The following is a 57,671-nucleotide window of genomic DNA, read 5'->3' on the forward strand; positions in this document are numbered from 1 at the left end:
TGAAGACTCTAGATTTCACAGCCGAAACTGCTAATCAGTCATAGACAAAAAGAGTCAAATCACTAGCAAAAAAACTCAACTAGCAAAAAATGTGTCGGCAACCATTCAGACGGAAGAATGAACAATCACCGACGAAAAATACTCACACCACACACAAACCAACCAAACCCCAAGAGGCGGTTGATCATTCGCGGATGTGAAGTACCAAAAAATATTTGGCACTGACATTCATCGACACACTGTTGAGTTCTCAAAGAACACGCACACTCCATCGCTTCAAACTGGTTGAAAGCTCCGGGGCAAGGGTTACAATCTTAGCTTGTTCGCTCCCAGGAAGCAAGTTCCCGTTGAGCGTGAATGTCTCCGACTCCGTCCAACCGCGTGTCCCCGGCCTCTCGGTCGGGGTTGGTGTCCGTGTCGCTCTGACTTGGACAAAGTTACGCGAATGAAAACTGAGCGTCAAACGTGCAGGTCGCAGGTGTTCGCCAGGTTAAATCCGCTGGTAGCCCGCCCGCAGGCGGGCCACCAACGGCCACAGGAGCCCCGCGAGACAACTGTGACCCCACACACGTCAGTTCGAAAGTATTTTCACGCCGGCGAAATTGCGCTTTCCGCGCCGGACGACCAACCAGCTGCCGTGAAGCAGATCGGATGCGGCGGGCTCCCAGTCGTCGGCCGACACCTTCTGGTTGTTCACCGAAGCGCCGCCTTCCTTCACTGCGCGTCGAGCAGCTCCTTTGCTCTCACACAAACCGCTCGTCACAAGCAGATCGATGATCGTGCGCGGCTCCCCCGGCGCCAATTCGCTGACAGATGCTTCCTTCAGCGCCGCGGCGAGCGTCGACTCGTCGAGTTCCGCCAATTCCGCCTTGCCGAACAACGCCTGGCTGGCGAGCTCGACGGCGCGAGTGTTGTGTTCTCCGTGAACCAAGGTCGTCATCTCGGCGGCCAATCGCTTCTGCGCTTCGCGCGCATGCGGACGCTCCGCTGTTGCAGTCTCCAACTCCGCGAGTTCGTCTGCGGTCAGGAACGTGAACCAGCGCAGGTACTTGATCACGTCGGCGTCGCCGGTGTTCACGAAGTACTGGTACCACGCGTACGGGCTGGTCATCTCGGGGTCGAGCCACAAGCTTCCGCCACCGGTCGACTTTCCGAACTTCTTCCCATCAGCCGAGGTCACCAGCGGAACGGTCATTGCGTGAACACTCTCGCCGTCGACACGACGGTTGAGTTCGACGCCCGCGATGATGTTGCCCCACTGATCGGACCCACCGACCTGCAGAGTGCAGCCGAGATCGCGTCGCAAGTGCAGGTAGTCGTTGGCTTGGAGCAGCATGTAGCTGAACTCGGTGTACGACATCCCGTCCGACTCGAGACGACGCTTCACGGTGTCACGCGCAAGCATGACGTTCACGGAGAAGTGTTTGCCGACATCACGCAGGAAGTCGATGGCCGACATCTTGCCGGTCCAGTTCATGTTGTTCTCGATGACCGCACTCGTCGGTGAATCGTCGAAATCCACGAATCGTTCGAGCTGACCACGGATGCGACCTGCCCAGTCCGCAACGGTATCGGCGGAGTTCATCGTCCGTTCCCCGACGTCACGGGGATCACCGATCAGGCCTGTTGCGCCGCCGGCAAGGACGATCGGACGGTTACCGGCACGCTGAAACCGCTTGAGCGCGAGGAGAGGAACCAGGTGACCTGCGTGCAGGCTCGGTCCGGTCGGGTCGAAGCCCGCATACAACGTGACCGGTCCGGCCTCGAGATCTTTACGCAAAGCGTCGAGATCAGTTGATTGGGCGATCAGCCCACGCCAGGTCAGTTCGTCGAGAATATTCTCAGTCACGGACTCGATCATCCCATCTTCACGAAATGACCGGCGCTCGCGGGCTTCGGCGGTACGCGGACACCGCTCGCGAGTCCGGAATCCAGAGGCGCCACGGGACCTCGGCAGCAGTACTGACCCCCACCCGCGGTCCACTGACCCACTCCTTCGACTCCCCCAATTCGAGCCGAATCCGCGAAGCAGGGTTGAACACGTCTGTTCCGTTGTCCGCCAACGTGATTGCAACGGAAGCGCCGAGATTACCTGGCCCTCTGGCCCATTGGTGAGATGGTCGATCCGGCGATCTCCGAGCAGACACCACATCGTGACCGGCCTCGATTTCGGCCGCTCGGAGCAGAACACCACCTGCGACACCATCCGGGCCGTACGAGATGTTCATACAAAAGTGCATTCCGTAGCTGCGGTAGACGTAGAGACGGCCCGCCCGCCCGAACATCACGCTGTTCCGCGGCGTTTGCCCCCGATACGAATGTGCTGCCGGATCTGGCCAGGGCCCGTCCTTCTCCCCTCCGTACGCCTCGACCTCGACAATCCTCAGCGAGATGTCGTCGACGATCAGGGTCGAGCCGAGAATTGTCAGGCCCGCTTCCAACGGGTTCTTCACATTTTCCAAGGTCTCGATACTCACCCTTCGATTGTGCCCACGCCGTTGACTCATCGGTCGGCCGAGTCGCATAATTCAACAAGTGATGAATTATTGAAATGAGGCGAACCGTGACCACCACGCCGGCAATAGACATCCGCGGACTACGAGTCATTCGCGGCAAGCACGAAGTTCTTCACTCACTCGACCTGCAGGTTTCGGCAGGATCGATCACCGGACTGCTCGGCCCGTCCGGCTGCGGCAAGACAACCCTGATGCGCGCGATAGTCGGAACCCAGATCGTCGAAAGTGGTGAGGTCAGAGTCCTGGGCGACCTCGCGGGGTCCGTTGCCCTTCGCCGCCGGGTCGGATACGTCACCCAATCCCCCAGCGTGTACGGCGACCTGACGGTCACTCGAAACGTCCAGTACTTCGGCGCTCTGTACGGCAAGTCCGGCGCAGACGTCGCAGCAGCGGTCGACGCCGTCGGATTGAGCCGATACGCCGACCGGACCGCCGCCGATCTGTCCGGAGGTCAACGCGGTCGAGTCTCGCTGGCATGCGCGTTGGTGGCATCACCTGATGTGTTGATCCTCGACGAACCGACCGTTGGTCTCGATCCGGTGCTTCGTGTCGAATTGTGGGAACGATTTGCCGACCTTGCTCGCAGCGGAACCACCCTGTTGGTCTCCAGCCACGTCATGGATGAGGCCGACCACTGCGCTGAACTGATCCTGATGCGAGACGGGCATCTCCTCGCTCAACTCACACCCGATGAATTGCGCGCCAAAACCAGATGTGAACGCCTCGAGGACGCCTTCCTCGAGCTGATTCGGACTTCACCCGTCGGAGGCGAAATATCATGAGCATCAGGATCTTCGGTGCTACGACCGTACGCATTCTGCTTCAGCTCCGCCAGGACCGTCGCACGGTGGCCATGATCTTGTTGGTCCCGTCGTTGTTGATGATTTTGCTGTATTTCCTCTACCAAGACGTACCCACGCCGCCCGGCCAGGTTTCACTGTTCCAACGGGTGGCGATCACCATGCTGGGAATCTTGCCGTTTGTGGTCATGTTCCTGGTCACGTCCATCGCCATGCAGCGCGAACGCAGTTCAGGAACACTCGAACGCCTGCTCACCACACCGATGGGCAAACTCGATCTTCTGGCGGGATACGGCGCGGCATTTTCGCTCTCGGCCGCCGCTCAGGCGGCTCTCGCGTGCGCGGTTGCTTTCGGATTTCTCGGACTCACCATCGCCGGCAGTCTTGCCTGGGTCATCGTCATTGCAGTTCTCGGCGCAATACTCGGCGTTGCGCTCGGCCTGTTGGCCAGCGCATTCGCGAAGACCGAGTTCCAAGCGGTGCAGTTCATGCCGGTAGTTGTGGTCCCCCAACTGTTCCTCTGCGGACTCCTCGTGCCCCGCGACCAATTGCCGACCTGGCTCGAATGGATCAGCAACGTCCTCCCCTTGAGCTACGCCGTCGACGCACTTCAACAGGTATCGATGCATGCCGACGCGACGGGTCAGATGTGGCGTGATCTCGCCGTCATGGCGGGCTTCGCCGCCGCAGCACTCTCGCTGGCCGCGGCAACACTCGATCGCCGCACTCCATGACCGACAACGACACGGCGCCCGCACGTTCGGGGCGACGACCGGGCAAGTCGGAGACTCGCGCGCAGATCCTCGATTCGGCGCGACGGGCGTTCTCCCAGAACGGTTTTCGACGAACAACCGTTCGATCGATAGCTGCGGCCGCTGACGTCGATCCGGCCATGATTCATCATCATTTCGGAAGCAAGGAGCAGTTGTTCACCGCTGCGATCGCGCTACCGATCGATCCAGTCCAGGTATTGGGACCGGTTCACGCCTCTCCGACCGAAAATCTCGGCGAAAATCTACTCAGAGCAGTGATCGGGCTGTGGGAATCGGAACACCAGCCGGCGATTCTGGCGGCTTTTCGATCGGCGGTTTCCGGCGACGGATCGCAGCTGATCCAGAGCTTTCTGCTCGATGTCGTATTGCGCGACATCATTCCGCGGGTGGACACACCACCTGGTACCGGCTTGATCAGAGCGGAATTGGTGGCATCTCAGATGGCCGGCCTGCTGGTCACGCGATATGTGCTCGGACTCGAACCACTCGCATCATTGAGCGTTGACGCGTTGGTACCGCTGGTGGCTCCGAACCTCCAGCGGTACCTGACCGGTGAATTACCGATCTAGCCTTCAGCCCGCGCGAGCAACTTCTCGTGCTCGTCGTCCGCCACATCGCGTGCTTCGTCGATCAACAGAACGGGAATGCCGTTCTCGATCGGGTATGCACGCCGCAGGCGCGGGTTGTAGAGCAACTCGTCCCCGACCAGCAACAGCGGGCCTTTGTCCTGGGGGCAGGCCAAAATGCTGAGCAACGTCGAATCAATAGCCACGTGAGTCCTCTCGAACCGATCAAACAGAATGTCCTCAGGCTACCGTGCTCCGGTGCCCACCCTCGTCGGCATCAACTGCGCGGCAATTGCCTTAGTCAGCCGCTTGTACGACTGCGTCTCGGAATCGAGGAACCAGGTCCGTGGTCCTGGCGCCGGCAATCCGGCCGCAGCTAATGCAGTGGAACTCGGACGGTACGACGAACCCACCGGGATCTCGTCAACCACGTGCACGATATCCGGGCGCGCATCAAAAGCGATGCGCGAGAGAGCCTCCGCAAGCTCGGCGGAACGGAACTGCCGCCCCGGACGCCATGTCACGGCAGCGACCGCCAGCTGATGTGGCGCGTCACCGACGCCGTATGCGACGGCAAGATCCACCCGCGCCACACTCGACAACGCGTCGACGATCGGCTGGGTGAACACGGGACCGCGGAGCGTCGAAATGACCGTGTTCTTGTGATCGATCAGCCAGTAGTCGCCCTCGGCGTCCCGGCGGAAGAGATTCTCCGTGGGAATCCACGAATCACCCGCTTGGAAGAGTCCCCGCATGGCTCCGCCCGAGAGATCGGCAGTGAATCCCGCGCGCCCGAGTAGCAACCCGACTTCGTCTTCGGCGCACTCACGGACAAATCCGTTTCCATTTTCGAGGAGCCGACCACTCAGCGGGTCGTATGCCGCCAACCGCACCTGCGCGCTACCCGGCAACGGGCGGCCCTTGGAACCAACTTTGGAGCCCGCGACATTGGCAAGAATCACGTCACCTTCGGTCGACGCATAGAACTCGAGCACCTGCGCGGGGTCGAACGCCTCCGTGGTCCGCTTCCACAGCCCGTGGGGCATTCCCGAACCGATGAACAGTCGGACCGGATGGCTACCGTCGATGAGAAGAAGATCCTCGTCGAGGATCTCGCGCATCATCGACCACGTGTAACTCACGACGGTCACACCGTAGCGGTGGATTTCCTCGACGAATCGAGCCGGATTCAGTCCGCGTGAGAGCGCAATCCGTGAGCCACCGGCCATAGCGCCACCGATGGTCGCGAGCAGACTCGACGAATGATGGAGTGGTGCAAGGCAGTACACGGTGTCACCGCGATCGAGATCTGCCGCCGTGGCCGTTCCGAAGGCCGACAGTGCCCACCGGTAGTTGGTGATCTGCTTGGCTTCGAGCACACCGCCCGATTCCGCAAAGATGATGAATGCGAGTTCACGGGCGACGCCGGGATCCGGCCGGTACCAACCGGGCAGATTGACCTTCGTCGGATCGATTTGTTCGAGATCGATCACGTCGTGTGACGGATCCACCTCGAGTCCGCGGGCATCGCCGCCGCCGAGTACCAAGACCGGCCTACCGGTAACCACCGCAGCGTCGACGTTCTCCGGATCGGTGATGATCCGATCAACCGATCCCAGCTTGACCGCCGCCGAGATGTCGGACCCCGGCGGAAGCATGACGGCAACGGCACCAAGGCGCGACAGGGCCGCGATGGCCGCGAGCGCGCTGGGGCGGGTCTCCATCAGGACACCGACGTGCGCTGCCGGACGCACTCCCACGGAAATCAATCCACGCACGACATTGTCGATGCGGGCGTTGACCGCTTCGTAGGTGTGCACACGATTGTCGAAGAGGAAGCACTCGCCGTTCGGTGCTTTTCGACGCTGCTCCGCGAGCAATTGACTCAGCGAGATCTTGGTGTGCGGCTGAATTTGGTTGAGTCGCGCAAGACGTGGCAACGCGCGTGCCGCTTCACCGGACAATTCGAAAGTCCCGCGCAACGCACCGGCTGCAAGGTCACTGATTCCTTTGGTGACTCCTGCACCTACTTCAGCGACCGAGGCGACGGTGTGGATGATCCGATTGCTGATCGACACACCGGTCTGGTCTTCGAGGTCGGCGCCGTAGACCATGTTCGCGATACGGTCCGGGAGGGGTCCACCCGTCTCGGTCCACTGCACGAATTCACCGGTGGTCGGCCAGGTGTGATTGGCTGCGGTGGAACCGACAACCAATCCGAAATGACCTGCGCGCAAGGTAGATTCGTAGACCTTGGCCCGCGGCGCTGCCTGGCTGATCCCGCGAACCGCCTGAGGTTGACCGATGTCGTCGACCTCGCCGACGAATGCCAGGATGGGGCAGGTGATCTCGGCGAGCGAGACCAATTGATCCTTGATGACAAAACCACCGGTCATCATTCGGTTGTGCACGATGAACTGCTTGAGCAGTTCGGCAACCGCGGGCCCGGACCACGCGACCCAACCCTCGGTCGCGAGGAAGCGTCGCTGCTGCTCCCTCGGCAGCAAAGCCTCACGGTCGTGCAGTTGAAGCAGGAAGTCGACGCGCATCTTCAACGTCTTCACGGGATCGAGCAACTGGAACCCGGTGCGAGCCATCCACCCGGTGACCGCCAGGCGATTGAAGACGTGATCGGCGAGGAAATCCGCACCCTTGGTGGCCAATCCGGCCGGGATACCGAAGGGCAACGCGGCGAGTGTGTCGACCGGACTGCCGAAGGTGATGACGCTGGCGATGTTTCGACTACGCCGATACGCGGCAGCTTGATAGGCGAACATGCCGCCCTGCGAATAGCCGGAGATGTGAACATCTTTACCGGTGTGACGGTGGATGTGGTCGATGATGTCACTGAGAGCGATGATGTGATCGGCGAGATTGCGATCCCAACCGCCCTCTTCGGAGTCGGGCGAACCAAAATCGACTACCCAGGGGTCCAGGCCCATCTCGTGCAGAATTCCCACAGCACCCTGGTCGCGGGTCACGTCGTACACGTTCGCCGACATCATCATCGGCGGGATCAGCACGATCGGTGCACCGACGGTTTCCGGATCGCTGTCCGGGAAGTAGCGGCGAAGCCGGTACATCGCTGCGCGCTCGACGATCTCGAACGGCGACGTGGTCGCATCCGTTTCCAGCCCACCCAACCGGACGACCTCGAGGCCGTTTTGTGCTGTCGCAACCACCCGACGAATCGGGCCCAGCACAGACTTGGAATTCAATCCCACCATTTCACTCCCAAGTTACTCACCATGTGACGTCAGTCTCATTTTTCCCGCGCGCAACAAGCCTACTGACGACGAATACGCGTACGCGGTCAGGGAGCAAATTCTGCTCGAGGAAACACTCGTGACCGCAAGGTCAGAGGGTCCATTCCCGCAGCGACTGGGCCACTGCTCGGACTCCGTCCAACTGTTCTGCTACCCGCACCCCCGCGGTGCCGCCTCGCGCATTACGCGAAGCGATGGAACCCTCGACTGTCAGCACCTCACGAACAGCGGGTGTCAGCGCGCTGTCGACGCCGGCCAGTTCCTCGTCCGTGAGATCTTCGAGTCCGACGCCTCGCGCTTCGGCGACACGCACACACGCTCCAGCAGCCTCGTGTGCAACCCGGAACGGCACGCCCTGGCGCACCATCCACTCCGCGATGTCGGTGGCCAACGTGAACCCTGCCGGAGCAAGTTCCGCCATACGCGCGGTGTGGAACTCGAGAGTCTGCACCAGGCCGGTGATGGCCGGGAGCAACATCTCCAGCTGCGCAACCGAGTCGAAGACCGGTTCCTTGTCCTCTTGCAGATCGCGGTTGTACGCCAGCGGCTGAGCCTTGAGCGTCGCCAGCAGGCCGGTGAGGTTACCGATCAAACGACCAGACTTACCGCGCGTGAGTTCCGAGACATCCGGATTCTTCTTCTGCGGCATGATCGACGAACCTGTCGACCACGCGTCGGCAAGCGTGATGTAACCGAATTCCGGTGTGCTCCAGATGATGATCTCTTCCGCCATGCGTGAGAGATCGACACCGATCATCGCAAGCACGAACGCTGCCTCGGCCGCAAAATCACGCGAAGCGGTTGCGTCGATCGAGTTCTCGGCCGAGCTGTCGAACTTCAATTCCGCTGCAATGGCTTCGGGGTCGAGACCGAGCGAGGAACCGGCGAGTGCACCGGAACCGTACGGGGACACCGCAGCTCGTACGTCGAAGTCGCGAAGACGTTGCACGTCGCGCAACAGCGGATGCGCATGGGCGAGCAGGTGATGTGCCAACAAGACCGGTTGAGCAGCCTGCAGGTGCGTCTTGCCCGGCATCACGGCATCCGGGTGAGCCCCGGCCTGAGTCGCCAATGCGTCGACCACGTCGAGAACGCCGGTGGAGATGCGGCGAACCGCATCCCGAAGCCACATTCGGAACAGCGTGGCCACCTGGTCGTTTCGCGAACGACCAGCACGCAGGCGTCCGCCGACCTCAGGCCCGACACGCTCGATCAGACCGCGTTCGAGTGCGCCGTGTACGTCCTCGTCCGAATCACTCGGTCCGAAGGCGCCACTGTCAACATCTGCCGCCAGACGGTCGAGACCGTCGAGCATTGTCGCGAGGTCGGCCTCGCTGAGCAGGCCTGCCTTGTTCAGTACGCGAGCATGCGCCTGCGACGCCCGCACGTCGTACGGAGCGAGGACCCAGTCGAAGTGAGTCGACTTGCTCAGCGCCGCCATGGCAGCGGCCGGTCCGGACTCGAACCGTCCGCCCCACAGCGCGCCTTCGTTGGTGCCGTGTTTCTGAGCGTCTCCGTCACCGTGAGCCGTCATGGCTCAGAGTCCCAGATCGCGCTTCGCGGCGACCTTCGACGACAGACCGTGGATCTCGACGAAGCCCTTCGATGCGGACTGGTCGAAGCTGTCGCCCTCGTCGTACGTCGCGAGGTTGAAGTCGTAGAGCGACTCGGGGCTACGACGACCGTTGACGGTGATGGCTCCACCGTGCAGGAAGAGACGAATGTCGCCGGTGACGCGCTCCTGCGTCTTGTTGACGAACGTATCCAGTGCGTCCTTGAGGGGCGAGAACCAGAGGCCGTCGTAGACCAGCTCGGACCAACGCTGCTCCATCTGACGCTTGTAGCGACCGAGTTCGCGTTCGAGGGTGACGTGCTCGAGTTCCTGGTGCGCGGTGATGAGAACCATGGCTCCGGGAGCTTCGTAGATCTCACGGCTCTTGATGCCCACGAGACGGTCCTCGACGACGTCGAGGCGACCGACACCCTGAGCGCCTGCGCGCTTGTTCAGTTCCTGGATGGCTTCGAGAACCGACACGGGGCGGCCGTCGATGGCAACCGGGCGACCCTTGTCGAAGCTGATGATGAGCTCGTCGGGCGCGTTCCAGTTGACCGTCGGGTCCTGGGTGTAGTCGTAGACGTCCTTCGTCGGTGCGTTCCACAGATCCTCGAGGAAGCCGGTTTCGACGGCGCGGCCCCAGACGTTCTGGTCGATCGAGAACGGCGACTTCTTGGAGACGTTGATCGGGATGTTGTTCTCTTCGGCGAAGGCGATGGCCTTCTCGCGGGTCCAGGCGTAGTCGCGGACCGGTGCGATGACCTGAAGGTCGGGCGCGAGGGCGCCGAATCCGACCTCGAAGCGAACCTGGTCGTTGCCCTTACCGGTGCAACCGTGCGAGACGATGGTGCCGCCGTGCGAGCGTGCAGCTTCCACGATGTGCTTGACGATCAGCGGACGGCTGATGGCCGAGACCAGCGGGTAGCGGTCCATGTAGAGGGCGTTGGCCGCAATGGTCGGCAGGCAGTACTCGTCCGCGAACTCGTCGCGGGCGTCGACGACAACGGATTCGACTGCGCCGCAGTCGATCGCGCGCTGACGCACGACCTCCATGTCCTCGCCACCCTGCCCCAGATCGATGGCGACGGCGACAACTTCAGCGCCGGTCTCCTTACCGATCCAACTGATGGCAACAGAAGTGTCCAGCCCGCCCGAGTAGGCGAGTACGACGCGATCGGCCATGGTTTTTGTGCTCCTTCGGTTGAAAATCTCTATCAAAGAATAAGGGGTCAGGCGAGCGATTCGATCATGGCCGCGAGTTCCGCTCCGGAAAGCGGTTCTCGGGCCACCACGAAGATGGTGTCATCTCCGGCGATCGTTCCCACGATGTCGGGCATCGAGGACCGATCCAGTGCGCTCGCGAGGTAGTGCGCGGCTCCCGGCGGTGTCCGGAGAACCGCCATGTTGCCGCTGAAATCGGTGGAGACCAACAGCTCACCCAACAGCCGTGAGAGGCGGTCGGTACCGCCGGACACACCGCGTACCGGGTTCCCGTCCTCCGGCACCACGTAAACACCGGCGCCGCCGTCGGCGGCACGCAGTTTCACCGCTCCCAGCTCTTCGAGGTCACGCGAGAGGGTGGCCTGCGTCGCTTCGATGCCCTCGGCACCGAGCAACGCCGCCAATTCCGTCTGACTTCGGACGGGGTGCGCCGCCAGCAGCGCGATGATGCGCGACTGGCGACCGGCCCGAGTGGGAGCGACGCTCACGCCTGGTCCAGTTGGGTTCGCTGTTCCAGCAGCCACACGAGCAACGCCTTCTGGGCGTGCAGACGGTTCTCCGCCTCGTCCCAGACGACACTCTGAGGTCCGTCGAGAACCTCGTCGGTGACCTCTTCGCCGCGATGGGCCGGCAGGCAGTGCAGGACGACAGCCTTCGGATCTGCTTTGGCGAGGAGTTCCTTGTTGATCTGGAACGGACGGAAAGGTCCGACCCGATCGAGCCCGTCGTTCTCCTGACCCATCGAGGTCCAGGTATCGGTGACCAACGCGTCGGCACCGACGACGCCGGCCTGCGGGTCCTGCGTCAGCGTAATGGTCGCGCCGGTTTCCGCGGCGCGTGTGCGCGCTGCTGCTACTACCCAGTCCGCCGGTTCGAAGCCCGCGGGACTTGCGATGGTGACGTCGATGCCTGCGGTGACTCCGCCGAGCATCAGCGAGTGAGCCATGTTGTTGGCGCCGTCGCCCAGGTAGGTCAGCTTCAGTCCCTTGAGCTCACCCTTCTGCTCGATCAGCGTTTGCAGATCGGCCAGAACCTGACAGGGATGAAATTCGTCGGACAACGCATTGACGATGGGAATCGTTGCACCCGTTGCCATTTGCTCCAAGCGCTTCTGGCCGAACGTGCGCCACACGACGGCGTCGACATAGCGGGAGAGTACGCGTCCGGTGTCCGCCAACGTCTCTTCACGACCGAGTTGGGTACTACGCCCGTCGACGACGACGGCGTGGCCGCCCATCTGCGCGATGCCCATCTCGAACGAGAAACGTGTACGCGTCGAGTTCTTCTCGAAGATGACGCCGACTCCGCGAGGACCCTCGAGTGGACGCCGAGCGAACGGGTCCTTCTTGAGAATCGCAGCGAGTTCCAGAACTTCGGCCTGCTGCGCCGGAGTCAGATCGTCGTCCCTGAGAAAGTGTTTCACCACGGTAGTCACTTCTCCCCCGGCTGGTCAGCCGATAGTGCACTGTCGAAGATGGCAGGTAGTGCTGCCACGAAGGTTTCGGCCTGCTCATCCGTGAGGATGAGCGGCGGCGCCAACCGGATCACTCCGGGTTGCGCTGCATTCACAAGGTACCCGGCTTCGCGCGCGGCATTCTCCACCGCCGGCGCGACGTCCTCGGTCAGCACGACACCCAGCAACAGTCCTGATCCCCGTACGTAGTCGACCAACGGATGGCCCAGATCTTCGATGCCCGCCGAGATCGATTTGCCCAAGCTGTCGGCGCGTGAGATCAGGTCTTCCGCTGCAATGGTTTTCAGCACGGCAAGCGCCGCCGCAGCGCACACCGGATTGCCACCGAACGTCGTACCGTGCTTGCCCGGTCCGAACAACTCTGCCGTTGCTCCGGTCGCGATGCAGGCGCCGATCGGCATTCCGCCGCCGAGTCCCTTCGCAAGAGTGATGACGTCCGGCACGATGCCGACTGCCTGATGTGCGTAGAACCAGCCGGTCCGGCCGATGCCGGTCTGAACTTCGTCGAGTACGAGCAGCGCCCCGCGTTCGGCGGTGATCCGCCGAGCCTCGACGAGGTATCCCTCGGGTGGCACCACGACGCCGCCCTCACCCATGATCGGTTCGAGGAACACAGCAGCGGTGTCGGAATCGACTGCCCGCTCCAGTGCCTCGACATCGCCGTACGGCACGAACTCGACACCGGCGGGCATCGGTTCGAACGGCGCCCGCTTGGCCGGCTGACCCGTCAGAGCGAGTGCCCCCATCGTGCGACCGTGGAAAGAGCCCTCGGCCGCGATGATCTTCTTCCGGCCAGTGGCGCGAGCGAGCTTGAAGGCAGCCTCGTTCGCCTCGGTACCGGAGTTGCAGAAGAACGCGCGCCCGGTGACGTTGCCGAGATGAGCGAGCAACTGCTCCGCCAACTCGACGACCGGCTCGCTGGCGTACAGGTTGGAAACATGGCCGAGTGTCGACAACTGAGTAGTGACGGCTTCGACGACGGCCGGATGTCCGTGTCCGAGGATGTTGACGGCGATTCCGGCAAGGAAGTCGACGTACTGCTTGCCGTCGGCGTCGGTGAGTACGGCGCCGTCACCGCGGACGAGAGCAACCCGGGGTACGCCGTAATTGTTCATCAGCGAAGCGGACCACCGCTGCTGCAGATCGATCGTGCTCATGAAGTAGCTCCCTGCTGGGGACCGGCGACCGAGGAGCCGGGCACGACCATCGTGCCGATTCCTTCACCGGTGAAAAGTTCGAGTAGGACTGAATGTTCGAGCCGGCCGTCGATCACGTGCGCCGACGGCACACCTCCGCGCACCGCGCGAAGGCAGGCCTCCATCTTTGGCACCATGCCGGCATCGAGTCTCGGCAACAACTGGGCCAGGGCGTCGGTGTCGATTTCGGTGGCCAGCGAGGATCGGTCCGGCCAATCGGTGTACAGGCCTTCGACGTCGGTGAGGACAACGAGCTTCTCGGCACCGATCGCCTCGGCCAGTGCGGCAGCGGCGGTATCGGCGTTGATGTTGTGGACGACGCCGTCGGCGTCGGGCGCGATGGTCGAGACCACCGGAATGCGTCCTGCCGCAATGAGATCGAGTACCGCGTCTGGGTTCACGGTGGTGACGTCTCCGACCAGGCCGATGTCGGTCTGCTCCCCCTCGACCGCAACAGTGCGTCGAGTAGCGGTGAACAGGTGCGCATCTTCACCGGAGATACCGACCGCGTACGGACCGTGCGCGTTGATCAGGCCGACGAGTTCACGGCCCACCTGACCGAAGAGCACCATCCGGACGACGTCCATCACCTCGGGCGTCGTGACCCGGAAACCACCGCGGAACTCACCCTTCATGCCAAGGCGTGCCAGCATCGCGTTGATCTGCGGGCCGCCGCCGTGCACGACGACGGGGTGGATGCCGACAGTCCGCAGGAACGCCATGTCCGCGGCGAAGGCGGTCTTGAGTGTCTCGTCGATCATGGCGTTTCCGCCGTACTTGACCACGACCACCTTGTCTCGGAATCGCTGCAGCCACGGCAGCGCGTCGGCGAGGACATGCGCCTTCTGATGCTCGCTGATCACGGGATACGTCTCGGTCATGACGAGTACGCCGAGTTCTCTTCGACGTACGCGTGCGAGAGGTCCGTGGTGCGAATGCTCACGGACTCGTTGCCGATTCCCAGGTCGATGTCGAGTTCGATGTCGATCCCGCTCAGGTCCACCTCACGCGCTCCCGGAGCGCCGACGCCGTCGATGCAGACGGGACTCCCGTTGAAGGACACACTGATTCGATCGGGATCGAGCTCGATGGGAGCGATACCCACTGCTGCGAGGACGCGGCCCCAGTTCGGATCGGATCCGAACAGTGCCGTCTTGACCAGGCTGTCGCGGGCGATGGTGCGGGCGCCGATCAACGCATCGGACTCGGACGCTGCGCCGCGAACCGTCACCTTGACCCGCTTGGTGACGCCCTCGGCGTCTGCCATCAACTGATCCGCGAGATCGTCGCACACTGCGAAGACCGCGGCGTTGAGTTCGTCCTGGGTCGGTGTGACACCGCTGGCGCCGGAGGCCAACAGGAGCACCGTGTCGTTGGTGGACGTGGCGCCGTCGACGTCGAGGCGATCGAAGCTCAGGTGGGTGGCGGCGCGCAGAGCGGAATCGAGCTGCTCGGCCGTTGCGACAGCATCGGTCGTGACGACGCACAGCATCGTCGCCAGTGCGGGCGCGAGCATGCCTGCACCCTTGGCCATTCCGCCGACGTTCCACTTGTTCGCGTGGTGCAGCGACGCCTGCTTCGGCACGGTATCGGTGGTCATGATCGCGTACGCCGCGTCGGTACCGCCGGAGATTCCGCCGGCGAGTTCGTGCACTACCTCGGTGACACCGGGGATCAGCTTGTCCATGGGCAAGCGGTCACCGATCAGGCCGGTCGAACAGACGGCGACCTCGATCGCGCCCGTCTCGGTTCCCCAGTTGCTCAGTGCCGAGGCAACTTCCTCGGCAGTCTTGTGCGCATCCTGGAATCCGCCTGCGCCGGTACACGCGTTTGCGCCGCCCGAGTTGAGCACGACCGCGCGCAGCTTGCCCGTCGTCAAGACCTGCTGAGACCACAGCACCGGAGCAGCCTTGACCTTGTTCAGGGTGAAGACGCCGGCAGCGGCCAGATCGGGTCCCTCGTTGAGCACCAATGCGAGGTCCGACTTGCCACTCTTCTTGATACCGGCAGCAATTCCGGCACCGCGGAATCCGGCAGGTGCGGTAACGCCCTGTGTGCGGAGCAGACGTCCCCCGGCGACGTGAACCACGTCTGCAACTGTCGCGTCAGGCTCGGTTGCGTTGTCGATCTGCTGCGGATTGTCGGTGCTCACGGAGCTACTCCCACGGTAGAGAGACCTGCGGTCTCGGGTAGGCCAAGGGCGAGATTCATCGATTGCACCGCGCCACCGGCGGTGCCCTTGGTGAGATTGTCGATTGCCGAGATGACAACGAGCTGACCGGCGTCGGCGTCAACGGTGACCCCGATCTGCACGGCATTGGATCCGATCACGGCACCGGTCTGCGGAAAGACTCCGGCAGGCAGCACGTGGATGAACGGCTCGTCGTTGTATGCCTTTTCGTAGATTTCGCGCGCTTGCTCTTCGGTGGCCGTGGTGGCTGCCGTGCAGGTCGCGAGGATGCCGCGCGGCATGGGCGCGAGGACTGGAATGAAAGAAACACTGATGTCCTTGCCGCCTGCGGCCGAAAGATTCTGAATGATCTCAGGGGTGTGGCGATGGACACCTCCGACACCGTATGCGCGGACGGAGCCCATGACCTCGGAACCCAGCAGATCGGCCTTCGGCGCCCGGCCGGCGCCCGAAGTGCCACTGACCGCAACCACGTTCACGTGTGAGTCCACGATCCCCGCGGCAACGGCGGGGGCCAGCGCGAGGCTCGCTGCCGTCGGGTAGCAGCCCGGAACGGCAATGCGGGTTGCGCCTACCAATTTCTCACGGGCACCGGGCAATTCAGGAAGACCGTATGGCCAGGTACCGGCATGAGTGCTCTTGTAGTACTTCTCCCAGGCTGCGGGATCCTGCAGCCGGAAGTCCGCGCCGCAGTCGATGATGACCGTCGACTCGGGCAGCAACTTGGCGTACTGAGCCGAATTTCCATGTGGGAGACCGAGGAAGACGACGTCGTGACCCGAGAGGATTTCGACAGTGGTCTCTTCGAGTACCCGCGAAGAGAGTGGGAGCAAGTGCGGATGATGCTCACCGAGCGTCGAACCGGCGTTGCCACCGGCGGTCAGCGAACCGATCACCAGACTGCCGTCGGCGTAGGACGGGTGCCCGAGGAGCAGACGCAGAACCTCACCACCGGCGTACCCACTGGCGCCGGCAACGGCGACTCYGATCGGCTTGCGTGCGTTCTCGGTCGTACCACCTTCAGTCATGTCACACAGTATGCATCATTGTGCATCGGAATGCATAATTACTTACCCATGGATCGCCGGATCTCCTCGAGCTTGGCTTTTGCGGCCTTCCGGCGCTCGTCCCACTGCTCGTCGACGGACTTTCCGGCAGGACTCTCGTGTGCCAATTCGGCCGAACCTATGGAAGTACCGAAGCGCCCCTCTATCTTCTCCCGAACACGGTCGAAAGTGGGGACTCCCCCTTCGGTGTAGTCGGGTTCGGGAACTCTCGGGTCGGTCGCAAGTACCACCGGGACGTCGATGATCTCGTCGACCTCCACAACGGTGTCGGGCAGTTCGACTTCTTCGGCGTCGGTGATCGTGTTGTCGTCCTCTACACGGTGCAGCTCGAGGCTCGCGGCAGCGGTGTCCACCACGGAAAGAAGGACCGACAAGCTCGGACGACGCTCGACCACTGCGCGAACGACCGCGAGGAAGTCCTTGTCGTCGAGTGCACTGGCGGCCTCGACTACCTGGTGCACGGAACCATCGTGCTCGGACCCATCATGTTCGGGCCCATCATTTCGTGACACTGTCAGTCCCTTCTCGAAATGCCGACGGACAACTCCGATCCTTCCACGACTGTCTGCCGAAGGGGTCAGCGTGAGGCGAGGTAAGCGGCAAACGCGTCCTCGCTCGAATATTCGGGGACGTACCCGAACTGTTCCTTGAGCCGCCGATTGTCGAGAACGGGTCGGTACTGGAGAAATCCGACGCGCTCCGGACCGTGTTCCGTTACGCCCAATCGCCGTCCGACGCGTAGAACGCCTCGCAACAGCCATGCAGGAAGCGTCACCGTGCGCTTGCCCATCCGGGAAGCCAACTCGTCGACGGTCAACGAGCCGTCGCCCGCGACGTTGAAGATGCCCACTTGGTTTCCGGTCACGGCCTCCGCAAAAGCGCCCGCGACATCGGTGTGCCAGACAAACACGAAGGGGCTGTCGCTCCCGGCAACCTTGAGCAGCTTGCGGCGATCGAACAACGCGGTGATCTGATTGTCGACGCTCTCACCCAAGATCGTGCCGATCCGGAAGACAACTTGTTCCAACTCCGGGTGTTCGACGCGATATTCGGCGAGCATCTCTTCGACCAGGCGTTTGTGGCGACTGTAAGTGAATTCGTCGTTGCCTCGGACAGGTACGTCCTCGGTGATCCACGGTGGGTTGTCGGAGTGGTAGCCGTACGCCGCTCCGGACGAAGACACGACGATCCGTCCAACCCCGTGTTCGACGCAGGCCGCGAGCACGTTTCGTGTCCCGTCGACGTCGACGCGGTACTCCTGCTCTGCTGTCATGTTCTTGCCGGGATTCACGATGGACGCAAGGTGGATCACGACGTTCGGTCGGTACTGACCGAACACCCGCCCCAATTCTGTGGGGTCGCAGACGTCCGCCCTAACGCGGCGGATGCGATCGTCCGGCGTGTCCTTGACGGTGAGGTCGACACAGACGACGGTGATGCCCTGCGCGATCAGTGCGTCGATGACAGCGGTACCCAGGAACCCGTTCCCGCCCGTGACGAGTGCGACGGTCATGCCGGTACCGCCTTTCGGGCGCGTCGCTTGGACCAGATCGTCGCCAGAGCCAACCCGGCGATGATGTCCCAGATTCCCCACCAGCCGGCCACGACGGCCATGCCACCGAGCCCGTCGAAGAACGTGAACACCAGGCCAAGGCCCAGTCCGGCATTGCGGATGCCGACCTCGAAAGAGACGGCGCGACGGCTGTATTCGTTCAACCCGGTGACGGCGCCGCAGAAGTATCCCAGTGCGAGGGCAACCGTGTCGTGCAGGAAGACCGCAAGCAGTACCACCCCGATGTAGTCGACGAAGTACGACKCATTCCCTGACACACCCGCGACGATGAAGATCAACAACGCCACCAACGAACCGTTTTTCACCCACGGCTGCGCTTTCGCGGCGATCTCCGGGAACTTTTGTGCCGCCCAGATGCCGAGAACGAACGGCACACCGATGATCAGGGCGATTTGCGCGACCATCTCGAGCGCATTCAGGTTCACGGACTGCAACAGAGCGTCGGTCTCCGGGCGTCGGCTCCCCCAGAACGCGAGATTGAGCGGCATGAGGAAGATCGCGAAGACGTTCGACACCGCCGTCATGGACACCGAGAGTGCGACGTCGCCGCCCGCCCGGTGAGTCAGGACATTCGAGATATTGCCCGGCGGGCAGCACGCCACCAGGATCATGCCGAGCGCTACCGAGGGAGCGGGCGAGAGAATCAGCGTCAGCAGAAAAGTCACTGCCGGCAGCAGCAGGAACTGGGCAGCGATACCCACCGCCATCGCCTTGGGTTTGGTGAGCGCACGACGGAAGTCGTCGACCGAGGTGTCGAGGGCGATCCCCAGCATGATCGCGGCCAGCACCACGTTGAGGATCATCAACGATCCCGGGTTGAAGTTGAGCACCACGTCATCGATCGGCATCACTGACCTCCCTTCGTCAGAGCGGCATCGAGCAGTCCGATGTGCCGTCTGATCGCCGATCGGTAGGCGTCCTTGTTCACGTAGTAGGCCATTCGTCCCAGCTTCAGGTACTTGTATCCCCCGGACAGATCGGGAGGAGGGCCGGCCGCCGCTGCCGAGAATTCGCGCGCCGCGGCGGGGGCTTCGGTGCGTGCGGTGATCAATTTGGCCACCAACTCGGCCTGCTCGTAACGGCCCTGCCACCCGAGACCGGATGCTTCGACCATGCCGAGAACAAAGAGATTGTCGTGGCGGCGACTCGCGACGTTGAGGAACAGGTCCGGGGCAGCACCCGACCAATCCAGGTCCTCGCGCGCGATGAAGGGATAGTCGAGGTGATACCCCGTGGCGCAGAGAACGAGGTCGTAGTCGGCAGACGATCCGTCGACAAACCGCACCGTCTTCCCCTCGAACCGGTCGACGTCAGCGCGCACGTGCACGTCACCGTGCCCGATGTGGTGCAGGATCAACGAGTTCACGACCGGATGCGATTCGTAGATCTTGTAGTCCGGTGCCGGAAATCCGAACCGCACCGGATCTCCCGTGAACTGCTTGAGTACCAAGGTGTCGACGCGTTGTTTGATCCACGGCGGCAACGGCTTTCCCTGATTCAAGGTGTCCGAGGGTCGCCCGAACAGATACTTGGGGACGAAGTAGTAGCCTCGCCGAACGCTCAAATCGACGCACTCGGCCTGGTGGACGGCATCGACGGCGATGTCGCATCCACTGTTGCCCGCTCCGATGACCAGTACCCGCCCTTCGCGGAAGATCTCGGCGCTGCGGTACTCGCTCGTGTGCATCAACGTGCCGGTGAAGTTGCCCCGGAACGTCGGTATGTTCGGCTTCGACAGCGTTCCGTTCGCGATGATCACGCCTCGATACCGCGCGACTGTCGTCTCACCGCTGCGACTACGCGTGGTGACCTTCCACAGCGAATCGACCGGCGAAACGTCGATGACGGTAGTGCCGAAGGCAAAGTGCCTGCGAAGATCGTGGGTATCGGCGTAGTCGCGGAAATACTCGGCAAGTTCGACGTGGCTCGGGTAGTCGGCAACCGAATCCGCCATCGGGAACTCCGCGAATGCGGTGGTGCCCTTCGACGAAATGAGGTGCGCCGACTCGTAGACGGTGCTGTGCGGGTTGTCGATGTCCCAGAGCCCACCGACGTCGTCGTGGCTCTCGAAGCCGTCGAACGCTATTCCGGCTCGATCGAGGTTTCGCGCGCCGGCCAATCCAGACGGACCCGCTCCGATCAGCGCGTACTTGGCCTCTGTGCTCATGGGTCGAGCGTCGCAGATAGTTCGAATCTTGCGGCAATGTGCAGGATAATGACGTTATGAGCGCACTCGATGCCGACAACGATCGCGGGATAGATGAAATCGATCTGAGGATAATCAATGCGCTGCAGCTCGCACCGCGATCGAAGTGGCTTTCGTTGGCCGGCCCACTCGAACTCGACGCCGCGACTCTCGCCCGGCGTTGGAATCGACTGTCCGAATCGTCGTTGGCCTGGGTCACGGTTACTCCGGGGCCACAGGTGCTGGGCACCATCGTCACAGCGATCATCGAAATCGATTGCTCACCAGAACTTCTCGACACCGTCGCGGCACGTCTCACCGTCTTGGCCCACGCCGTGACCATCGAAGTATCAACAGGTAGAGCCGATCTGCTCGTCACAGCCGGTACTGCGGACTTGGCGTCGATGTCGCGCTTCATCTCGGAAGAGATCGCAACGATCGACGGCGTACTCGCGACACGAACCTCGATCATCACACGCTGGTTCACCGAAGGTGGGCGATGGAGACTCAATGCGCTGGCACCGTCCGAGAAGGGTGTACTGACCACCAGCGAAAACCGTACTGCCGTGCGCGCTCGGTCGACCGGCATTTCCGAACAGGATCGCAAGGTTCTCACGATCCTCGCCTACGACGGGCGCACTCCCATGAAGGAGTTGGCCGACGCGATCGGTGTCAGTCCGGCTGCGTGCAAACGCCAGATCGACCGGCTCACGTCTTCGGGGTTGGTGGCGCTGCGGTGTGAATTTGCCCGGCCGCTGGCCGGGCTTCCCGTGCTCGCCACACTGTGGTGCCGCGTCGAACCCGAACTTCTCGATACTGCGGGCCGATTACTGAGCCGAGCGCCGGAAGTCCGAAACTGTTTCGCGGTGGTGGGCGCCGACAATCTGGTGGTTCAGTTGTGGCTGCATTCTCCTGCAGAACTCGATGCATTCGAAATTCGTCTGCGCAAGGAGATTTCGGGGCTTTACGTCACCGAACGATCCATCGTGCTGCACCTGCGCAAACTGCTCGGTCACGTACTCGATCAGGACGGGCGCAGAACCTCGACTATCGCCCCGGATGTGTGGTTGCCGAGCCGCACCGATTCACCGGAAAACCGATAACACAACAGAGCCCACGACCACCGGGAGTGGACGTGGGCTCTGTGATCAGTTGAGTAGATCAGCCGCGCATCTGCGCACCGACTGCCTTGGAGGCAGCCTCGACCGCGGCATCGCGAGCCGCGCTTGCCTCGTCCTCGGTCAGTGTCCGGTCGACACCACGGAATCGCAACGCGAACGCGAGCGACTTGCGGCCTTCACCGACCTGCTCGCCCTCGAAGACGTCGAAGAGGCGAATGTCTTCGAGAAGTTCGCCGCCGCCGGAACGCAGAGCTTCCTGGACCTTCGCCGCAGGAATATCGCGATCGACAACAACCGCCACGTCCTGGAGCACTGCGGGGAAGGGCGAAATGCGCGGCGCCGGCAGGTTCTCGACCAACGGCAAAGCGTCGAGGTCGATCTCCAGTGCACAAGTGCGCGCAGGCAATCCCGCACGCTCGAGAACAGCCGGATGCAGTTCGCCCGCATGACCGACTACGTTGCCGTCAATGACAACCTCGGCGCAACGGCCGGGATGCCACGGCAGGTACTGCGCCGCACGCAGTTCCACCTCGACGCCTGCTGCAGCTGCAATGACCCGCACTGCTGCAAAAGTGTCCGAAGCCTCGGCCTGACGGCCAGGACCCCAGGGGCCGCTCGGCTCACGCAAACCACTCAACACTGCAGCGATGTGCACGGGCTGAGCCGGCAACGACGCGATCAGGTTCGCGATCTGCTCGTCCGTCGGGCGACGATCCACCGGCAATGCATCCACCGGCTTGGTATCGGGGCCCGGCAGGACAACCTGCGCGATGCCGTACAGCGAAAGATCACGCTGACCGCGAGAAGCGTTGCGAGCCAGGATCTCCAGCAGACCCGGGAGCAGCGTGGTCGCCAACTCCGGACGATCGGCTTCGAGCGGGTTGAGGACCTTGCTGGTGTTGCGGCGCGGATCATCCGCGTCGAGGCCCCAGACGTCGAAGACGTTGGTGGGCAGGAAGACCGGAGGAAGTACCTCGACGTAACCGGCGTGAGCCACGGCCTTCGACACCGTGCGCTTACGCCGCTGCGACGGAGTCAATCCGCGTCCGGCCGGAGCAGCGGGAAGCACAGACGGGATCTGCTCGAGACCTTCGAGGCGAAGAACTTCCTCGACAAGGTCCGCAGGCTGCACCAGGTCCGGACGCCACGACGGCGGCGTCGCGACCAACTGGCCGTGTCCCTCTTCGCTGACGCCGACCTCGACGTTGCAGCCAACCTGGGTGAGGCGGCGAGCAGCGGTGCCGTTGGGGTACGTGACTCCGGCGACACGATCGGGCAGGTCGATATCCATGCGAATGGCAGCGCGAGGGGCGACATCGCCCACGTCGGTCAGGACCGGCTCGATCCGTCCGCCGGCAATCTCGACCAGCAGAGCGGCTGCGCGGTCGACGGCCGCGAGCGGAATCGCCGGATCGACGACGCGCTCGAAACGCTTGCTCGCCTCACTCGGCAGCTTGTGCCGGCGCGCCGTCTTGAAGACTGCGAGCGGATCCCAGGTAGCTCCTTCGAGGAGGATGTCCGTCGTTGCCGTTCCCACCTCGGTGGTTGCGCCGCCCATGACGGCAGCCAGCGAGATGACTCCGGAATCGTCGGCGATGACAACGTCTTCGGGATCGAGCGTACGTTCGACGTCGTCGAGCGTCGTCAGCTTCTCCCCCGCCTTGGCGCGACGGACCACCAGGTCGCCCTGCACCGAGGTCGCATCGAACGCGTGCAGAGGCTGACCGAGTTCGAGCATCACGTAGTTGGTGACGTCGACGGCCGGCGAGATCGGGCGAACACCCGAGAGCAGAAGTCGACGCTGCAGCCACCACGGGCTCACTGCCTGCGGATCGATACCCGTGATCTTCCGCATCACGAAACGCGAAGCCTTGGACTCCGGTTCGAGGCGCACCGGCCAGGCTTCACCCTCAGCCGGGTGCGCGGGAACCGAAGCGGGATCGGCATATTCGAGATCGAAGCCGCAGGCGAGCTCTCGCGTGAGACCGCGGACCGAGAAGCAGTAGCCACGGTCCGGGGTGATGTTCAGTTCGATGATCGTGTCACCGAGACCGAGCAACTCGTTGCCATCTGCGCCGGGTTCGGCGGTACCAGGCTCGAGCACCAAGATGCCCGAATGGTCTTTGCCGATACCGAGTTCCGAGACGGAGCAGATCATGCCGTCGGACACCTGGCCGTACGTCTTGCGAGTGGCGATTTCGAATCCGCCGGGCAGCACCGCGCCAGGCAGCGCAACGACGACGAGGTCACCCTCGTTGAAATTGCGCGCGCCACAGACGATGCCGCGAGGCTCGGGTTCGCCGACCTCGACCTGGCAGAAGCGGATCGGCTTCTTGAACTCGGTCAGTTCGGTGATGGAGACGACCTTGCCGACGACCAACGGGCCGTCGATCGCCTCGAGTGTGTCGAGTTCCTCGACTTCGAGTCCCACCCGGACGAACCCGGCGTCCAGCTCTTCCGGGGTCACCTCCCAGTCCGGAGTTGCCCGCTGCAGGATCTCGGTCAGCCAGGATTGCGCTACTCGCACGTCTGCTCAGCTCTCTCGTTTGTCGATAAGTCTTTGTGAAGGTTCCGCGGACCGGATCGGTCAGCCTGCGACACCGAAGGGCAGCGTGAAACGCACGTCACCTTCGACGATGTCGCGCATGTCCGGGATACCGTTGCGGAACTGCAGGGTCCGCTCGAGGCCCATGCCGAATGCGAAACCCGAGTACTCGTCGGGATCGATACCGCTGGCGCGCAGAACGTTCGGGTTGACCATGCCGCAGCCGCCCCACTCGACCCAGCCGGCGCCGCCCTTCTTGTTCGCGAACCAGACGTCGACCTCGGCCGACGGTTCCGTGAACGGGAAGTAGTTGGGGCGCATACGGGTACGCGTCTCGGGGCCGAAAAGGGCACGAGCGAACGCGTCGAGAGTCCCGCGCAGGTTGGCCATGGTCAGGCCCTTGTCGACGGCCAGGCCTTCGACCTGCGAGAAGACAGGCGTGTGGGTCGCATCGAGTTCATCGGTGCGGAACGTGCGGCCCGGGCACACCACGTAGATCGGCACCTCACGCGAGAGCATGGTGCGGACCTGCACCGGCGAGGTGTGGGTACGCAGCACCTGGCGAGAGTTCTCGGGTGCCAGGTGGAAGGTGTCCTGCATCGTGCGTGCAGGGTGATCCGGCAAGAAGTTGAGCGCGTCGAAGTTGAAGTGCTCGGTCTCCACCTCCGGACCCTCGGCAACTTCCCAACCCATCGCGACGAATACGTCGGCGACCTGCTCGGAAATCAGGCTGATCGGGTGACGCGCCCCGACGGGGTGGCGATCGGAGGGCAGAGTGACGTCGATTGCCTCGGCAACCAACACCGCGGCGTCACGCTCGGCGAGGAGGACCTCACGACGAGCGTCGTACGCGTTGTTGATCCGAGTGCGGAAGATGTTGACGCGCTTACCGGCGTCCGCCTTTTCCTTGCCCGGAAGGCTGCCGAGTCCCCGGCGCGCGAGGGCGATCGGGGACTTGTCCCCCAGGTGCTCCACCTTGACGTGCGCCAGCGCGTCCAGGTCAGCGGCGTCCGCCAGCGCCTTCTCGGCGTTCTCAGCCGCAGCGGTCAACGCCTCTTCGGTGAGTACACTCGCGTCGACCTCCGGCGGTGTCGCGCCCTCATTTTTGGCCACGGCTGTGACGCTCCTGTCGCTTCTCGGTTTACTTCTCGTACTGCGTGCTTCTTGTACTGCTTACTTCTTGTACTGCGAGCGAGCATTCGAACTCGCTCGAGCATTGTCTCTGCTCTTGTATTGTCTCAGGCTTCCGCAAATGGGATTCCGTGAGGTCTTCGCGTGCGTTTTCAGCCGTGATCGGTGGCGCGATTTTGCACCCGCGCGCTTGCGTACAGGCAAATTGCCGCCGCTGTCGCGAGGTTCAAGCTTTCGGCGCGGCCATGGATCGGAATCCTGACCCGATGATCAGCCTGCGCGGCGATCGCCGGATCGAGACCGTGAGCTTCGTTACCGAACAGCCAGGCCGTCGGCTTGCTCAGCAACTCGTCGGCCTCGTCGAGATCGACCTCGCCGTCAGCTGCAGTCGCGAGAATCTGAATGCCGGCTGCGCGAATCTGCTCGATCACCGACACCGTGTCTCGATCGCGGACGACTGGCAGGTGAAAGAGGCTGCCCGCCGACGAACGAACGACCTTGCCGTTGTGCGGATCGACGCTGTCACCGGCGAGGATTGCCGCATCGGCACCCACTGCGTCGGCGATGCGAATGACGGTGCCCGCGTTACCTGGTTCGTTGACCTCGACCGGCACTGCGAGCAGGCGGGTCTCCTGATGGACGGCTGCGCTCAGCGGTACATCCAGTAGATCGCTGACGGCAACGAGACCGGGCGGCGTGACGGTATCGCTCAGAGCTTTGATTGCTCGATCGGTCACAAGAGCAACACGAACTCCAGCGGTCAGCGCCCGATCGATGACGTGCTGATAGCGCTCGGCTGCGTCCTCGGTGTAGAAGAGGTCGTGTACCGGGCGGGCCTCGCCGTTCGAGAGTGCACCGTTCAACAGTTCGGTGACCGAGTTCTCGCCCTCGACGAGGAAACGTCCTGCTTTGCGTCGTTCTGCTGTGCGCAGGAGCTTGACAGCAGAAACGACCCGCGGAGTCCGCTCGGTGAGCGGGTCCACGGGCCGTTGCTGTGATGCGTGAATCAGGCTGCTTCTCCGGCAGGAGCGTTCACGTCAGCCGGCAGAGCGGCCTTCGCGAGTGCGACCAGGCCGGCAAAGGCCTCGGCATCGGAGACAGCGAGCTCGGCCAGGATCTTGCGGTCGACCTCGACCTCTGCCAGACGCAGGCCCTGGATGAGGCGGTTGTACGTGATGTCGTTTGCGCGAGCTGCAGCGTTGATACGCGTGATCCACAGCTTGCGGAACTCGCCCTTGCGCGCACGACGGTCGCGGTACGCGTAGGTGAGCGAGTGGAGCTGCTGCTCCTTGGCCTTGGTGTACAGACGCGAACGCTGTCCACGGTAGCCGCTGGATGCAGCAAGAATTGAACGACGCTTCTTCTGGGCGTTGACCGCCCTCTTTACGCGTGCCACTTGAAAAATCCTGTCAATCTAGGGGCTGAAAGTACGGCCCCGGGTGGTCAGTAAGGGGGCGACTCAGATGCCGAGCATGCGCTTGATGCGCGGAGCGTCGTCAGGGCTGACAACAGCGACACCGTCGAGACGACGGGTAACCCTGCTGGACTTGTGCTCGAGAAGGTGGCGACGGCCGGCCTTCTGGCGCATGAGCTTTCCGCTGCCGGACACCTTGAATCGCTTCGAGGCGCCGCTGTGGCTCTTCATCTTGGGCATGGAGTCCTCAGTTCTTGTTACGTGGTGGATCTTGGGAAATCGACTAGCTGGCCGGAGCCTCGGGAGCGGCATCGCCGGTCGCCGGTGCTTCCGGAGCTGCTTCACTGGAAGCCGGTGCGGCCGGAGCCGGACGCGGAGCAGCCTGAGCCACTGGCGCCTGAGCGCTCTCCTGCGCCTTGACGCGAGTCTTGGCGCCCTTGTGCGGTGCCAGGACCATCGTCATGTTTCGGCCGTCCTGCTTTGCCGAGGTTTCGACGAATCCGAGATCTGCGACGTCTGCTCCCAGACGCTGCAGAAGGCGGTAGCCGAGTTCGGGGCGTGACTGCTCACGTCCGCGGAACATGATCGTGACCTTGACCTTGGAACCGGCTTCGAGGAAGCGAACGACGTTGCGCTTCTTGGTCTCGTAGTCGTGGTCGTCGATCTTGGGTCGGAGCTTCTGCTCCTTGATGACCGTCAGCTGCTGGTTCTTACGTGACTCACGTGCCTTCTGTGCAGCCTCGTACTTGAACTTGCCGTAGTCCATGATCTTGCAGACCGGTGGACGGGCATCAGGAGCTACCTCGACCAGGTCGAGGTCGGCCTCAAGGGCCAAGCGGAGTGCATCTTCAACACGCACGATGCCTACCTGTTCCCCGCCAGGTCCGACCAAACGAACCTCGGGAACGCGGATACGATCGTTGATGCGGGTCTCAGTGCTGATGGGGCCTCCTAGGTTGAACGGTGCGGTCTTCATGACCGCACGCAGCCCGTACCGCCCGCACCCCAACAAAAAAGCCCCGCTGTGATGATTGCTCATCCGCGGGGCCCGATGTCGACCGATCACATAAGATCCAGCTCACGCCGAAACCTATCTCCTCGACTGAGCGAGGAACCTGACGAAGAATTGATCTCCGATAACAGGTGACCGGAACCACTGAACCGCAGTTTTACCTGCCGCGCAGAGGTGGGAGTCGGACTCCACTTGCTGCCCCCGAACAAGTCGGAGGCGGTCGTTGCAACAAGAGTAACAGGTCGCCACAGATGAAAGAAATCGGTGCCGCTCCCAGTGCTGCCGGGAGAGGCCCGATTCAACACGACCACAGCCTGATGGAATCCTTACAACCATGAGTGAGAACTTCGAGGCAGATCAGAACACCGACGGCGCGAACCCCGACGTCCGCGAACTCTCCGAAGTTCCCGCGGTCGAGGTCATCAGCCGCGCCGCAGTGATGCTGATGAGTTCGGCTGCCGAAAAACTCGGCCTCTCCGACGCCGATCCGTCTTCCAGTCCCTATCTGGACCTCGACGAAGCTCGTCGAGTCATCACGGCGCTTGCCGGACTCGTGACTGCGTCGGTCGAATACCTCGGCCCCCACGCCGGACCCATCCGTGAAGGCCTTCAAGCCCTGCAGCGCGCATTCCGTGAGGCCTCCTCGCACCCGGACGAGCCAGGAAAGGGACCGGGCGAGAAGTTCACCGGTCCGGTCTACTGAGTTGGCAACCGCCAACAAGACTCAACCGACGCCCGAGGACGTCGACGCATTCATTTCACGCGTCGACGACCGCAAGCGTGCCGACAGCGTGGAGCTGATCTCCTTGCTGTCGGCCGCGACCGGCGAGCCCGCCGTCATGTGGGGCTCGAGCATCATCGGTTTCGGGGCACGGCACTACCGGTATGCGAGTGGCCACGAAGGTGACACCCCACTGATCGGGTTCTCCCCCAGGGCCACCGCGCTCACGTTTTATTTGTCGCTGAACTTCGACGACTACACCGACACACTGGCGCGCCTCGGCAAGCACAAGATCGGCAAGGGCTGCCTGTACGTCAAACGGCTGAGCGACGTCGACATGGCAGTCCTGACCGAACTGATCACGGATTCCGTTGCCGCAGCCCGCAACATGATCGACTGAACAGGTCACCTTCGTGGGGCTACAGGCCGAGCGTCTTCGGGCGGTTGGCCGAACAGGGTCGAATCCCGTGGTGTGAAGTGATCGTTCGTCAGCGTGGCCCGCCGCATTCGATCGAGTCGAAACCACCGCACCGCGTCGCGCTGGCGACACCAGCCGATGAGAAACCACTGCCCACGGTCCTGCGCCAGAATGTGCGGCTCAACTGCCCGCACCGTCTCCGCACCGTCCCCGTCCACGTAGTGCAACGACACGACGCGACTCTGTTCGAGTCCCTGCTCGACGGCCCGCCGGTTCGTGCGCGAATCCGCTACTACCCCGCCGTCGCCGCGAATCCACACACGGCCACCGAGTTCGGCGACCTTACGACGACTCTCCTCGTCCATCACGTCGAGCAGTTTCGCCAGAGCTGCTCGTCCGTCCGGCGCAAACGGGGCGTCACCGGCCGCCGTCAAGGCCAACGCGATTGAAACTGCTTGCGGAACAGTGAAATTGACCGGCGGTAGCGTGGCGCGACCTACGAGTCGGTATCCACCCCCGGGGCCCGAGCGCGCCTCGATCGCCGCGCCCGACATCATCAGAGTCTCGATATCCCGCTTGATCGTCCGGGTGGTGACACCGAATTCCTCGGACAATCGGGAACACGTAGCCCCTCGATCGCCCTGTCGCCGAAGCTCTTCGACGAGAGCGTGCAATCTCGCAGCTCGATTCACGTTCACCAGTGTCGCAGATTTCGATACCAAACAGTGACATAATTGGTGACACTCTGTTGTCACCAACCTGATTGCACAGTGAGTCCATGAAAACTCACATCGTTCTTGTTCCCGGATTCTGGCTCGGCTCATGGGCTTGGGACGCAGTCCTCCCCCACCTCGAGCGCTCCGACACCACCCGCGTGACCAGCCTGACGCTGCCCGGACTCGACGCCGTCGATGCAGATAGATCAGCGGTCACCTTCGACGCCCACGTCCGCGCAGTCATCGACGCTGTATCGGATTCAGACGAACGTACGGTCCTGGTCGTGCACAGCGGCGCCGGCCCGGTGGGATACGCGGTAACCGATCGCATCCCGGATCGGGTCGCGCGGATCGTCTACGTCGATTCAGGTCCCATGCCCGACGGCGCGGCGCTGCGACCGGATCTGGCCGCTGACGTCGTCGAGATACCGCTGCCGACGTGGGCAGAACTTGAAGCAGACGGCAGCAGCCTCGAAGGACTCGACGAGAAGGCTCTCGAGGCGTTTCGCGCCAACGCCGTCCCCGAACCGGCCGGGCCGGCGCGTGAGCCGATTGTCCTGACGAACGAAAAGCGCTACCAGGTGCCGTCAACCGTCGTTTGCAGCACGTTCCCGTCCGCGGTGATTGCCCAGATGGCCGACGGAGGTCATCCGATGGCCGCAGAACTGGCGAAACTCCCCGTGACGTACGTCGACCTACCGACCGGCCATTGGCCGATGTGGTCGCGCCCCGAAGACGTCGCCCAGGTGATCCTCGAGGCCGCCGCTTCCTGATCGACAAAGCAGTGATGCCGGATCGGATTCCGACCCGGCATCACTGACCGACTTCTACTTGCTCACCTTCTACTAGCTCACGGAAGCAGCTTTCTTCCGTGGCGCCGCCTTCTTTGCGGCAACTGCCTTCGTTGCACGCTTCTTGGTGATCGGCTTGGCCTTGACGGGCGCGTGTTGTGCGGTGAGAACCTCACTGAGGAACTTGCCCGTGTAGCTCTCGGGGACCGCGGCAACGTCCTCCGGGGTACCTTGCGCCACAACGGTTCCGCCGCCGGATCCACCTTCGGGCCCCATGTCGACGACCCAGTCCGACGTCTTGATCACGTCGAGGTTGTGCTCGATCACGATCACGCTGTTGCCCTTGTCGACCAGACCGTTGATCACGATCAGGAGCTTGCGGATGTCCTCGAAATGCAGACCCGTGGTGGGCTCGTCGAGGATGTACACCGTGCGACCGGTGGACCGCTTCTGCAACTCGGCGGCCAGCTTGACGCGCTGCGCCTCACCACCGGACAGGGTCGGAGCCGGCTGACCCAGTCGGACATAGCCCAGTCCGACGTCGACCAGCGTCTTGAGGTACCGGTGAATAGAGGTCACCGGCTGGAAGAACTCGGCGGCTTCCTCGATGGGCATGTCGAGTACCTCGGCGATCGACTTGCCCTTGTAGTGGACCTCGAGCGTTTCGCGGTTGTACCGAGCGCCGTGGCATACCTCGCAGGGCACGTACACGTCCGGCAGGAAGTTCATCTCGATCTTCAAGGTTCCGTCGCCGGAGCACGCCTCGCAGCGTCCACCCTTGACATTGAACGAGAATCGGCCGGGCTGGTAACCGCGGACTTTCGCTTCCGTGGTGGCCGCGAACAGGGTTCGGATCTTGTCGAACACACCGGTGTACGTCGCCGCATTCGATCGCGGAGTCCGGCCGATCGGAGACTGATCGACCTGCACGAGCTTGTCCAGCTGATCGAGACCGTTGATTCGTGTGTGACGGCCAGGCACCTGGCGTGCACCGTTGAGCTTGTTCGCCATGACGGTCGCGAGAATGTCGTTGACCAACGTCGACTTGCCCGAACCGGAGACACCGGTGACAGCGGTGAGAACACCCAGCGGGAAACTCACGTCGATGCCGTCGAGATTGTGCTCGCGAGCTCCGACGACCGTGACCTGGCGTTTGCGATCCACCGGCCGACGAATGGCCGGAACCTCGATGAAGCTGCGACCCGACAGGTAGGCGCCGGTCAAAGACTCTTCACACGTCAGCAGTTCTTCATACGGTCCGCTGTGGACGACCTTGCCGCCGTGCTCGCCGGCGTACGGTCCGATGTCGACCACCCAGTCGGATGTACGGATCGTGTCTTCGTCGTGTTCGACGACGATCAGCGTGTTGCCGAGGTCGCGCAGGCGCGTCAGGGTTTCGATCAGTCGCCGGTTGTCGCGCTGGTGCAGCCCGATGGACGGCTCGTCGAGCACGTACAACACACCGACGAGTCCGGATCCGATCTGCGTTGCCAAGCGAATTCGCTGGGCTTCGCCACCGGACAACGTGCCCGCGGCTCGCGAGAGGGAAAGGTATTCCAGGCCGACGTCGAGCAGGAAGCCGAGGCGCGCCTGAACTTCCTTGAGGACCTGACCCGCGATTGCCTCTTCACGCGAGCCGAGAGTGAGGCTGTTCAGGAAATCCGCGCAATCGGAGATCGACAGTTCACAGACCTCGGCGATGGACTTACTGCCGAAGTCTCCCGCCGCGATAGTTACAGACAGGATTTCGGGGCGCAGGCGAGCACCACCACACGCCGGGCACGGGGTGTCGCGCATGTACCCGTCGTAGCGTTCCTTCATCTGATCGGATTCGGTCTGTTCGAGCCGGCGGTGCAAGAACGGCATCACACCTTCGAACTCCGCGTAGTAAGAACGGGTACGGCCGTACCGATTCTTGTACCGGACGTGCACCTGCTCTTCGCTGCCTTCGAGGATTGCTTTGCGGGCCTTCGCCGGCAACTTGTTCCACGGCGTCTTCATGTCGAATCCGAGAATGTCGCCGAGGCCGGACAGCAGGCGTCCGAAGTACTCGGAACTCTGGCCCATCGACCACGGCGCGATTGCACCGTCTTCGAGACTCAGGTCAGGATCGGGAACCACCAGATCCGGGTCGACCTCCTTGCGGATACCGAGGCCGGTGCATTCCGKGCAGGCGCCGTAGGGCGAGTTGAAGGAGAACGAGCGCGGTTCGAGATCGTCGATCGCGAGTGCGTGGCCATTCGGGCAGGCCAGTTTCTCGGAGAAACGACGCTCGCGATCAGGTGCATTTTCCTCGCGGTCGACGAAGTCGAGGACCACGATGCCTTCGGCCAATCGAAGTGCGGTCTCGACCGAGTCGGTCAGGCGCTGCTTCGAGCTCGCCTTGACCTGCAATCGGTCGACCACTACTTCGATGTCGTGCTTTTCCTGTTTCTTGAGCTTCGGCGGATCTGCGAGTGAATGGACGACTCCGTCGACGCGCACGCGCGAGTAGCCCTGGGTATTGAGCTGATCGAAAAGGTCGACGAACTCGCCTTTACGGGTACGGACTACCGGTGCGAGGACCTGGAACTTGATGCCCTCTTCCATCTCGAGCACCTGGTCGACGATCTGCTGCGGGGTCTGACGTGCGATCTTCTCACCACAGACCGGGCAGTGCGCAGAACCTGCGCGGGCATAAAGGAGCCGGAGGTAGTCGTAGACCTCGGTGATCGTGCCCACCGTCGAACGGGGGTTGCGGTTGGTCGACTTCTGGTCGATGGACACCGCCGGCGACAATCCCTCGATGAAATCGACATCGGGCTTGTCCATCTGACCGAGGAACTGACGCGCGTATGCCGAGAGTGACTCGACGTAGCGGCGCTGACCTTCGGCAAAGATCGTGTCGAACGCGAGGCTGGACTTGCCGGAGCCGGACAACCCGGTGAAGACGATCAGGCTGTCTCGCGGGAGGTCGAGATCGACTCCTCGCAGATTGTGCTCACGCGCACCCCGCACGATCAGGCGATCCGCCACACCAATTCCCTTCATTGTCAATCGTCCGGGGCCGTCCCCCCGGAGAAGTCTCGAGTGGCCTCGCAAACGCGAGTCCTCGAGCGATCGTCATCGTAGGCCGAGCCACCGACACGTTTTTCTCACCAGGCGAGCCCATCGCTCTACCTGCCCCTATTCGAAGGTAGCCTGCGTTTCATGACGAATCAGCCCATCGTGATCGACGACTCCTACACCGGTCAGGTCTCCCCCGATTCTGCCCCTCAGCGGCGCACAGTCGACGGTGCCGTCGTCACGAAGATGTCGGTCGGCCCCATGGACAACAACACTTACCTCGTCGTCTGTTCCGCGACCGGGAAATCTCTCCTGATCGATGCGGCCAACGAGGCCGAGAAGATCATTGCGCTCATCGAACAGGAAGCACCTGTTTTCGATTCCATCGTCACCACCCACCAACACGGTGATCACTGGTTGGCTCTGCAGGACGTCCACGCTGCCACCAAGGTGCCGACCGCGGCTCATCCTCTCGACGCGGAGGTCCTTCCCGTCACCCCGGACGTACTCCTCGAAGACGGCGACAAGGTGACAGTTGGCAATCTGAGCCTCGACGTCATTCACCTGTCCGGCCACACGCCCGGTTCCATTGCGTTGGCTCTGACCGAACCGAATGGGCAGGTTCACCTCTTCACCGGCGACTCACTCTTCCCCGGAGGCGTCGGAAAGACCGCCGACCCCGAGAAGTTCACTTCCCTGCTCGACGACGTGGAAAACAAGTTGTTCGGAAGGTACGACGACGCGACTGTCGTCTACCCCGGGCACGGCAAGGACACGACGCTGGGTACCGAGCGCCCGCACCTGGCGGAATGGCGCGAGCGCGGTTGGTGACGTTTCACCTGTTCCGTACTGGACCCCGCTAACCGACTTCCTGACTATCGACCTGTTCACCGTCGACGCGAAGTCGCGGAAGCCAGGTCGACAGAGTCCGGCCAAGTCCTTCGACCATCCGTTCCCCGAACACACACAGCGTGCGTTCCCACGGATGGCCGAAGGTCCCTTCCGTGAAGTCGTCACGACTGAATATGTAGTAGTCGCCGTTCGGATAGATCGGGACACGCCACTCCGCCAACTCTTTCGCGGCAGCATGCGCCTCCGCGTCGAAGGTGTAGCCCGGATGCTGCCAGTCCAGGACGACAAAGTTGGGATCGTCGTTCCAATCGATGACAAAACAGCGCAACGCTTCGGCGTTGATCGCATCAACTCGAGCGGCCCACGCCCCTGGAGTCGCAGCTGGCACCGCACCCAAATCGAAGACCACGGACGGCGTCGGCTCAGCGATACCTTCGTGGTCACAACACCATCGTGCTCGAACGGTGCGCATTGTGTGACACCTTCGAACACGCCGTATGCGGATACGCGGTAACGGATACTTCAGAACGGTGTGTCCGGATCGGTGGAGAAGTCATCGACGCAGTACAGCGCGCTTCGGCGACCAGGAATCCGTCAACCGGGTCAGGCGTCGCGGGATCGCCGAACCGGACCAATTCCTTGTGAGATCGCTAGGGTGGAAAACGAACCTACATCGGGAGGCTTGAAACATGCTGGTACGTCGAATTGCTCGTCCACTGCTTTCCACGATCTTCATCGCCGGGGGAATCGATGCTTTGCGCAACCCCACTCAGCGAGCAGCCAAAGCGTCACCGCTGATCGACAAATCCGTCGAGACGCTGCCAGGAGCAGTGACGCAGAAGGTGCCTGCTGATCCGGAAACACTCGTCAAGATCAACGCAGCCGTCCAGATCGGTGGCGGCGCCCTGCTGGCCACCGGCAAGGCGCCGCGTCTCGCGTCGTTGGTCCTCGCGGGGAGCCTGGTACCGACCACGCTTGCCGGTCACGACTTCTGGAACGAAACTGATCCGTCACTGCGAGCGATGCAGCGAACCAACTTCATCAAGAACGTCAGCCTGCTCGGCGGACTGATGATCGCGTCCGTCGACACCGAGGGCAAGCCGTCGCTCGGCTGGCGTGGCCGCCGCGCCGCGAAGAAGGCTCAGGCGTCTATCGCCGCGGCACTTCCGTTGGTCGCATCGCAGACCGATCACACGAGCGATCGCGTCGAACACGCTCTGTCGGTGGCGTCCGAACGCGGTTCCGAACTTGCCGAAACCGCGAAGGCGCACGGCACGGATTGGCTCGAACTTGCCAAGGAGCGCAGCTCCGAGTTCGCGGAGATCGCGAGCAAGCGTGCCGCTGAATTCGGAGAGGTCGCCAAAGAACGCGGCCCGGACATCCTCGAAGTCGCGCAGAAGCGCGGCTCCGAACTGGCCGAGACCGCACGTGAGCGCAGCGCCGAACTGGCAGAGCTGGCGAGCAAGCGCAGCTCCGAGTTCGCCGAACTCGCGCTCGAAAAGAGCAACGAGTGGGCCGAAACGGCGTCGGAGCAGACCGAGGTGCTGGGTAAGCGTGCCCGAAAGCGCGCCGAGAAGGCGCTCGAAAAGGCTCGCGCCAAGAAGGACGAATTGACGCACTGAGTGCACCGAAAAACACGGTCAGGCCACCTTCGGGTGGCCTGACCTGTATCTATGCGGCAGTTCATCTGGGGGAACTAGACTGTCTTGGCGCTTTTGCAGCGCGTGAATTTCTCATCAAGCCTAGGAGATCCTTTGCCCGACGCGGACCCGTCACTGAACGAGCAAGAGCTCGAGCAGCAGTACGTGACGATGTTGTACTCCCGTCTCGACGATCTTCGAAAGTATGCCCAAACTCGCTTGAGCACGGTCCTCCTCGAGACCGGCGGAACCCCGCAAGCACGCAGTGAACGCGAATCCTTCAATGCCATGTACACCGAGGATCTCGCCAAGTACGACGCAGCCGAGAACGGAATGTGTTTCGGACGCATCGACTTCGACGACGAGCGACGCTACGTCGGCCGACTCGGAATTCTGGACACCGACAACGACTACGAAACGCTACTGCTCGACTGGCGAGCTCCGATGGCACGCCCGTTCTATCTGGCGACGCCCGCGGCACCTGAGGGCGTGAAACGACGACGCCATATCCGCAGTCGGAGCCGAACAGTCACCGGAATCAACGACGAATACCTGGACCTCGACGCTGCCCGAGCCGCCGGCGTGGTGACCGAAGCCGGCGGCGTCGCCGGTGAGAGCGCACTCCTGGACGCTCTGAACGCAGCGCGTACGGGTCAGATGAACGACATCGTCGAGACCATTCAGAGTGAGCAGGATGCCATCATCCGCTCCGAGCACAAAAGCGTTCTGGTGGTCCAGGGCGGTCCGGGTACCGGCAAAACCGCAGTCGCCCTTCACCGTGCCGCGTTCCTGCTCTACACCTACCGCCAGCAACTGGCCAAGGCCGGTGTTCTCATCATCGGGCCGAACGCGACGTTCCTCGACTACATCAGCCAGGTCCTTCCTTCACTCGGTGAGACCGGAGTTCTGCTCTCGACGATCGGGGACCTGTACCCCGGAGTGCGTGCGACTCGTACGGATTCCCTCGCCGCCGGTGAGATCAAGGGTTCCCTCGCGATCCTCGACGTACTCAAGAACGCCGTCCGGGATCGGCAGGAAGTCCCGTCGAAGCCGATCACCCTTCGATTCGACAACTACGACTTGAAGCTGGATCGCAAGACTGTCACGAAGGCTCGCGGACGTGCTCGGTCGTCGCGTCGCCCACACAACCTGGCGCGCCCGATCTTCGTGGCAGCAGTCATCGAGGCGTTGGCACTGCAGATGGCCGAACTCATCGGCGGCAACCTCGTGGACGGCGGCTCACTCCTCAGTCGGGACGACATCGCCGACATTCGCGACGAGATGCGTGAGGACGCGGACATCATGTCCGCCATCGGAAAGCTGTGGCCTGAATTATCGCCCCAGCAAATCCTCGCGGAACTGTGGACCTCTCCGGCGAGGTTGGCCAAGGCAGCGCCGCAACTCGACGACGCCCAACGCGACGAGCTTCTGCAGAGCGTCGGACCGGGTTTCAGTGCGGCAGACGCTCCCCTCCTCGATGAACTGGCCGAGATCCTCGGAGTCGACGATGCCGCCGAACACGAACGCGCACAACGTGAATGGCGCGCGCAGATCGCCGACGCCCAGGGCGCCCTCGACATCCTCACCGGCTCTGCACCACAGGATCTCGAAGACGAGATGGATCCCGAGATCTTGATGGCGTACGACTTGATCGACGCCAGCCAACTCGCCCAGCGCCACGATCAGGGCCAGCGCCAGACCACGGCAGAACGCGCTGCCGGCGACCGAACCTGGACCTACGGTCACGTGATCGTCGACGAAGCCCAAGAGCTCTCCGAAATGGCGTGGCGAATGCTGATGCGGCGCATACCGAATCGCTGGATGACGTTGGTCGGCGATACAGCTCAGACTGGTGATCCCGCGGGAACCTCGTCCTGGCAGAAGATTCTCGAGCCTTACGTCGCCAAGCGCTGGAAGCTCACCGAACTGACCGTCAACTACCGAACTCCCTCGGAGATCATGGATGTCGCGCACCGTGTGCTCGAAGAGATCGACCCGGAGCAATCCGTGCCCCGGTCGGTACGCGACAGCGGATTCGCGCCGTGGGCACTCAAGACCACGGCCGAAGAATTGGAATCGACCGTGCGCCGTTGCATCGAGTCCGAGTCGCATCCCGGTATCACCGCAGTGATCGCCGGTTCCGAGGTCGTTGCCGTTCTGGCGGGCATTGCGAGTGAGACCGTAAGTGTCCTGTCGGTCAAGGACGTCAAGGGACTCGAGTTCGACACCGTGTTGATCGTCGAACCTGCCGACATTCTCGACGAGTCACCACGCGGAATGAACGACCTCTACGTCGCGTTGACCCGCGCTACCCAGAGGCTCGGCATCATTCACGTCGAGTCGCTCCCCGCGGTTCTCGACGGCGTCGCGGCAGCAGAGTTGGCCTTCGATTCGTGAGCCTCACGGAGTAGGTTCGTGCGTGACACCACGAATCGTGGTGTCACCCCAATTTGTGTCGACGACTGAAGGAATGACCCCTCGTGCTTGGCCTGCCCGCAAGTTCCGCCGCACCCTTCCGCAAGATCGCTCGCGTGGTGATCGGTGTCGGGATGCTTGCGGCGGTGACAGCCGGTTGTTCAGAGGATGATTCGAGTTCAACGGCTGCTGCAGGCAGCGACGACATCGCTGCCGTTGCCGCCGCACCGACCGAAAAACCGGTAGACGATGCAGAACGGCTGCGGGCGGCGCTTGCATCTACCGGGGTCAAGCCAGCCTTTTCCGACGACATGTTGCAGGCGCTCGGTGACGGTGTCTGCCAGCAGCTCGCGGCCGGCACGGATCGAGCGATGATCATCGCGAATCTGCGGACGGTATCGCTGAACGGCGCGAGCGAACCGATGGTCACCACCGGAAACGACTCGGCCGCATCGACAACGCCCCCCAGCGCCGATCAGCTGGCTGAAGTGTTCGTCGATGCGGCCGAGGCCGACTACTGCCGGTAGGTCAGCGAACGGTGTGCACGATCAGGACATCGGATGTCGCCTTGCGCGCCGCATCGGAAGGCACCGATCCGAGCAGACGCCCGGTCAGTGTGTTCAATCCGCGATTTCCGACGACCAGCAAGTCGCCCTTGACCTCGTCGAGCAAAGCGAGAAGCGATTCGACGGGAGCGCCGACGATAGCGCGCTCGACAACATCCTTGGCACCCTGGGCATGTGCGCGCTCACGAGCGGTGCGAAGGATCTCGTAGGTCGGAGCGGAACCGGTGACCTGGTAGGCCTCGTTACCCAACGCATCAGCGGCAGCGCTCACGTCCTTGGGATCAGCCGGGTAGTACGCACATGCGATGACGAGCTGAGCGTCCGAGCCACTGGCAATGGCGGCAGCTCTGTCGACTGCCTTCAGTGACGACTCGGAGCCATCGGTTCCTACGACAACGGTCCGGTAGGCACTCATTCATTCCTCCATGGTTACGGGACGGACGGTACGGCCGGCACCGAGCGCAACGCTGTTGCGCCCGCTCGACAACCGCTGCGCTGACATTAGCGGGATTGTGCCGCGGATAGTGTTATTTGCAGTACACGCCACAAGCCCACAGTGAATGTGATTCTTCGTCACAGACACATTTGTGCGGCGGTGACCACTCAGCGAAGTTTGCCGAAGCGGGGCCCGAACAGCGCCGCCGGAAAAACTTCCTGCTCGACCAGGGCGGTACGCCACGGCGTCGCCAATTCCAGCAACCGCTTGGCACCCTCCTCACCCAGCGCATCCCACGGAGCCAAAGCGAGGTCGTCAGTCAGGTCTTCGACGACGTCACGCAGTTCCTGCCCGTCCTCGGTCAGTGCACCGGACGAACGATCCAGCAGTTCGCGGTCCTTCAAACTCTCGACGGCCTCGTCCCACTGTTCCTGCGACCATCCGCGGCGAGTCTGCGCGAACTTACGCTGAAACCCGATTCCCGTCGCGGTGTGCGTGATCAACGCGTCCAGGCCGTTCAATCCCGCGGTCTGAAGAGCCGCAATGTGGCCGTCGCCGCGATACTCACGCAGCAGTGTCAGCGCGTGCCAGAAACGCAGGTGCGGTTCGGTCGGCCAGTCGAGCGACGCCCAACCCGCATACAGGGGGCGGCCGTCCACTCCGGGGATGTTCTGAGCCGCGATCGACACGAGTTCGGCGGCCTCGGCCATGTCTGCCGATCCTGTCACGTCCGCACCGAACAGGCGGACGTACGCCGCGTCAATTGCCCGATACCGCGCGGCGACAACCTCTGTGGGCCTTGCCAATTCCCAGGCACGTGGGATGACGCTGGCGATCAGTTCGGGATTGAAGTTGAAGAAGGTGGCCGTGACGACAGTCGCGGGTGGAGCGCCGAGCGGTGCTGATCGCCCCGCGAAGTACACCATTCGGCCGGGCTCCAACCCGACGCCGACAAGCTCCTTCTCCGTCTCCGGGACGAAGTACGCCAACGAGTGGAGAAGTTCGAGAGTCCGCGCGGTCTTGCCTGCAGTCTGTGCATCCATACCTGAAACCGTAGCGGTCGAGAGCACGAACCCACGCGAGGCGACCTACTTGAGACCCGCGGCGTCCATCCCTCGGAGCTCCTTCTTCAAATCCGAGATTTCGTCTCGCAATCGCCCAGCCAACTCGAACTGAAGGTCGCGTGCAGCGTTCATCATCTGATCGGTGAGTTCCTTGACCAGATCTGCCAATTCGGCCCGAGGCATCGATTTGGTGTCGCGCCCCTCGTACACACCCGCACTGACCGAACGACCGGCCTCGCCCTGCGCACGCCGACCACGCGTCGCATTGCGACCCGAACCACCGACGTCCACGGACGCCGCTGTGTCCTCTGCCTCCTCGTACACCTGATCGAGAATGTCCGCGATCTTCTTGCGTAGAGGTTGTGGGTCGACGCCCATCTTCTCGTTGTAGGCGACCTGCTTCTCGCGTCGCCGCTCGGTTTCCTCGATGGCCTGCGCCATGGATGCGGTGATCTTGTCCGCATACATGTGTACTTGGCCGGACACATTTCGAGCCGCTCGACCGATCGTCTGAATGAGGCTGGTGGAGCTACGAAGGAAGCCTTCCTTGTCGGCATCGAGGATCGCGACCAGCGACACCTCGGGGAGGTCGAGTCCCTCACGCAGGAGGTTGATGCCGACCAACACGTCGTACTCGCCCAGGCGGAGCTGCCGGAGCAGCTCGACTCGCCGGAGCGTATCGATATCCGAGTGCAGATACCGGACGCGAATTCCGAGTTCGAGAAGGTAGTCGGTCAGGTCTTCCGACATCTTCTTGGTCAACGTCGTGACCAGCACACGCTCGTCACGTTCGGCACGCTCACGGATCTCGTGAACGAGATCGTCGATCTGCCCCTTGGTGGGTTTGACGATGACCTCGGGATCGATCAATCCGGTCGGGCGAATCACCTGCTCGACGAACTCACCGCCGGACTGACCTAACTCGTACTTACCGGGCGTCGCCGACAGGTAGACGGTCTGACCGATCCTCTTACTGAATTCTTCCCAAGTCAGAGGGCGGTTATCGGTTGCCGACGGTAGCCGGAATCCGAATTCGACCAGGTTGCGCTTGCGCGACATATCGCCCTCGTACATGGCGCCGATCTGCGGAACGGTCACATGTGACTCGTCGATGACCAGCAGGAAATCTTCGGGGAAATAGTCGATCAAAGTTGCGGGGGCAGTTCCGGGGCCACGGCCGTCGATGTGGCGCGAGTAGTTCTCGATGCCGGAGCAGAATCCGACCTGCTTGATCATCTCTAGGTCGTACTGCGTTCGCATGCGCAGACGCTGAGCTTCGAGAAGCTTGCCCTTGCCCTCGAGTTCCGCGAGCCGCTCTTCCAGTTCCGCCTCGATGTCCTTGGCTGCACGCTCCATGCGTTCAGGACCGGCGACGTAGTGCGTCGCCGGGAAGATGCGAACCGTGTCGACCTGGCGAACGATGTCCCCGGTCAGTGGATGTAGGTAGTACAGCGCCTCGATCTCGTCACCGAAGAATTCGATGCGGACCGCCAGCTCTTCGTAGGAAGGAATGATCTCGACCGTGTCGCCGCGCACGCGGAACGAACCTCGCGTGAACGCCATGTCGTTGCGGTTGTACTGAACGTCGACGAGCAGACGGAGGAACGCGTCGCGCGGTACCTCGACACCGACGTCGAGCTGAATCGAGCGATCGAGATACGACTGCGGTGTACCGAGGCCGTAGATGCACGACACCGAGGCCACCACGACCACATCCCGTCGTGACAGAAGGCTGGACGTTGCCGAGTGGCGAAGCCGCTCGACGTCGTCATTGACCGACGAATCCTTCTCGATGTAAGTGTCCGTCTGGGCGATGTACGCCTCGGGTTGGTAGTAGTCGTAGTACGAGACGAAGTACTCGACCGCGTTGTTGGGAAGCATTTCCCGAAGCTCGTTCGCGAGCTGAGCCGCCAAGGTCTTGTTCGGAGCCATCACCAAAGCCGGGCGCTGCAGCTTTTCGATCAACCACGCTGTTGTCGCGGACTTACCGGTACCGGTCGCACCGAGGAGGACAACGTCCTTCTCTCCCTCATTGATCCGTTTTTCAAGCTCGGCGATAGCTGCCGGCTGATCGCCTGCCGGTTCGTACGGGCTGACGACCTCGAAGCGCGCGTCTGAGCGCTCGATGTCACCAACCGGCCGAAACTCGGAATGCGCGACCACGGGATGTTCGGAAGCAAACGCCATGAAACCAGGGTAGGCGCACCCACCGACACAATGCCTGCTCGTCCGCGTTCAGCCGAAAATGCAGTTCGGCGGTAGGTTCTTCAACCATGAGCGAGGAACGTCCCCACATTCACCGGCCGAAGGTCGAAACCTTCGACATCGCAGCTCGCACCAACGTCGATCCCAAGGGTTTCGTTCGCCCGGTCGAGCACTACCGCGAAGAACCGTGGGGGCTGTACATGGCGCGCCACGCCGACCATCCCCGGTTTCACTACCTGGAGTCCTGGATCATTCCCGAACTCGGAATTCGGGCGTCGATCCTGCACTTCACCCCGGAACATGTCCGAGACTGGGATTTCTATGTCGACATCGGCGACTTCACCCGMGGTGAGCAGGTCTGGACATCCGAGGACCACTACCTCGACCTGATCGTGCAGACCGGACGCAGCGTCGAATTGCTCGACGTCGACGAATTGCTCGAGGCGAACACCGCCGGGATTCTCGACCCGAAGACGTCAGAGCGCGCGATGCTGAACGCGGCCCGCGCTATCGACGGCATCGCCGCCCACGGTCACGATCTCGACGCCTGGCTCACCTCGGTGGGCATGCCGGTCACGTGGCGCTGAGCGGTTAGAGGGACCAGCCTGATTTCTCGGCCCACTCCCACGCCCGGTGGAAAGCGGTGTCGAACCACGGCGTCTTGACGCCCAGGTAGGCGTCGATCGCAGCGGCGTAGTCGTCGATGCCTGCGGCACTCTCGGCTGCCTTGACCTTGAGTTCGGCATACTCGGCACGCGCCGACGCATCGGCGCGAAGCCAGTCGCGGAAGAGGATCGCGAACTGCTGACCGGGCCAACCGTCCACCCGAATGTGAATATTCGCGCGGCGCCCTGGATCGGCACTGCCGTGAATCCGCTTTGCCCACACCGCCGGATCGGTTTCACCACCGAGGTACGACGGTTTCGGGTCGTCGGCGACGATGTGCTCGATCCGGGGGAACCCGGCAGCGGCCAGATCTTCCGCGAGGTCGTCGGCAACGCCGAGGTGCTCGACAGTGATCTGAATGTCGATCACGTCCTTGGCATCGAGACCAGGCACTGCGGTCGATCCGATGTGATCGATACGGCGCGCGCGGTCGCCGGACGCCAGCGACAACCGGCCGATGATCCGTTCGGCCTGTGCCGGCCACGACGGGTCAGCTGGAGCCAGCTCCGGCAGTGCACGTACTACCGTGCGCTCGCGGAGGTTCTTCTCGAAAGGTACAAGTCGATTCGCCCACAGGTCGCGGACCACGTCGTCGAGTGAACCCGGCTCTCCGCTGTTGTCGAGCCACACGTCGGCAACCGCACGACGCTGATCGTCATGTGCCTGCGCTGCGATGCGCGCACGAGCGTCGGATTCCGGCATGCCGCGTGAGCCCACCAAGCGTCGAACTCGTTCCTCCTCGTCGACGTAGACGATGACGACCAGGTTGAACGCCGGCGCCATCGAACCCTCGACCAACAGCGGAATGTCTTGAACGAGCACTGCATCCGACGGTGCAGACGAGATCTGCTCCATCGTCCGCGCACCGATAAGTGGGTGAAGGATGCCATTGAGAGTTCCGCGTGACGTGTCGTCGGCAAACGCCAACGAGGCCAGCGCGGGGCGGTTGAGGCTGCCGTCCTCCGACAGAATCCCGTCGCCGAATGCGTCGACCAGAGCGGCAAGGCCAGGAGTACCGGGCTCGACCACTTCTCGGGCGATCAGGTCGGCGTCGACGATGACGGCTCCCAGTTCGCTGAGGATTTTCGACACTGTCGACTTACCGGCTCCGATGCCTCCAGTGAGGCCTACTCTCAACACACTCGACAGTCTCTCATCTCCGCGCCCGAGAGATTGAGACACGCCTACCGATCGAACACGCCGGGGCGTTCGAGGCTCAAATACCACAATTTCGGTGACCGTGCGGTTATGTTCTAGCGAACGCACCTGTACCTGCACCTTCTCGAGAAAGTGGACGCCATGCGAGCAGATCGCGACCATCACGGTCAGCACCGCCTCGGAATGCCGAACGGCGTGCACTGCATAGAGTTTCCCGAAGTTGCTTTTGCCCTGGCAGAGCACCGTCGTACGTGGTTCACGATGCTCGTGAGCCAAGGCCGACACAGCTTCGCATCGATGCGTAAGCGCACAGCCGAAGCGACCGCCACCTACTGGGTGCCTGCTCCCGCAAACTGAGTTTTTTCACGAAGTAAAAAATGACCGGCAACCCTACGGTGCCGGTCATTTTTGCGTTCACTCACTGAATTCTTCGCGTGCCACTGATACCTGACCGAGAAAGAACCCCGCCCCTGCAAGTGCAGGGACGGGGTTCTTCACAGATCTCGCTTGATCAGATCAAGCGGTAATCCTTATGCGTTGCCCGACAGCTTCTCGCGAAGTGCGGCGAGCTGCGCATCGCTGGCAAGCGATCCGCCAGCGGACTCTGCCGGAGCGGAGCCGGCAGCAGCCGGAGCCTCAGCATCGTCTGCAGCAGCCGTCTCCGAGGAGTAGCCGGCAGCAGCGGTGGCAGCCTCAGCGGCCTCGTCTGCAGCGGTCTTCTCCATCTGAGTGGTGTGCATCTTGTGGCGACGCTCAGCCTCGGCGTAGCGGTTCTCCCACTCTTCGCGCTGCTTGTCGAAGCCCTCGAGCCATTCGTTGGTCTCGGGATCGAAGCCCTCGGGGAAGATGTAGTTGCCCTGCTCGTCGTACGAGTCGGCCATGCCGTACTTGGACGGATCGAACTCGGCGTTGTAATCCTCGTTGGCCTGCTTCAGCGACAGCGAGATACGACGACGCTCGAGGTCGATGTCGATGACCTTGACGAGTGCATCGTCGCCGACGCCGACAACCTGGTCCGGAACCTCGACGTGGCGCTCAGCGAGCTCCGAGATGTGAACGAGGCCTTCGATTCCCTCTTCGACGCGCACGAATGCACCGAACGGAACCAGCTTCGTGACCTTGCCGGGCACGATCTGGCCGATGGCGTGCGTGCGGGCGAACTGACGCCACGGATCTTCCTGCGTTGCCTTGAGCGACAGGGAGACGCGCTCGCGGTCCAGGTCGACGTCGAGAACCTCGACGGTGACCTCGGTGCCGACCTCGACAACCTCGGACGGGTGATCGATGTGCTTCCAAGACAGCTCGGAAACGTGAACCAGACCGTCTACGCCGCCCAGGTCCACGAATGCACCGAAGTTGACGATGGAGGACACGACGCCCTTGCGGACCTGGCCCTTCTGGAGCTGGTGCAGGAATTCGCTGCGAACCTCGGACTGAGTCTGCTCGAGCCATGCGCGGCGCGACAGGACCACGTTGTTGCGGTTCTTGTCGAGCTCGATGATCTTGGCCTCGATCTCCTTGCCGACGTACGGCTGGAGGTCGCGGACGCGACGCATTTCGACGAGCGAAGCGGGGAGGAAGCCACGAAGACCGATGTCAAGGATGAGGCCGCCCTTGACGACCTCGATGACGGTGCCCTTGACGGCCTCGTCCTTCTCCTTGAGCTCCTCGATGGTGCCCCAGGCACGCTCGTACTGAGCGCGCTTCTTCGACAGGATCAGTCGACCTTCTTTGTCCTCCTTGGTGAGGACGAGAGCCTCGACCGCATCTCCCACGGAGACGACCTCGTTGGGGTCGACGTCGTGCTTGATGGAGAGCTCACGAGAAGGGATGACACCTTCGGTCTTGTAACCGATGTCGAGCAGAACCTCGTCGCGGTCGACCTTGACGATGGTTCCTTCGACGATGTCACCATCGTTGAAGTACTTGATCGTGGCATCGATGGCGGCGAGGAAGTCCTCGGCGGAGCCAATGTCGTTAATGGCAACCTGCGGCGAGGTGACGGTTGTGGAGGGCATATGTTGAATTGCTCCGGACGAGTTGTGGTCGGTTGATGGATTTTGTCGGACGAGATGCGCAACTGTGGCGTACAAATGTTGGAAGTACTTTTGTGAAGTACTAGATCGAAGTACCCAGCTGCATCAATAACGAACAACCGAATACCGGATCACATTCCACACCACGGAAGCGCACCGCGAGCTCCCTCGGTCCAACTGATTCCGAGACCTTGGTAAAGATCCCGTATAGACAATCGGTCGGATGACAGACACTCGCGTGAGTAAGACTACGCGTCGGCTATCTTGCCGGGCAAACCCGGGTACCCTGCGCCCGCATCGCCCGTTCTACTGTGTTGTTCATGTCTGACGAGCGCCATGCCGCCGCCAATTCCATTCTCGGCACCAGCGGTGTCGGCCGGGTCCGTGTCGATTCCAGTGCCAGCGACCGTGCCAGCCGTGCGTGGTGGGACGCCGACGCCGACGATTACCACCGAACCCACGGCGAGTTTCTGGGCGTGAACAGCGCGGAAGGTGAATTCGTCTGGTGCCCCGAAGGGCTGCACGAGGGCGATCACCACTTACTCGGCGACATAGTCGACAAAGACATATTGGAAGTGGGTTGCGGCTCGGCGCCGTGTGCCCGATGGCTCGCCGGACACGGTGCTCGGGCCGTCGGTCTCGACATCTCGATGGGGATGCTCGCCCGCGGGCAGGACGCGATGAATGCCGGCGGACCGGCAGTCCCGTTGATTCAGGCAAGTGCGGAACTCCTGCCATTTGCCGACGAGAGTTTCGACATCGTCTGTTCTRCGTTCGGCGCCGTCCCGTTCGTTGCCGATTCGCAGCGAGTGATGAACGAAGTCGCCCGGGTTCTGCGTCCCGGCGGATCGTGGGTCTTTGCCGTCAACCATCCGATCCGATGGATCTTCCCCGACGATCCCGGGCCGAAGGGCTTGACCGCGACCCTCCCGTACTTCGACCGCACCCCGTATGTCGAGGTCGATGACAACGGAGTCCCCACCTACGTCGAGCATCACCGCACCATCGGCGACCGGGTTCGTGAGATCGTCGCGGCCGGACTTCAGGTGCGCGACATCATCGAGCCCGAATGGCCGGAGTGGTTGGACCGCGAATGGGGACAGTGGAGTCCCCTGCGCGGCCAACTCTTTCCGGGCACTGCAATTTTCAGCGCCGTCAAACCCTGACGGCTACAGCAGCTTCGACAGGAACGCCTTGGTCCGATCGTGCTGCGGATTGGCCAGGAGTTCCCGGGGCTCGCCTGCCTCGACCACAACTCCCCCGTCCATGAACACCAACTGATCTGCGACCTCGCGGGCGAAACCCATCTCGTGGGTGACGACCACCATCGTCATGCCTTCTTTGGCCAATTGCTTCATCACAGTGAGAACTTCACCGACGAGTTCGGGGTCGAGCGCGGACGTCGGCTCGTCGAACAGCATGAGCTTCGGGTCCATCGCGAGAGCGCGGGCTATGGCAACTCTTTGCTGCTGACCACCCGACAACTGGGCCGGGTAGGCGTTGGCTTTGGCGCTCAACCCGACCTGATCGAGGAGGTCCTTCGCTCGTTCGACAGCCTTCTTCTTACTGACGCGCTTCACCTGCGTCGGCGCTTCGATGATGTTCTCGAGAGCGGTGCGGTGCGGGAACAGGTTGAAGTGCTGAAACACCATCCCGATGTCGCGGCGTTGTTTGGCCGCTGCTCGCGGGTGGAGTTCGTACAGTTTGCCGTTCTTCTCCGAGTAGCCCACCAGGTCGCCGTCGACGTACAGTCGGCCGGCGTTGACCTGCTCGAGGTGATTGATGCAGCGCAAGAACGTCGACTTGCCCGACCCGGACGGACCGACCAGGCAGAGGACCTGGCCAGGGTCGATTTCGAGCGAAATCCCTTTCAGGACCTCCAGTGCGCCGAAGTTCTTACAAACTCGGTCTGCTTTCACCATGGGTGTCATTTGCGTTCTCCTCCGGGGGTATCCGGAAGCGTTTCCACTACCGTAGCTTTTCCTTGCGCGTCGGCCAGTGCCTGAAGCTGGCGTGTGGTCAGTGCTCGGGTTGCGCCCTTCGAATAGTGACGCTCGACGTAGTACTGCCCGATCATGAGCAGACTCGTGATCGCGAGGTACCACGTTGCCGCCACCATCAACAGGGGAATCGGCTCGAAGTTGGCGCCCGAGATATCGCGCGCTCGACCGTACAACTCGAAGCTGTAAGGGACCGCCGTCACGAGCGAGGTGGTCTTGAGCATGCTGATGACTTCGTTACCGGTCGGCGGAATGATGACGCGCATCGCCTGCGGTAGAACGGTTCGGCGCATCGTCTGACTCCACGTCATACCCAAGGCAACAGATGCTTCGGTCTGGCCCTCGTTGACCGAACTCACGCCGGCACGGACGATCTCGGCCATGTATGCAGCCTCGTTCAATGCCAAACCGATCACCGCAAACAGAAACGCTGCCTGCAAGTCCTGGAGATTGATGTGCGCAAACTGATGTACGAAGGGAATACCGAGATCGATGCTCTTGTAGATCGACGGGAACAGGCCCCAGAAGACCAACTGCACGTAGACAGGGGTTCCTCGAAAGATCCACAGATAGCCCCAGGCCGCGGCGCGAAGCACCGGGTTGGGAGAAAGTCGCATGACTGCCAAAATCACACCGAGGACGATCGCGATCACCATTGCCAGCACCGTCAGCTGGATCGTTGTCCACGCACCAGCGGAGATCCGTTTGTCGAACAGATACTGACCGTAAGTCCCCCATGCAAAGGCTTCGTTGGTCGCCGCGCCGTAAGCGAACAGTCCGAAGAGGACCACGACGACGACCGCGGCAATCCAACGACCAGGTCTGCGAAGTGGAATCGCCTTGATCGGCACCGGATCGCCGGTCTCAGTTGTTGTCATGTTCATCAGCTTTCCGCGCCGTTGATCTTGGATACTTCGATGACGCCGGCCTCGACACTCCAGGTCTGCGCGATCTGTTGATAGACGCCGTTGTCGATCAGGTACTGCATTGCCTGCTGCAGGGCGGGCCCAAGGGCGGAACCCTTCACGATCGGCCAGCCGTACGGCGCCGAATCAAAGGGTTCTCCCGCAGCTTCCATCCGGCCCTTGCTCCGTTTGATCGCATAGCCGGTCACTGGCGAATCAGCGGACAGCGCGTCGACTCGACCGAGGATGAGCGCGTTGGCCGCGTCGTCCTGGCTGTCGTACTTGATCTTGTCGATCGGGGGCTTGCCCTCGGCCACGCATGCCTCGCTCTTGGCAGGCACCTCGTCGATGTCCTCGGTGGTCGTGGTCTGCACCGCCACCCGAAGCCCGCATGCGTTGTTCGGATCGACTGGCTTGTCCGGCCGTTGCGCCCACTGGATACCTGCGCTGTAGTACGTGACGAAGTCGACCGTCTTCTCGCGTTCCTTGGAGTCGGTGAACGAAGACATGCCGAGGTCGTAGCTTCCCGACTGGATAGCGGGGATGATCTTGTCGAAGTCGGCTTGGTTGAAGACAGCTTCGACACCGAGCACGGCGGCAACGGCATTCATCAGGTCGACGTCGAAACCGACGATGTTGCCGTCCGCGTCCTTGAATTCGTTTGGCGCGTACGGAATGTTGACGCCGACCTGCAGCTTGCCCGAATCCGTGACCTTGGACGGCAGAAGAGCGGCGATCTCGGGCACCTTCTGGACATCAAGTGGCGGCCCTTCCGGAACGAGACCCTCGTTGTTGGTGACACATCCGCCGCACAGTGCGACGATCAAGCCCACCAACAGGACTCGCACCACGTTGGTGCGGATACGCCCGCCACTGCTCGAGCCATAACCCACGCCACGTGGCCTTGGTGCCCGTGCGTTTTCATCGACCACGACTCTGCTCTCCACTCGTCGATCGCCGCACTTGCAACGTCCATCCGAAATTCAGTCGAACGGTAGGTTACGGCAGGAGTTCCACCGTCGCCGACTTCGCAAGATTCCGGCCTGTCGTACAAGAATCAGCGACGCAGAGTGTGTGCGTACACGACTTCGGAAAATTCGCTGGTCGATGCCAAACCGCCGAGGTCGGCGGTCGCGATACCCGACGCGATGGTCGTGCGAACCGCGTCTGAAATGCGGCGTGCCGCCGCAGACAACAACCGATCTCCGCGCGCATCACCGAGCCAGTCGAGCATCATCGCACTCGAGAGGAACAGTGCCGTCGGGTTCGCCCGGTTCTTCCCGGCGATGTCGGGTGCTGCACCGTGCGCAGCCTGAGCCATGACCTGCGTCTCGGAAGCGTTGATCGACGGCGCGGTTCCGAGTGAACCGGACAGCTCGCCCGCCAGATCCGACAAAATGTCGCCGAACATGTTTTCGGTCACCACGACGTCGAAGTCTCCGCCGCGTCGAACGAGGTGCGCCGCCATCGCGTCGACGTGCTCGTCGTCGACGACTACGTGGGGGTACTCCGCGGCGACGGTTCGGCAGGCGTCGCGGAAGAGGCCGGTGGTCAGTGTCAGGACGTTGGCCTTGTGGACGATCGTGACGTGATTGCGCCGACGCGACGCCAACGCGAAGGCAGTGCGTGCGATCCGTTCGCATGCAGCGCGGGTGAACACACCGACGGCCAGGGCGATGTCTGGCGTCGGCATGAATTCGCCGCTGCCAACTGCCATGTTCCGATCCGCGTACAACCCCTCGGTGTTCTCGCGGACGATCACCAGATCCATGTCGGGGACCATCGCCTTGACGCCGGGGAATGCTGCTGCCGGTCGGATGTTCGCGAACAACTCGAACTTTTTCCGGATGACGCCGCCGGGGGTGAGTTGTCCGCGAAACCTCTCGGGATACGACGCGCTGTCATGGGGTCCGAGGATCCAGCCTTGCAGCTGCCCCAACCCATCGATGGTTTCGTCGGGAATTGGCGTGCCGTGAGTGTCGATGGCCGTACTCCCGAGCGGAAGCTCGACCCACTCGACGGGCGGAGCGTGAACCGATGACAGCGCCGCATCCACGATCTGCCGTGTCGCCGGGACGATTTCGTGGCCAATTCCGTCGCCGTGCATGAGTCCCAGCCGCATGGCCGGAGTACCGATTGCGCTCGCACCTGTCATCAGGCAATCATTGCTCACCATGGTCCAGTCGGTGGAATTGCTCCTCGATCCGGTGAGTGAGTCGGCAGTGCGAGCACAATGGCAGCTTCTCGCCGACGCCGGATTACCGAGTCAGGCCTCTCATCACAGCCCGTCCAACCGTCCGCACATCACGCTGTTCGTCGCCCGTGAGATCCCCGCGGAGATCGACGAACTGTTGGTGCGGCGCTTCTCGGCCCCGGACTTCGAGGTCCGGCTGGGTGGCTACGTCGTGTTCGGCGGCAAGCAGATGGTCTTGGCGCGCTCGGTTGTTCCTTCGCGTGCACTCCTTCACCTGCACCGAGAAATAGCCGAGTCAACAGTTGGCTCGACGGCACTTCCCGCCCACGTCGAGCCCGGCGCGTGGACGCCTCATGTGACGCTCGCCCGACGCGTCGAACCTGCACGTCTGGGTGAAGCCATCGCCCTGCTCGGCACCGACGTGATTCACGGGCGCAGCGGCGGGATCAGGCGCTGGGACGGCGAACAGAAGACGGAATGGTTACTGACACCGCCGGTGTGACAGAGCGGGTTGCACGTCGGGTCACCAGGATTCCCGCGATCACCGCCAGCGCACCAACCGGCTGATTCCAGCCAACGCTTTCGTCCAAGACTATTGCGCCGAGAGCGACGCCCACCACTGGACTGAGATAAGTGACGGTGGACGCCGCAGTCGGCCCCCACCCCTGAACGACGTTGGTGTTCCAGATAAATGCGAGCCCGGTCCCCAGTGCGCCCAGAGCGATCATCGACAGGACAACTGCCGGCGTGAGGTGCATCGGCGTGTTTGCGACGACCGGAGAGGCCAGAACCATCACGAAAGCACCGATACTGATTTGCACAAGCGCGACCGTACGAGTGTCGACGCCGAGAGGAACCACGAAACGCCTGAGGTAGACAAACGAAATCCCGTACGACGCAGTCGCTCCCAGGCAAGCCACCTGCGCACTGAGGGTTCCGCCGACGCCGAGATTCCACGGCGCCAACACGATCAGCACTCCACCGAATCCGAGAAGCAACCCCAGCGACTTGTATCGCGTCAGCGTCTCCCCCGGCAGAAAGGCAAGGGAGACAGCCATAGTCATCAGTGGCGTGGTGGCGTTGTAGATGCTCGCGAGTCCCGAGGACATGTCCTGCTCCGCCCAACTGAACAGCAGCCACGGAACGATGCATTGCGTCGCTGCGAGAAAGGCCAGGTGCTTCCAAACACGAAATTCCCTCGGTAGGCCGATCCGGCTGACCGCTGACACGAGAACCAGCGCGAGCGCACCGAAGACCAAGCGCCACAGAACTACCTGCGTGAAGGACAGACCTTCGAGCCCGATCTTCATGAAGAGGAAACTGGCTCCCCACACCACCGCAGCTGCGGGGTATTGAAAGGCCAGACTTGCCCTCAAAGGGTGAAGTCTCCGTGCGGACTGACGTCGTGACGAGTGTCGGGCGTTCGGCCGGCAAGAGCTAGTACGTTCAGGACCAGTAGGACCAAGAGGCTGACGACGATGATTGCCATGTGTCCAGCCTGACGGAATGTCCCACGTGGCAGTAGTGGCAGAAAAGCCAGACTTGGACGATTTTCTGCCACTTTCCCGTTTTTCTGTCACACTCGAAAGATGCTCGCGAAAGTGGTGGTCCCACTGATGCCGATGACCGAGGCGTTCGAACTCGGCGTGGCATGTGAAGTCTTCGGCTTCGACCGATCCGACGACGGCCTCCCCACGTACGACTTCTCGCTGATCGCCGCAGTTCCGGGCCCGATCCGAACGCGGTTCGGTTACAACATCGATGTTCCGTACAACCTCGATTCTCTCGACGACGCCGACCTCATCGTCGTTTCCGCCGGCGGAACCTACGACGCCGGCGACGCGTACATGTGCTCACCGAGTCCCGACTCGAGTGTCGATCCCCTGCTGGTCAAACTCAACGAGGCCGTAGCCCGGGGCGCCAAGGTGGCGAGCCTGTGCACCGGAGCGTTTGTCCTCGGCGCGGCTGGACTACTGGGCGGAAGGCGATGCACGACGCATTGGCGGCACGCAGAGAGGCTTGCCCAGACGTATCCGGAAGCCAAGGTCGATCCGGACGTGTTGTACGTGGACGAAGATCCGGTGTTCACCAGCGCAGGCACCGCGGCAGGAATCGATCTGTGCCTGCACATCGTGCGAAAGGAACAGGGTTCTCGTGTCGCCAACGGCATCGCGAGAAGGATGGTGGTGCCACCCCACCGTGACGGTGGGCAGGCCCAGTACGTCGCCACTCCCCTCACCTCGACGCCGAGTGCAACCCTTGCCCCACTCCTCGACTGGATGACGGAGAATCTCGCCCTCGACCTCACTGTCGGAATGGTCGCGGCCCGAGCGAACATGTCCGCTCGCACATTTGCCCGCCGTTTCCAAGCGGAAACGGGAACAACTCCCGCCCGCTGGCTCAGCGATCAGCGAGTACTGGCCGCCCAGCAACTCCTGGAGAATTCGGACCTCTCCGTCGATGTCATCGCAGAACGCGTCGGTTTCGGCGGCGGCGCCGTGCTTCGCCAGCACTTCATCCGGCTTCGCTGCACCACGCCCCAGGCCTACCGCCGGACGTTTCGGGCGACCGAGAACGCAAGCTGAAATCGGCTCAGGGAAGAATCAGCGGTTCCGGGGCGTTGCACACACCAACAGCCCGCACAATGGAAAGGACCCCTGTGGCCACCCAGACACTCACCCAGCAGAACTTCGACGAAACGATCAACGGCAGCGACGTCGTCCTCGTGGACTTCTGGGCCTCCTGGTGCGGCCCGTGCCGCCAGTTCGCACCGACGTTCGAAGCCTCTTCGGAGAAGCACGCCGACGTCGTTCACGCCAAGGTCGACACCGAGGCCGAGCAGGGAATCGCAGCGGCCGCCAACATCCGCTCCATCCCCACGATCATGGCCTTCCGCGAAGGCGTACTCGTGTTCAACCAGGCCGGCGCTCTTCCCGCCGCTCAGCTCGAAGAGCTCGTCACTCAGGTCAAGGCACTCGACATGGACGAGGTCCGCAAGCAGATCGCAGAGCAGACCGCTTCAGCTGAATAGCGAAAAGAGCGTGCTCCGCCGCGCTGTCCCAGCTTCGACCGGTTCCCACCGAAACATCCAGGGGTACCGACAACTCGATGGCTGTGGCCATCTTGTCCTTGACCAGTGCGGTGACTTCCTCCAACTCGGAGGCGACCACTTCGAGCACCAATTCGTCGTGCACCTGCAACAGCATGCGCGACTTCAATCCGGCTTCGGCGAGAGCCTTCTGAACATTGATCATCGCGACCTTGATGATGTCGGCTGCGGTGCCCTGGATCGGCGCATTCAGGGCAGCCCGTTCGGCCACCTCACGACGCTGACGGTTGTCGCTGTTGAGGTCCGGCAGGTAGCGACGACGACCGTAGAGCGTCGAGGTGTAGCCGTCCTTACGTGCCTGCTCGACCACCGCGTGGAGGTAATCCCGCACGCCGCCGAAACGAGCGAAGTACGCATCCATCTGCTGCTTCGCTTCTTCGGTCGAAATCTTCAGCTGCGACGCCAATCCGTAGGCACTGAGCCCGTAGGCCAGACCGTAGGACATCGCCTTGACCCGGCGACGCAGTTCAGGAGTGACCTCTTCGATCGGAACTCCGAATGCGCGCGAGCCGACAAAGCTGTGCAGGTCCTCACCGGTGTTGAATGCCTCGATCAGTCCCTCGTCGCCTGACACGTGCGCCATGATGCGCATTTCGATCTGGCTGTAGTCGGCAGTGAGCAGAACGTCGAAACCTTGCCCGACTACGAATCCGTCGCGAATCTCGCGCCCCGCGTCGTTTCGCACCGGGATGTTCTGCAAGTTCGGATCGGTCGACGACAGACGTCCGGTCGCGGCAACCGTCTGGTTGAACGTCGTGTGAATGCGTCCGTCTTCGGCCACGGCCTTGAGAAGACCGTCGACGGTCACCTTCATACGCGTCGCGTCACGGTGCGCGAGAAGGTGTTCGAGGAACGGGTGTCCTGTCTTGTCGAACAGACCCTGCAACGCCTCGGCGTCGGTGGTGTAGCCCGTCTTCGTCTTCTTGGTCTTGGGCATGTCGAGTTCTTCGAACAGGACCACCTGCAGCTGCTTCGGCGAACCCAGGTTGATCTGCTTGTCGATCACCTCGTACGCGGAGTTTGCGGCGTCGGCGACCTGGGAGGCGAAACGGCTCTGAAGATCGTGCAGATGCGCGCTGTCGACGGCGATGCCGGTGGCCTCGATCTGTGCGAGCTCGATCGTCAACGGCAGTTCCATGTCGGAGAGGAGCGACTTGGACTCGATCGACTCCAACTCGGTGTCCAGTGCAGCTGCCAAGTCGAGAACGGCCTGAGCGCTGAGCATCGCGGTCTCGGCTGCTTCGGCATCGAGCTGTTCGGTGTCGTCGAGCAGTGAAAGCTGTTCCTGGCCGGATGTTTCGGCGCGCAGTTCACGCTTGAGGTAGCGGAGCGAGAGGTCGTCGAGATTGAAGCTGCGCTGGCCCGGCCGGACGAGGTATGCGGCCAGAGCGGTGTCGCTGGTCAGTCCACCGAGCGTCCAACCACGCCCACGCAGAGCGTGGATCGCCCACTTGGCTTCGTGCAGCGCCTTCGGCTGCGATGCGTCGGCGAGCCAATCACCGAGAGCTGCTTCGTCTTCCGGTGTTGCCGTCGACGCCGCGATGTATGCACATTCACCGTCGGAGGCCGCGATCGCGAGTGCAGTGACGTCGCCGGCAAACGGAGTTCTGGTTCCGAGCACTGTGACGCCGTGACGCTCACCGGTTCGCGCGTGGGCATCGAGCCACGCGGCAACCGCACCCGGGGCGAGTGCATCGCCGCTGACCTCGAACCCTTCCTCTGCTTCGGGCTCGGACGACGACAGGGTCGCGAACAGTCGATCGCGGAGAACCTTGAACTCGAGATCGTCGAACAACGCATGAATCTTCTCGCGGTCCCACGGGGCCAACACCAACTGCTCGGGCGTGTACGGCAACGGGACGTCGCGAACCATCTCGGTGAGCTGACGATTGAGCAGGACGTTTGCGAGGTTCTCTCGTAGTGAGTCGCCCACCTTGCCGCGGACCTTGTCCACGTTGTCTACCAGTCCCTGCAGGTCACCGTACTCACGGATCCACTTGGTAGCGGTTTTCTCGCCGACGCCGGGGATACCGGGGAGGTTGTCACTCGGGTCGCCGCGCAGGGCAGCAAAATCCGGATACTGCGACGGAGTGAGGCTGTACTTCTCCTCGACGGCCGTCGGCGTGAATCGGGTGAGCTCCGAGACACCCTTCTTCGGGTAGAGCACAGTGACGTTGTCGGTCACCAGCTGCAGCGAGTCGCGGTCGCCGGTCACGACGAGAACCCGGTATCCGAGTGCCTCCGCCTGCGTGGTCAACGTGGCAATCACGTCGTCGGCCTCGAAACCTTCCTCGGCCATGACCGGGATGCCCAGCGCGCCGAGAACGTCCTTGGTGATGTCGATCTGGCCCTTGAATTCGTCCGGAGCCTTCGCACGCTGCGCCTTGTATTCGGGGAACAGGTCGGCGCGAAACGTCTGACGCGACACGTCGAAAGCCGCGGCCAAGTGGGTGGGCTGCTCGTCACGAAGAAGGTTGATCAACATCGACGTGAAGCCGTACACCGCGTTGGTGGCCTGCCCACTGTGTGTCTTGAAGYTCTCTGCAGGCAGCGCATAGAAGGCGCGAAATGCCAACGAATGCCCGTCGAGAAGCATCAGAAGAGGGCGATCGTCCGCCTTGCCGGTGGTGCCGGCTGAAGCGGTGGACGTGCTGGACCGAGTTGTGGTTGCGGGGCTCACGGTTCATCAGTCTAGGGATCGCGACCGACATCGACGCCTTCGCCGTTGTTTACGCAGGAACAGACACAAGAATCGGACAATTGATGCAGCCTTCGGCCTTCGATACGGAACCGAAACATCCCGGAAATCTCAGAACCCCATCTGAAGCGAACGGAGCCGTTAGAGTCCGGAAATCGCAGCAACGAAACAATCCCTGTGCTGCGCGGCACCTTTGTCCAGACGCGCTATTCCCGACCCGCTCGGAGGACGTACGTGGCCCCACCCGTAGTGAAACGGCAGACCCTCGCGACACTCAGCCGACTACTGGCCTTTGCATTACTGACGTTCTTCGCATTACTCAGCCTGGCCGGAACTGCTTCGGCTCAGGAACCGACCACTTCCCCTACACCGCCGACCCCGACAGCATCCGCAACACCGACAGCACCGGTTCCCGACAACGCTGTCCCCG

General features: G+C 62.4%; 53 protein-coding genes and 1 pseudogene (1 of these 54 running past the window's edge). 18 read left to right on the forward strand and 36 right to left on the reverse strand.

Annotation, left to right across the window (positions count from 1 at the left end; translation table 11 throughout):
- Positions 1-571 precede the first annotated feature (571 nt).
- Positions 572-1,849: a tyrosine--tRNA ligase gene (gene tyrS / locus AC1DWA_RS21705; protein WP_020907871.1), complete on the reverse strand. Its 1,278-nt coding sequence runs from the start codon at positions 1,847-1,849 to the stop codon at positions 572-574.
- Between the two features lie 19 nt (positions 1,850-1,868).
- A complete protein-coding gene (locus AC1DWA_RS21710; RefSeq protein WP_259121200.1) occupies positions 1,869-2,477 on the reverse strand; it encodes a DNA-3-methyladenine glycosylase in 609 nt (202 codons plus the stop codon).
- Between the two features lie 86 nt (positions 2,478-2,563).
- Between AC1DWA_RS21710 and AC1DWA_RS21715 the strand changes: the two genes are divergently transcribed.
- The 3 genes from AC1DWA_RS21715 to AC1DWA_RS21725 are packed head-to-tail and all read left to right on the forward strand — an operon-like array spanning position 2,564 to position 4,658.
- A complete protein-coding gene (locus AC1DWA_RS21715; protein ID WP_020969718.1) occupies positions 2,564-3,298 on the forward strand; it encodes an ABC transporter ATP-binding protein in 735 nt (244 codons plus the stop codon).
- Positions 3,295-4,050 carry an ABC transporter permease gene (locus tag AC1DWA_RS21720; RefSeq protein WP_046378614.1) on the forward strand — a complete coding sequence of 252 codons (756 nt, stop codon included), beginning with the start codon at positions 3,295-3,297 and terminating at the stop codon, positions 4,048-4,050. The genes AC1DWA_RS21715 and AC1DWA_RS21720 overlap by 4 nt, the downstream gene beginning before the upstream one ends.
- Positions 4,047-4,658 (forward strand): TetR/AcrR family transcriptional regulator, encoded by a 612-nt coding sequence (locus AC1DWA_RS21725; RefSeq protein ID WP_046378615.1) that lies wholly within the window; start codon positions 4,047-4,049, stop codon positions 4,656-4,658. The genes AC1DWA_RS21720 and AC1DWA_RS21725 overlap by 4 nt, the downstream gene beginning before the upstream one ends.
- Here AC1DWA_RS21725 and AC1DWA_RS21730 read toward each other — a convergent pair.
- The 14 genes from AC1DWA_RS21730 to AC1DWA_RS21795 all read right to left on the reverse strand — a co-directional run bounded on the left by AC1DWA_RS21730 (position 4,655) and on the right by AC1DWA_RS21795 (position 20,365).
- Positions 4,655-4,861, reverse strand: a complete 207-nt coding sequence (locus AC1DWA_RS21730) for a Trm112 family protein (RefSeq protein ID WP_003944045.1) — start codon at positions 4,859-4,861, stop codon at positions 4,655-4,657. The two genes, AC1DWA_RS21725 and AC1DWA_RS21730, sit on opposite strands and share 4 nt — an antisense overlap.
- 39 nt (positions 4,862-4,900) lie before the next feature.
- Positions 4,901-7,882: an acyl-CoA synthetase gene (locus AC1DWA_RS21735; RefSeq protein ID WP_477846771.1), complete on the reverse strand. Its 2,982-nt coding sequence runs from the start codon at positions 7,880-7,882 to the stop codon at positions 4,901-4,903.
- A gap of 130 nt (positions 7,883-8,012) precedes the next feature.
- On the reverse strand, positions 8,013-9,455 hold the full coding sequence (argH, locus tag AC1DWA_RS21740) for an argininosuccinate lyase (RefSeq protein WP_021344365.1): 1,443 nt from the start codon (positions 9,453-9,455) through the stop codon (positions 8,013-8,015).
- A 3-nt stretch (positions 9,456-9,458) separates the two neighbouring features.
- On the reverse strand, positions 9,459-10,658 hold the full coding sequence (locus AC1DWA_RS21745) for an argininosuccinate synthase (protein ID WP_007736221.1): 1,200 nt from the start codon (positions 10,656-10,658) through the stop codon (positions 9,459-9,461).
- A 47-nt stretch (positions 10,659-10,705) separates the two neighbouring features.
- A complete protein-coding gene (locus AC1DWA_RS21750; RefSeq protein ID WP_019748604.1) occupies positions 10,706-11,185 on the reverse strand; it encodes an arginine repressor in 480 nt (159 codons plus the stop codon).
- The gene (gene argF, locus AC1DWA_RS21755; RefSeq protein WP_019748605.1) at positions 11,182-12,132 is read right to left on the reverse strand and encodes an ornithine carbamoyltransferase; all 951 of its coding nucleotides are present in this window, start codon (positions 12,130-12,132) and stop codon (positions 11,182-11,184) included. The genes AC1DWA_RS21750 and argF overlap by 4 nt, the downstream gene beginning before the upstream one ends.
- Positions 12,129-13,328: an acetylornithine transaminase gene (locus tag AC1DWA_RS21760; RefSeq protein ID WP_020969719.1), complete on the reverse strand. Its 1,200-nt coding sequence runs from the start codon at positions 13,326-13,328 to the stop codon at positions 12,129-12,131. Before AC1DWA_RS21760 ends, argF begins: the two co-directional genes overlap by 4 nt.
- Positions 13,325-14,248, reverse strand: coding sequence for an acetylglutamate kinase (argB, locus tag AC1DWA_RS21765; protein ID WP_046378618.1), 924 nt, complete (start codon positions 14,246-14,248; stop codon positions 13,325-13,327). Before argB ends, AC1DWA_RS21760 begins: the two co-directional genes overlap by 4 nt.
- Positions 14,245-15,456, reverse strand: coding sequence for a bifunctional glutamate N-acetyltransferase/amino-acid acetyltransferase ArgJ (gene argJ, locus AC1DWA_RS21770; RefSeq protein WP_477846792.1), 1,212 nt, complete (start codon positions 15,454-15,456; stop codon positions 14,245-14,247). Before argJ ends, argB begins: the two co-directional genes overlap by 4 nt.
- Before the next feature lie 59 nt (positions 15,457-15,515).
- Positions 15,516-16,586 carry an N-acetyl-gamma-glutamyl-phosphate reductase gene (gene argC / locus AC1DWA_RS21775; protein ID WP_477917018.1) on the reverse strand — a complete coding sequence of 357 codons (1,071 nt, stop codon included), beginning with the start codon at positions 16,584-16,586 and terminating at the stop codon, positions 15,516-15,518.
- A gap of 38 nt (positions 16,587-16,624) precedes the next feature.
- Positions 16,625-17,086 (reverse strand): hypothetical protein, encoded by a 462-nt coding sequence (locus AC1DWA_RS21780; protein WP_477846773.1) that lies wholly within the window; start codon positions 17,084-17,086, stop codon positions 16,625-16,627.
- A gap of 116 nt (positions 17,087-17,202) precedes the next feature.
- Positions 17,203-18,138 (reverse strand): SDR family oxidoreductase, encoded by a 936-nt coding sequence (locus tag AC1DWA_RS21785; protein WP_477846774.1) that lies wholly within the window; start codon positions 18,136-18,138, stop codon positions 17,203-17,205.
- A complete protein-coding gene (locus tag AC1DWA_RS21790; protein ID WP_477917020.1) occupies positions 18,135-19,046 on the reverse strand; it encodes a bile acid:sodium symporter family protein in 912 nt (303 codons plus the stop codon). Before AC1DWA_RS21790 ends, AC1DWA_RS21785 begins: the two co-directional genes overlap by 4 nt.
- A complete protein-coding gene (locus AC1DWA_RS21795; protein ID WP_477846775.1) occupies positions 19,046-20,365 on the reverse strand; it encodes a flavin-containing monooxygenase in 1,320 nt (439 codons plus the stop codon). Before AC1DWA_RS21795 ends, AC1DWA_RS21790 begins: the two co-directional genes overlap by 1 nt.
- Positions 20,366-20,421: 56 nt before the next feature.
- On the opposite strand from AC1DWA_RS21795, the gene AC1DWA_RS21800 reads away from it, so the two are divergent.
- Positions 20,422-21,486, forward strand: coding sequence for an Lrp/AsnC family transcriptional regulator (locus AC1DWA_RS21800; protein ID WP_029255456.1), 1,065 nt, complete (start codon positions 20,422-20,424; stop codon positions 21,484-21,486).
- 58 nt (positions 21,487-21,544) lie between these two features.
- On the opposite strand, the gene pheT is transcribed toward AC1DWA_RS21800, so the two are convergent.
- From pheT to infC, 6 genes are all read right to left on the reverse strand, one after another.
- Positions 21,545-24,031 carry a phenylalanine--tRNA ligase subunit beta gene (gene pheT / locus AC1DWA_RS21805; RefSeq protein WP_029255457.1) on the reverse strand — a complete coding sequence of 829 codons (2,487 nt, stop codon included), beginning with the start codon at positions 24,029-24,031 and terminating at the stop codon, positions 21,545-21,547.
- 60 nt (positions 24,032-24,091) lie between these two features.
- Entirely contained in the window at positions 24,092-25,162 is a 1,071-nt protein-coding gene (gene pheS, locus AC1DWA_RS21810) for a phenylalanine--tRNA ligase subunit alpha (RefSeq protein ID WP_003944109.1), read from the reverse strand.
- A gap of 170 nt (positions 25,163-25,332) precedes the next feature.
- On the reverse strand, positions 25,333-26,163 hold the full coding sequence (locus AC1DWA_RS21815) for a TrmH family RNA methyltransferase (RefSeq protein WP_007736261.1): 831 nt from the start codon (positions 26,161-26,163) through the stop codon (positions 25,333-25,335).
- 23 nt (positions 26,164-26,186) lie between these two features.
- The gene (rplT, locus tag AC1DWA_RS21820; protein WP_019748616.1) at positions 26,187-26,576 is read right to left on the reverse strand and encodes a 50S ribosomal protein L20; all 390 of its coding nucleotides are present in this window, start codon (positions 26,574-26,576) and stop codon (positions 26,187-26,189) included.
- A 63-nt stretch (positions 26,577-26,639) separates the two neighbouring features.
- Positions 26,640-26,834, reverse strand: a complete 195-nt coding sequence (rpmI, locus tag AC1DWA_RS21825; RefSeq protein ID WP_003944043.1) for a 50S ribosomal protein L35 — start codon at positions 26,832-26,834, stop codon at positions 26,640-26,642.
- Between the two features lie 43 nt (positions 26,835-26,877).
- Entirely contained in the window at positions 26,878-27,570 is a 693-nt protein-coding gene (gene infC / locus AC1DWA_RS21830; RefSeq protein WP_003944008.1) for a translation initiation factor IF-3, read from the reverse strand.
- Positions 27,571-27,940: 370 nt separating this feature from the next.
- On the opposite strand from infC, the gene AC1DWA_RS21835 reads away from it, so the two are divergent.
- A complete protein-coding gene (locus tag AC1DWA_RS21835) occupies positions 27,941-28,309 on the forward strand; it encodes a DUF1844 domain-containing protein (protein WP_020907885.1) in 369 nt (122 codons plus the stop codon).
- 1 nt (position 28,310) lies between these two features.
- Positions 28,311-28,727 carry a DUF1801 domain-containing protein gene (locus AC1DWA_RS21840; RefSeq protein ID WP_151531537.1) on the forward strand — a complete coding sequence of 139 codons (417 nt, stop codon included), beginning with the start codon at positions 28,311-28,313 and terminating at the stop codon, positions 28,725-28,727.
- A 5-nt stretch (positions 28,728-28,732) separates the two neighbouring features.
- On the opposite strand, the gene AC1DWA_RS21845 is transcribed toward AC1DWA_RS21840, so the two are convergent.
- Complete coding sequence (locus AC1DWA_RS21845) at positions 28,733-29,443, reverse strand: helix-turn-helix transcriptional regulator (RefSeq protein WP_019748619.1); 711 nt, start codon at positions 29,441-29,443, stop codon at positions 28,733-28,735.
- Positions 29,444-29,523: 80 nt separating this feature from the next.
- On the opposite strand from AC1DWA_RS21845, the gene AC1DWA_RS21850 reads away from it, so the two are divergent.
- Complete coding sequence (locus AC1DWA_RS21850; RefSeq protein WP_019748620.1) at positions 29,524-30,234, forward strand: alpha/beta fold hydrolase; 711 nt, start codon at positions 29,524-29,526, stop codon at positions 30,232-30,234.
- A 72-nt stretch (positions 30,235-30,306) separates the two neighbouring features.
- Here AC1DWA_RS21850 and uvrA read toward each other — a convergent pair whose 3' ends face one another.
- Entirely contained in the window at positions 30,307-33,267 is a 2,961-nt protein-coding gene (gene uvrA / locus AC1DWA_RS21855) for an excinuclease ABC subunit UvrA (protein ID WP_477917038.1), read from the reverse strand.
- Between the two features lie 174 nt (positions 33,268-33,441).
- Between uvrA and AC1DWA_RS21860 the strand changes: the two genes are divergently transcribed.
- On the forward strand, positions 33,442-34,128 hold the full coding sequence (locus AC1DWA_RS21860) for an MBL fold metallo-hydrolase (RefSeq protein ID WP_477846776.1): 687 nt from the start codon (positions 33,442-33,444) through the stop codon (positions 34,126-34,128).
- A 28-nt stretch (positions 34,129-34,156) separates the two neighbouring features.
- On the opposite strand, the gene AC1DWA_RS21865 is transcribed toward AC1DWA_RS21860, so the two are convergent.
- A complete protein-coding gene (locus AC1DWA_RS21865; RefSeq protein ID WP_238077147.1) occupies positions 34,157-34,621 on the reverse strand; it encodes a DUF2716 domain-containing protein in 465 nt (154 codons plus the stop codon).
- Positions 34,622-34,838: 217 nt separating this feature from the next.
- Between AC1DWA_RS21865 and AC1DWA_RS21870 the strand changes: the two genes are divergently transcribed.
- From AC1DWA_RS21870 to AC1DWA_RS21880, 3 genes are all read left to right on the forward strand, one after another.
- A complete protein-coding gene (locus AC1DWA_RS21870; protein ID WP_019748624.1) occupies positions 34,839-35,771 on the forward strand; it encodes a DoxX family protein in 933 nt (310 codons plus the stop codon).
- Between the two features lie 132 nt (positions 35,772-35,903).
- Positions 35,904-38,186: a HelD family protein gene (locus AC1DWA_RS21875; RefSeq protein ID WP_477846777.1), complete on the forward strand. Its 2,283-nt coding sequence runs from the start codon at positions 35,904-35,906 to the stop codon at positions 38,184-38,186.
- Between the two features lie 83 nt (positions 38,187-38,269).
- Positions 38,270-38,731 carry a DUF732 domain-containing protein gene (locus tag AC1DWA_RS21880; protein ID WP_019748626.1) on the forward strand — a complete coding sequence of 154 codons (462 nt, stop codon included), beginning with the start codon at positions 38,270-38,272 and terminating at the stop codon, positions 38,729-38,731.
- A gap of 1 nt (position 38,732) precedes the next feature.
- On the opposite strand, the gene AC1DWA_RS21885 is transcribed toward AC1DWA_RS21880, so the two are convergent.
- The 3 genes from AC1DWA_RS21885 to uvrB all read right to left on the reverse strand — a co-directional run bounded on the left by AC1DWA_RS21885 (position 38,733) and on the right by uvrB (position 42,457).
- Complete coding sequence (locus tag AC1DWA_RS21885) at positions 38,733-39,185, reverse strand: universal stress protein (protein ID WP_019748627.1); 453 nt, start codon at positions 39,183-39,185, stop codon at positions 38,733-38,735.
- A gap of 188 nt (positions 39,186-39,373) precedes the next feature.
- The gene (locus AC1DWA_RS21890) at positions 39,374-40,249 is read right to left on the reverse strand and encodes an SCO6745 family protein (RefSeq protein ID WP_029538185.1); all 876 of its coding nucleotides are present in this window, start codon (positions 40,247-40,249) and stop codon (positions 39,374-39,376) included.
- A gap of 45 nt (positions 40,250-40,294) precedes the next feature.
- Positions 40,295-42,457: an excinuclease ABC subunit UvrB gene (gene uvrB, locus AC1DWA_RS21895; RefSeq protein WP_269577976.1), complete on the reverse strand. Its 2,163-nt coding sequence runs from the start codon at positions 42,455-42,457 to the stop codon at positions 40,295-40,297.
- 86 nt (positions 42,458-42,543) lie between these two features.
- Between uvrB and AC1DWA_RS21900 the strand changes: the two genes are divergently transcribed.
- On the forward strand, positions 42,544-43,062 hold the full coding sequence (locus AC1DWA_RS21900; RefSeq protein ID WP_060939347.1) for a ribonuclease FAU-1 family protein: 519 nt from the start codon (positions 42,544-42,546) through the stop codon (positions 43,060-43,062).
- A gap of 4 nt (positions 43,063-43,066) precedes the next feature.
- On the opposite strand, the gene coaE is transcribed toward AC1DWA_RS21900, so the two are convergent.
- On the reverse strand, positions 43,067-44,281 hold the full coding sequence (gene coaE / locus AC1DWA_RS21905) for a dephospho-CoA kinase (protein WP_019748631.1): 1,215 nt from the start codon (positions 44,279-44,281) through the stop codon (positions 43,067-43,069).
- A 159-nt stretch (positions 44,282-44,440) separates the two neighbouring features.
- On the opposite strand from coaE, the gene AC1DWA_RS21910 reads away from it, so the two are divergent.
- On the forward strand, positions 44,441-44,656 hold the full coding sequence (locus AC1DWA_RS21910) for a hypothetical protein (RefSeq protein WP_003944056.1): 216 nt from the start codon (positions 44,441-44,443) through the stop codon (positions 44,654-44,656).
- Between the two features lie 173 nt (positions 44,657-44,829).
- On the opposite strand, the gene rpsA is transcribed toward AC1DWA_RS21910, so the two are convergent.
- Positions 44,830-46,317 (reverse strand): 30S ribosomal protein S1, encoded by a 1,488-nt coding sequence (gene rpsA / locus AC1DWA_RS21915; protein ID WP_019748632.1) that lies wholly within the window; start codon positions 46,315-46,317, stop codon positions 44,830-44,832.
- A 338-nt stretch (positions 46,318-46,655) separates the two neighbouring features.
- Here rpsA and AC1DWA_RS21920 point away from each other — a divergent pair, with 338 nt between their 5' ends.
- On the forward strand, positions 46,656-47,501 hold the full coding sequence (locus AC1DWA_RS21920) for a class I SAM-dependent methyltransferase (protein ID WP_477917022.1): 846 nt from the start codon (positions 46,656-46,658) through the stop codon (positions 47,499-47,501).
- A gap of 3 nt (positions 47,502-47,504) precedes the next feature.
- On the opposite strand, the gene AC1DWA_RS21925 is transcribed toward AC1DWA_RS21920, so the two are convergent.
- The 4 genes from AC1DWA_RS21925 to AC1DWA_RS21940 form a co-directional block, all read right to left on the reverse strand.
- Positions 47,505-48,266: an amino acid ABC transporter ATP-binding protein gene (locus AC1DWA_RS21925; protein WP_019748634.1), complete on the reverse strand. Its 762-nt coding sequence runs from the start codon at positions 48,264-48,266 to the stop codon at positions 47,505-47,507.
- On the reverse strand, positions 48,263-49,219 hold the full coding sequence (locus AC1DWA_RS21930) for an amino acid ABC transporter permease (RefSeq protein WP_355334292.1): 957 nt from the start codon (positions 49,217-49,219) through the stop codon (positions 48,263-48,265). The genes AC1DWA_RS21925 and AC1DWA_RS21930 overlap by 4 nt, the downstream gene beginning before the upstream one ends.
- Positions 49,219-50,091: an ABC transporter substrate-binding protein gene (locus AC1DWA_RS21935; protein ID WP_024487476.1), complete on the reverse strand. Its 873-nt coding sequence runs from the start codon at positions 50,089-50,091 to the stop codon at positions 49,219-49,221. Before AC1DWA_RS21935 ends, AC1DWA_RS21930 begins: the two co-directional genes overlap by 1 nt.
- A gap of 206 nt (positions 50,092-50,297) precedes the next feature.
- Positions 50,298-51,395: an isocitrate/isopropylmalate dehydrogenase family protein gene (locus AC1DWA_RS21940; RefSeq protein WP_060939360.1), complete on the reverse strand. Its 1,098-nt coding sequence runs from the start codon at positions 51,393-51,395 to the stop codon at positions 50,298-50,300.
- Between AC1DWA_RS21940 and AC1DWA_RS21945 the strand changes: the two genes are divergently transcribed.
- The gene (locus AC1DWA_RS21945; protein WP_021344392.1) at positions 51,361-51,936 is read left to right on the forward strand and encodes a 2'-5' RNA ligase family protein; all 576 of its coding nucleotides are present in this window, start codon (positions 51,361-51,363) and stop codon (positions 51,934-51,936) included. The two genes, AC1DWA_RS21940 and AC1DWA_RS21945, sit on opposite strands and share 35 nt — an antisense overlap.
- Here AC1DWA_RS21945 and AC1DWA_RS21950 read toward each other — a convergent pair.
- Positions 51,881-52,810 (reverse strand): DMT family transporter, encoded by a 930-nt coding sequence (locus AC1DWA_RS21950; RefSeq protein ID WP_477846778.1) that lies wholly within the window; start codon positions 52,808-52,810, stop codon positions 51,881-51,883. The genes AC1DWA_RS21945 and AC1DWA_RS21950 overlap by 56 nt on opposite strands.
- A gap of 213 nt (positions 52,811-53,023) precedes the next feature.
- Here AC1DWA_RS21950 and AC1DWA_RS21955 point away from each other — a divergent pair, with 213 nt between their 5' ends.
- Complete coding sequence (locus AC1DWA_RS21955; protein WP_046378632.1) at positions 53,024-54,019, forward strand: helix-turn-helix domain-containing protein; 996 nt, start codon at positions 53,024-53,026, stop codon at positions 54,017-54,019.
- Between the two features lie 74 nt (positions 54,020-54,093).
- Positions 54,094-54,465, forward strand: a complete 372-nt coding sequence (trxA, locus tag AC1DWA_RS21960) for a thioredoxin (protein WP_003944106.1) — start codon at positions 54,094-54,096, stop codon at positions 54,463-54,465.
- Between the two features lie 16 nt (positions 54,466-54,481).
- On the opposite strand, the pseudogene polA reads toward trxA, so the two are convergent.
- Positions 54,482-57,223: pseudogene (gene polA, locus AC1DWA_RS21965) on the reverse strand (DNA polymerase I); the annotation flags it as partial.
- 303 nt (positions 57,224-57,526) lie between these two features.
- On the opposite strand from polA, the gene AC1DWA_RS21970 reads away from it, so the two are divergent.
- A protein-coding gene (locus AC1DWA_RS21970; protein WP_037137305.1) for a branched-chain amino acid ABC transporter permease crosses the window boundary here: on the forward strand, positions 57,527-57,671 show its 5' end (the start). Its footprint extends 1,166 nt past the window's final position; only the first 145 of its 1,311 coding nucleotides appear in the window; its start codon is at positions 57,527-57,529; its stop codon lies beyond the right edge, outside the window.

Source organism: Rhodococcus sp. P4_F3_2 (assembly GCF_056401335.1).

What these genes read in the sequence shown, in the direction of transcription:
- AC1DWA_RS21955 (WP_046378632.1), top strand. Translation starts at nt 53,024, where the DNA reads ATGCTCGCGAAAGTGGTGGTCCCACTGATGCCGATGACCGAGGCGTTC.
- argH (WP_021344365.1), bottom strand. Translation starts at nt 9,455, where the DNA reads ATGACGGCTCACGGTGACGGAGACGCTCAGAAACACGGCACCAACGAA.
- rpmI (WP_003944043.1), bottom strand. Translation starts at nt 26,834, where the DNA reads ATGCCCAAGATGAAGAGCCACAGCGGCGCCTCGAAGCGATTCAAGGTG.
- AC1DWA_RS21835 (WP_020907885.1), top strand. Translation starts at nt 27,941, where the DNA reads ATGAGTGAGAACTTCGAGGCAGATCAGAACACCGACGGCGCGAACCCC.
- AC1DWA_RS21800 (WP_029255456.1), top strand. Translation starts at nt 20,422, where the DNA reads ATGAGCGCACTCGATGCCGACAACGATCGCGGGATAGATGAAATCGAT.
- AC1DWA_RS21720 (WP_046378614.1), top strand. Translation starts at nt 3,295, where the DNA reads ATGAGCATCAGGATCTTCGGTGCTACGACCGTACGCATTCTGCTTCAG.
- AC1DWA_RS21745 (WP_007736221.1), bottom strand. Translation starts at nt 10,658, where the DNA reads ATGGCCGATCGCGTCGTACTCGCCTACTCGGGCGGGCTGGACACTTCT.
- AC1DWA_RS21865 (WP_238077147.1), bottom strand. Translation starts at nt 34,621, where the DNA reads ATGCGCACCGTTCGAGCACGATGGTGTTGTGACCACGAAGGTATCGCT.
- AC1DWA_RS21725 (WP_046378615.1), top strand. Translation starts at nt 4,047, where the DNA reads ATGACCGACAACGACACGGCGCCCGCACGTTCGGGGCGACGACCGGGC.
- AC1DWA_RS21760 (WP_020969719.1), bottom strand. Translation starts at nt 13,328, where the DNA reads ATGAGCACGATCGATCTGCAGCAGCGGTGGTCCGCTTCGCTGATGAAC.
- AC1DWA_RS21940 (WP_060939360.1), bottom strand. Translation starts at nt 51,395, where the DNA reads ATGACAGGTGCGAGCGCAATCGGTACTCCGGCCATGCGGCTGGGACTC.
- infC (WP_003944008.1), bottom strand. Translation starts at nt 27,570, where the DNA reads ATGAAGACCGCACCGTTCAACCTAGGAGGCCCCATCAGCACTGAGACC.
- AC1DWA_RS21930 (WP_355334292.1), bottom strand. Translation starts at nt 49,219, where the DNA reads ATGAACATGACAACAACTGAGACCGGCGATCCGGTGCCGATCAAGGCG.
- AC1DWA_RS21885 (WP_019748627.1), bottom strand. Translation starts at nt 39,185, where the DNA reads ATGAGTGCCTACCGGACCGTTGTCGTAGGAACCGATGGCTCCGAGTCG.
- AC1DWA_RS21870 (WP_019748624.1), top strand. Translation starts at nt 34,839, where the DNA reads ATGCTGGTACGTCGAATTGCTCGTCCACTGCTTTCCACGATCTTCATC.
- AC1DWA_RS21890 (WP_029538185.1), bottom strand. Translation starts at nt 40,249, where the DNA reads ATGGATGCACAGACTGCAGGCAAGACCGCGCGGACTCTCGAACTTCTC.
- AC1DWA_RS21735 (WP_477846771.1), bottom strand. Translation starts at nt 7,882, where the DNA reads ATGGTGGGATTGAATTCCAAGTCTGTGCTGGGCCCGATTCGTCGGGTG.
- rpsA (WP_019748632.1), bottom strand. Translation starts at nt 46,317, where the DNA reads ATGCCCTCCACAACCGTCACCTCGCCGCAGGTTGCCATTAACGACATT.
- AC1DWA_RS21785 (WP_477846774.1), bottom strand. Translation starts at nt 18,138, where the DNA reads ATGACCGTCGCACTCGTCACGGGCGGGAACGGGTTCCTGGGTACCGCT.
- AC1DWA_RS21945 (WP_021344392.1), top strand. Translation starts at nt 51,361, where the DNA reads ATGGCCGGAGTACCGATTGCGCTCGCACCTGTCATCAGGCAATCATTG.
- AC1DWA_RS21860 (WP_477846776.1), top strand. Translation starts at nt 33,442, where the DNA reads ATGACGAATCAGCCCATCGTGATCGACGACTCCTACACCGGTCAGGTC.
- AC1DWA_RS21910 (WP_003944056.1), top strand. Translation starts at nt 44,441, where the DNA reads ATGCGAGCAGATCGCGACCATCACGGTCAGCACCGCCTCGGAATGCCG.
- argB (WP_046378618.1), bottom strand. Translation starts at nt 14,248, where the DNA reads ATGACCGAGACGTATCCCGTGATCAGCGAGCATCAGAAGGCGCATGTC.
- AC1DWA_RS21795 (WP_477846775.1), bottom strand. Translation starts at nt 20,365, where the DNA reads ATGAGCACAGAGGCCAAGTACGCGCTGATCGGAGCGGGTCCGTCTGGA.
- uvrB (WP_269577976.1), bottom strand. Translation starts at nt 42,457, where the DNA reads ATGGCGTTTGCTTCCGAACATCCCGTGGTCGCGCATTCCGAGTTTCGG.
- AC1DWA_RS21850 (WP_019748620.1), top strand. Translation starts at nt 29,524, where the DNA reads ATGAAAACTCACATCGTTCTTGTTCCCGGATTCTGGCTCGGCTCATGG.
- AC1DWA_RS21925 (WP_019748634.1), bottom strand. Translation starts at nt 48,266, where the DNA reads ATGACACCCATGGTGAAAGCAGACCGAGTTTGTAAGAACTTCGGCGCA.